Origin of the sequence: Enterobacter cloacae complex sp. P16RS2 (assembly GCF_014982155.1) — a bacterium.
In the GTDB taxonomy this organism is placed as follows: Bacteria; Pseudomonadota; Gammaproteobacteria; order Enterobacterales; family Enterobacteriaceae; genus Enterobacter; species Enterobacter cloacae_M.
Genome location: NZ_JADCKW010000001.1, coordinates 1 through 48,406, shown reverse-complemented (window position 1 = coordinate 48,406; position 48,406 = coordinate 1). Strand labels below are relative to the sequence as shown.

The following is a 48,406-nucleotide window of genomic DNA, read 5'->3' as shown; positions in this document are numbered from 1 at the left end:
CTTCAGGTGTTAGTGTCCTTTGGATGTGGGGGTTCGAGTCCCCCCCCTCGCACCACGACTTTTTAAATGAATTGAACTAAAAATTCAAAAAGCAGTACATCGGCGAGTAGCGCAGCTTGGTAGCGCAACTGGTTTGGGACCAGTGGGTCGGAGGTTCGAATCCTCTCTCGCCGACCAATTTTGAACCCCGCTTCGGCGGGGTTTTTTGTTTTCTGCGGCTTCTCATCCCTGTAGTCATTCTCCGACAGCGTCCTTTTTCTTTGTCGCAATACAGCGACATACAACTCATTGAAATTTAAATAAAAAAAAATTTATGGGTTTTACTGTCTTCTCCTGGCGACATATTCCTGCCTTTTCCCGATACGTTGTAGCGCTTAAGACGGCACTTAGCAGCATAATTTCCTTTTATCTTAAAATGTTGCGTCATGTAAAAGTTATGGGTGTTATGTTGGCACGTTACGTGCAATAATATGCGTGTAGATGCTCATTCCATCTCTTATGTTCGCCTCAGTGCCTCATAAACTCAGGAATGACGCAGAGCCATTTACGGTGCTTATCGTCCACTGACAGATGTCGCTTCGGCCTCATCAGACACCATGGACACAACGTTGAGTGAAGCACCAAATATGTTGTCTTACAGACCTGTTTTAACGCCTGCTTTTATAGCAGGCGTTTTTTTATGCCTTATTCCCGATACAAGCGCATGATCAGGGCAACCATCAGCAGGGCCGATGCAGAGACAGCATAGAGCGCCTGTACTGAGCCAAACCCTGAAGCCACCGCCGCTGCAATGCCGGTGAAAAGAGAGGCGCTGAGCGTTTGCCAGCGCCAGGCTTTACCGCTGGCCGAAGCGGTTTGCGTGAGAGGAAAACTACTGAGTACGCCAAACGTGCCCGCAGCGAAGAGAACATTCGAGGCCAGATGCGCGATAAAGATCATCCCCAGCGCACATACCGTCCACCCGGACAAAAGCGGCAGAATGCCGTAAGCGGTCAGAAAGATGCTCAGGCAAACGATTATTCGCGGCGTGTGGGCCGCAACGCGCGTCAGGCTCTCTTTTTTTAGCAGCAGGGGGCCACAAAGCTGCCCCAGACTCCTCGCGAAAAGCAAAGGCAAAGCAAGGCCCGCCGCATCCTGAGGACGGAGCTGCTGGGCCAGTGCCGGAAGAAGCGCCATCGCCGGTGAGCCGACGGCGGCCAGAGCCGGTAGGATGAGCAGGCTGCGTTTCTGCCGAACGGTCAACGCCTGCCAGCGTAATGTTGCAGAATCCCCCTTTTCCATAGCGGTGGGGCCTGGTATCGGAGAAAACCGGCGTCCAGCCAGCCATAGCAGTACTAATGAGCCCAGAAAGCTCGCGGCATCAATGGCCAGCAGGGTAAACACGGATGTCTTCTGAAACAGCACCACGCCGAGTCCGGTCCCTAACAACACCTGAGAAGCAAAAATCACATTTTCCAGACAGGTTGCAGCGGGCAGCTCTGCTTCGCTAAGTCCGCGCTTAAAGAGCAATGTCAACGCAGGCCAGCTCATCCCGCTGAGCAGGGCTTCGGTGGATTGCACGGCGAGCAATGCGGCAACGCTGTGGTAACCTACGCCAAGCAGGGGAAAGAGCAGGGCGAGCAGGCCCAGCACCTCGGTAAGTATCAGCAGGGATATCGGCGAAAAGCGTGAGCACAGCTTCTCACCGAAGATACTGCCGATGAAACCTGGTACCGTAGCGAAAAGAAAAGCGAGAGTGAGCAGAGCGGGCGGGGCTGACCACGCTAGCAGCAAACCGAATACCACAACCTGGGTTAGACCATTCCCCAGTGACGAAAAGATAAAAGCACAGGCAAGCAGGCGCAGCCAGCGGTGGCAGCGCAGCGCCTGGATAAGCGCATACAAAAGCGAGTTCATTGAGATTTCCTTTCAAAAACGATTTAGTCCACGCTGCAAAATGTGCGCGTGTGTGAAAAAAGGTTAATGAAAAGACATCGTTACATTGGCGGATTCGTTTGCGGATGTGGGTGCAAAGAATGTAGCAGGAGAAAGGCAATAAAAAAAGGAGGCCCTCTGGCCTCCTTTTTATTTACTGCTGCGTACCGTTATTTTGCAGCGTTAGCAGCAATCCGTCACGCCGCATGGCGGCTGCCTCTTCCGGCTTATGCTGCTTATCCAGCGTATCGGCAAGCCACGCGTAGTCAAACGCGTCCGGACGCTGTTTCAGCGCCGCACGGAAAGCGAGGCTCGCCTCCTGCCATTCGCCATGCTTCATTAACGACTGACCGAGGGTGCTCCACAGCAGCGGACGATCGCCGACGCTTTTAATCTGCTGACGCAGCACTTTTTCGATTTGCTCAGGATTATTGGTTTTCAGACGCGGGATCACCATCACCAGACGATCGTCATACTGGCGCTTCAGGCCGTCGAGGAGGATCTCCTGAGCCGTGTCATGATCGTCACATTCAATAAGATGTTCCGCCATGGCGACCTGCAGAGGAACCTGCTGGCGCGTCTTACGGCTCTGATTCTTCCACCACGTTTTCAGACCGTCGCTGCCCAGGTCGGCGCGCGCCTGATCCATCAGGCCAATCCATGCCAGACGCTGAAGCTCATCACGATGTTCATCGTCGCCCACCTCGGCTTTCGCCATCGACGGAGTGATGTCCAGCAGCGAACCCCAGGCGCCGGTACGAATATACGCCTGCTCGGCAAGACGCAGCACTTCCGGATGACGTGGCGCAACTTCCAGCAGGCGATCGATACCGTGACGCGCCGCGTGATTTTCATTGCGCGCCAGCTGCAGGCGAACGCGCGTGATTTCTACCGGAATCGGGTCGCCGTGAGCCAGCTCAGCCGCCCGCTCCAGATGCTGATTGGCGCGGGCTTCGTCACCGCGCTGCTGCGCCGCTTCGGCAGCGAGCAGATAATTCACCACCGGCTGTTCGGCATGGTCGGCGTTTTTCGACATCAGCTTTTCAACCTGCTGATAGTCACCCTCAGCAAGCTTAAGCAGCGCCTGCTCGGTTTGTTTACGGGCGCGGCGGCGCTTGCGGCCAACGAACCAGCCGCGCGTGTGGGCACCGGTGCGGAAAATACGGCGCAGGATCCACTCGATCGCAAACAGCACCACCACGCCGAGGATCAGAATGATCGTCAGGCCGGTTACGCTGGTTTCAATGTTGTAGTTATCCGTCTGGATAAGGACGTAACCCTGATGACCCGCAAGCATAGGTCCCAGCACGATCCCGGCGATCAGCAGGATGAAGAGTAAGAGGACTTTTAGCATCATTACTCTCCTTGCGGTGCGCTTTCAGGCGCCTGAACCGGAGCAGGTGCCGCTCCGCCCGACGGCTCTGCCGGCACGCCCGGCTGCGCCAGCAGGTTACGTACGCGCGTCTGCATCAGTTTTTCCAGAATCGGCTGGCTGGCCAGCTTATCCGGCACGTTCATGGTGATGTTCTGCTGGCTCAGCTTATCAATGTCTTCGAGGAAGGCGGTGGTCGTCGCATCATCAGTGTTGTAGTAGGCGCGTACCCACGTTGAGACGTTATCCAGCGCCTGTTTGTACGTCTCTTCCTGATGACGCGGCACGGCCTGAGCCGCCACCAGCAGGCGGGAACGAATGTTTTCGCGCAGATAGATATCCTGGTTCGGCGCCAGCAGCGGCACGGCGGTTTCGTCGCGACGGCGGATAGTGATGAAGCTGTCCATAAAGTTCTGCCAGCTTTTCTGCAGGTTGATGCGCCATTCGCTCAGAGAGCTGGAAAGCTCGGTACCGTCGGAATCCATCGGGGAGTCGTCGTCGTTATTATCCGCCAGCTGCAGGTTATCAATCTGATTCGACAGCTGGTTCACCTTGAGGATAATGCCGTCGTAATCCACCTGCGAGACGGCGGAGAGGCTGGCGATGTCCTCGGTGATCGCGCGACGCGCGGTGATAAGGCTCGGATCGTTCATGTCTGCCAGGCTCGCATCGGCGCTTTTCAGCAGCGCGGCGGCAGTGGTGACGTCCTGATCGCTCCAGAGCTTACGTCCGGCGAGCTTCACCAGGAAGTCAGCCTGCGAGAGCAGCCAGGTTTTGGCATCGGTACCGGAAATCGTGGCGACTTTCTGCTGCACGTCGCCCAGCTGTTTAGCCAGCTCTTCCTGTTTGCTGTTCGCCTCGGCAAGCGCGGCGGCCTGCTGCTTAATCACCGTTTCCAGCTCGGTTTTCTGCGTCTCCTGCGCTTTTTGCAGGGCGGTGAGCTGATTCACCAGCGCATCGCTGGTGGACGTCTGGTTAGCGCCCTGTTGCTTCACCAGACCGTACAGGCCAACCCCTGCTGCCAGCGCAATGGCGATGGCAATCGCACTCAGCGCGAGGCTCGTTTTGTTGCTGCCGTTTTTCTTCTCAGCGGTTTTCTCTGTCGTCTCTGGCTGTGGCGTCGTTTCCACAGTCTCCCTGGTCTCTTCAACCACGGCGGAGGATTTGTCGTGTTCCGTCATTATGGCTTCCCATTTGAGAGTTATTGTAATGCGCGCAGCAGCGCATCGTTGTCGGCGTTATCAGCGATCCGAATATCCTGCCAGCCCAGTTCCCGGGCCTGGTTCGCCAGACGCTCACTGACGACCAGAAGCCGACAGCGGAGTAACCAGTTTTCGCGATACCAGAGCGGTATCAGCGACCAAAGCTGTTGTAACATTTCACCGCTGGTGACCACCAGCGTATTAATGCCGCGCGCGTGCCAGCGCATCGCCTCTTCCGCGCCATCGTAGTGTTTTGCACAGCGCTGATAGCACTCAATGAACGTCACGTCTGCACCACGTTCACGCAGCGTTTCGCCCAGCAGCTCGCGGCCACCATTACCGCGCAAAATGAGCGCACGCTTTCCGGCAATGTTTTGTAATTCAGGTAATTGTAGCAAGACTTCACTGATTTCCCGATCTAACGGGTAACGAACGTCCGCGCTGCTTACGGTATGCAGCGCCAGTGCCGTTGTGCGGCCAATCGCGAAATAGCGGGGGGCGGCTGGCCAGGTCAAACCCTGCTGTTGCAGCTGCGCGTGGGCAAATTCCACGGCATGTTGCGACAGCGCAAACAGCAGGTCGCCCTCCTGAAGGATATTCATCTGGTCGGCGAGCGCGGAGAGCTCCCGACCGGGGGAGAATTCAATGAGCGGAAAACTCCAGGCCACCTGCCCCAGTGCGCGCAGACGGCTCACTAACTGCTCTCCTGCGGGAGAAGGGCGGGTGACGAGAATACTCATGCAGGGGGCTCTCCATTATAAACGTCAGCCAGAATCTCGCGGGCGCCGTTATCCAGCAGTTCTTCCGCCAGCGACACGCCAAGCTGCTCGGCATCTTGCGCTTTTCCGCGACGTTCGCCGCGCACCATCTGCGATCCGTCCGGGGCGCCTACCAGCGCGCGCAGCCACAGTTCGCCATTCGTCAATTCAGCATAGCTGCCAATCGGAACCTGGCACCCGCCTTCGAGGCGGGTATTCATCGCCCGCTCCGCTTTTACGCGGATAGCGGTTTCGTCATGATTCAGTGGAGCAAGCAGCGCGCGGGTACGTGCATCGTCCAGACGGCACTCGATGCCGACGGCGCCCTGACCAACAGCCGGCAGCGACAGCTCTGGCGGCAGCGCCACGCGAATACGTTCCTCCAGCCCCAGACGCTTCAGGCCGGCAACGGCGAGAATAATGGCATCGTAATCGCCGTTATCCAGCTTGCCCAGACGCGTGCCGACGTTACCGCGCAGCGAGCGAATGATCAGATCGGGACGACGCTCCGCCAGCTGACACTGACGACGTAAACTGGACGTGCCAACCACGCTACCCGCTGGCAGCGCGTCGAGCGAATCATAGTGGTTAGAGACAAACGCATCGCGCGGATCTTCGCGCTCGCAGATGGTCACCAGCCCCAGCCCCTCCGGGAACTCGACGGGCACGTCTTTCATCGAATGTACGGCGATATCGGCGCGGTTCTCAAGCAATGCCAGTTCCAGTTCTTTGACGAACAGGCCCTTGCCGCCCACTTTCGCCAGCGGCGTATCGAGGATCACGTCACCGCGCGTGACCATCGGCACCAGCTCGACGCGCAATCCGCTGTGGCAGGCTTCCAGGCGCTGCTTCACATAATGTGCCTGCCAGAGCGCGAGAGGGCTTTGGCGTGTGGCAATTCTCAAAACATTGTCTAACATGCTTGTTACCGTCATTATCAATCGCTAACCATCCTAACATTGTTGACTCTGGGATGGCAGTTTTACGGTTGATGAAGCGTGAGAGGGACAAGGCGGCGTATTCGTCAGCCATAGCCGTATTCAGGAATTTACACGTACAGAACGGTGCTACACTTGTATGTAGCGCATCTTTCTTTACGGTCAATCGGCAAGGTGTTAAATTGATCACGTTTTAGACCATTTTTTCGTCGGTACCACCAAAAATGATAAGGGCGAAAAAGGGTAACGGTTATCTTTTTGAAATACTGCGGGTCCGCTGTTACTCGTGTTTTGAATAGCTGCGACACCCGGAAACATCAGGCGATACGTCTTGTACCTCTATATTGAGACTCTGAAACAGAGACTGGATGCCATAAATCAACTGCGTGTGGATCGCGCGCTTGCTGCCATGGGCCCTGCTTTCCAGCAGGTATACAGTCTGCTGCCGACATTATTGCACTATCACCATCCGCTGATGCCTGGCTACCTTGACGGTAACGTTCCCCAGGGCATTTGCCTTTTCACGCCTGATGAAACCCAACAGCATTACCTCAACGAACTGGAACTCTACCGCGGCATGCCGCCACAGGAGTCTCCAAAGGGTGAACTGCCGATTACCGGCGTTTACTCGATGGGGAGCACCTCATCGGTAGGGCAAAGCTGTTCTTCGGACCTGGACATCTGGGTCTGCCATCAGTCCTGGCTCGATAATGACGAGCGTCAGCTGCTGCAACGCAAGTGCAGCCTGCTGGAGAGCTGGGCGGCCTCGCTCGGCGTGGAAGTAAGCTTCTTCCTGATTGATGAAAACCGTTTCCGCCATAACGAAAGCGGCAGTCTGGGTGGTGAGGACTGCGGCTCGACTCAGCACATCTTACTGCTGGATGAATTTTACCGTACTGCCGTGCGTCTGGCCGGGAAGCGTATTCTGTGGAATATGGTCCCGTGCGAAGAAGAAGAGCATTACGATGACTACGTCATGTCGCTTTACGCGCAGGGCGTACTGACGCCAAACGAATGGCTGGACCTCGGCGGTCTGAGCTCTCTGTCAGCCGAAGAGTATTTTGGCGCAAGCCTCTGGCAGCTCTATAAGAGTATCGACTCACCGTACAAAGCGGTGCTGAAAACGCTGCTGCTTGAAGCCTATTCCTGGGAATACCCCACGCCTCGCCTGCTGGCGAAAGATATCAAGCAACGTTTGCACGACGGGGAGATTGTCTCCTTCGGGCTGGACGCCTACTGCATGATGCTGGAGCGCGTGACCGAATACCTGAAAGCCATTGATGACACCACGCGTCTTGACCTGGTGCGTCGATGTTTCTATCTCAAAGTTTGTGAGAAATTGAGCCGCGATCGCGCCTGCGTGGGCTGGCGTCGTGAAGTGGTCAGTCAGTTAGTGAAAGAGTGGGGATGGGACGAAGCGCGTCTGTCCATGCTCGACAACCGGGCCAACTGGAAAATCGATCAGGTGCGTGAAGCGCACAACGAACTGCTCGATGCGATGATGCAAAGCTATCGTAACCTGATCCGCTTTGCGCGCCGTAACAACCTCAGCGTTTCCGCCAGCCCGCAGGACATCGGGGTATTAACCCGTAAGCTGTATGCCGCGTTTGAAGCGCTGCCGGGTAAAGTCACCCTGGTTAACCCGCAGATTTCGCCAGACCTGTCAGAACCGAATCTGACCTTTATCTATGTGCCGCCGGGCCGCGCAAACCGCACCGGGTGGTATCTGTATAACCGTGCGCCAAGCATGGACTCAATCATCAGCCATCAGCCGCTGGAGTATAACCGCTACCTGAACAAGCTGGTGGCCTGGGCCTGGTTTAACGGCCTGCTGACCTCGCGCACGCGCCTGTTTATCAAAGGTAACGAGGTGGTAGATCTCGCTAAGCTGCAGGAGATGGTCGCGGATGTGTCGCACCACTTCCCGCTGCGTCTGCCCGCCCCAACGCCGAAAGCGCTCTACAGCCCGTGCGAAATTCGCCATCTGGCGATTATCGTCAACCTGGAATACGACCCGACGGCGGCCTTCCGCAATCAGGTGGTTCACTTTGACTTCCGCAAGCTGGACGTTTTCAGCTTTGGCGAGCAGCAAAACTGCCTGGTGGGCAGCGTGGATCTGCTGTACCGCAACTCGTGGAACGAAGTGCGTACCCTGCATTTCAACGGCGAGCAGGCGATGATCGAAGCGCTGAAAACGATTCTCGGCAAGATGCACCAGGATGCCGCACCGCCGGACAGCGTTGAGGTGTTCTGCTACAGCCAGCACCTGCGCGGTTTAATTCGTACCCGCGTGCAGCAGCTGGTTTCTGAGTGTATCGAACTGCGTCTGTCCAGCACCCGTCAGGAAACCGGACGCTTTAAAGCGCTACGCGTTTCCGGTCAGACCTGGGGCCTGTTCTTCGAACGCCTGAACGTGTCGGTACAGAAGCTGGAAAACGCCATCGAGTTCTACGGCGCGATTTCACACAACAAGCTACATGGCCTGTCGGTGCAGGTGGAAACCAACCACGTTAAGCTCCCGCAGGTGGTGGACGGATTCGCCAGCGAAGGGATTATTCAGTTCTTCTTTGAAGAGTCGGGCGACGATGCCGGGTTCAACATCTACATTCTTGATGAGACCAACCGCGCCGAGGTGTATCACCACTGTGAAGGCAGTAAAGAGGAGCTGGTGCGCGACGTCAGCCGCTTCTACTCCTCTTCGCATGACCGTTTCACCTACGGCTCAAGCTTTATCAACTTTAACCTGCCGCAGTTCTACCAGATTGTGAACGTCGACGGTCGTACGCAGGTGATCCCGTTCCGCACCCAGGCCGTAACGCCTGCCGCGCCTGCCAATCAGGACACCGCGCCGCTGTTGCAGCAGTATTTCTCCTGAGCCTTTTCGCTCGCCCGGTGGCGGTTACGCCTTACCGGGCCTACAACAGCTCGAACCCGTAGGCCGGGTAAGCGCAGCGCCACCCGGCAACAAAACTACCTGAAACTCACAGCCTCACCCGCCTGCGCGGTTGCCGCCTGTTCCAGCAGATCCCAGAACGGTACGCCGCTGCGGTCGCAAACCCATTCCCCGTCCTTCAGATCGAAATGATAGCCGCCCTGTTTCGCGGCCAGCCAGACCTGGTGAAGCGGCTCCTGGCGGTTAATAATAATTTTGCTGCCATTTTCGAAGCTCAGGGTCAGAATGCCGCCGTTGATTTCACAATCGATATCGCTGTCGCCATCCCAGTCGTCAAGACGCTCTTCGATGGTCATCCACAGGTTGTCGGCAAGGCGATGGAATTCACTGTCGTTCATGGTTTTGTTCCTGTTTTTCGTGATGCCGGCAGTATAACCCTAAATAATTCCCGTTGCAGGAAAGCGGCAAACTCTTGCTTTTGTGTCTTCTCCTGCGATGATAGAAACAGATTTGAACTTACGGGCAACTTTATAATGAAAAACGCTTTCCGAACGCTTGCCGTTCTCATCACGCTGTTTAGCCTGACTGGCTGCGGACTGAAGGGACCACTGTACTTCCCACCTGCGGATAAAACCGCGCCGCCGCCGACGAAACCCGCGCAAAGCGGCATTGAGTCCACCACGCCAAATACTAACGATCGTGGCGATAACGGTGGCCCGACTCAGGTTAATCTCTGACGACAACGTTCTGTACCCGCGCAATGGAGCAAATGATGCAGTTCTCTAAAATGCATGGCCTTGGCAACGATTTTATGGTCGTCGACGCGGTAACGCAGAATGTGTTTTTCTCCCCGGAACTGATCCGTCGCCTGGCGGATCGGCATCTGGGCGTGGGGTTCGATCAGCTGCTGGTGGTCGAGCCACCGTACGATCCCGACCTCGATTTCCACTACCGTATTTTTAACGCGGACGGCAGCGAAGTTAACCAGTGCGGCAACGGCGCGCGCTGTTTTGCCCGCTTTGTCCGCCTGAAAGGGCTGACCAACAAGCGTGATATCCGCGTCAGCACGGCCAATGGCCGCATGGTGCTCAGCGTCACCGATGATGAGCTGGTGCGCGTGAACATGGGCGAGCCTAACTTCGAGCCCTCCGTCGTGCCGTTTCGCGCAAACAAAGCGGAAAAGACCTATATTATGCGTGCGGCCGAGCAGACAGTATTGTGCGGCGTCGTCTCAATGGGTAACCCACACTGCGTGATTCAGGTTGATGATGTGGAAACCGCCGCGGTCGAAACGCTCGGCCCGGCGCTGGAAAGCCACGAACGTTTCCCGGAGCGCGCGAACATCGGCTTTATGCAGGTGGTGAAGCGCGAGCACATTCGCCTGCGGGTTTACGAGCGCGGCGCGGGCGAGACTCAGGCCTGCGGAAGCGGCGCCTGTGCAGCGGTGGCCGTGGGCATCTCCCAGGGGTTACTGGCTGAAGAGGTTCGCGTGGAGTTACCGGGCGGTCGCCTTGATATCGCCTGGAAAGGACCGGGTCATCCACTGTATATGACGGGCCCGGCGGCACATGTCTATGACGGGTTTATCCATCTATGAAACAACCAGGGGAAGAACTGCAGGAAACAGTGACGGAACTGGACGACAGAGCTGTTGTTGATTATCTGCTGCGCAATCCTGAGTTCTTTATTCGCAATGCACGCGTCGTCGAAGAGATGCGCGTGCCGCATCCGGTTCGCGGGACCGTGTCGCTGGTCGAATGGCACATGGCGCGCTCGCGCAACCACATCAATCAGCTTGAAGAGAATATGACGCTGCTGATGGAGCAGGCCAGCAACAACGAAAGCCTGTTCTATCGTCTGCTGCATCTGCAGGCGCGTCTGGCGTCGGCGCACAGTCTTGACGAGTTCCTCAGCCGCTTCCACCGCTGGGCTCGCGAGCTGGGGCTGGCGGGCGCGACGATTCGGCTTTTCCCTGACCGCTGGCGCATTGGCGCACCGTCGGGGTTCACCCATCTGGCTCTTAGCCGTCAGGCGTTTGAACCGCTGCGCATTCAGCGTCTGGGCCATGAGCACCACTATCTGGGGCCGCTGAACGGGCCTGAGCTGCTGGTGGTGTTACCGGAAGCCAAAGCGATTGGCTCGGTGGCGATGTCGCTGATGGGGCGCGATGGCGATCTGGGTGTCATGTTATTTACCAGCCGCGATGCGCATCACTATGAGCAGGGGCAAGCCACGCACCTGCTGCAGGAGATCGCCCTGATGCTGCCCGAGCTGCTGGAGCGCTGGATTGAGCGCGTATGACGAACGGACTGCTCGCCACTGACGTCTCGCGCTTTCTGCGCTATCTGGGCGTGGAGCGTCAGCTTAGCCCCATTACCCTGCTCAACTACCAGCGTCAGCTTGATGCCATCATGCAGATCGCCGCCGAAATCGGCCTGAAAAGCTGGCAACAATGTGACGCTGCGACGGTACGCGGGTTCGTCGTGCGTAGCCGTAAAAAAAATCTCAGCCCGGCAAGCCTGGCGCTCAGGCTCTCGGCGCTGCGCAGTTTCTTCGACTGGCTGGTCAGCCAGGGGGGCTTAAAAGCCAACCCGGCAAAGGGGATCGCCACGCCGAAAGCGCCGCGCCATCTGCCTAAAAATATCGACGTTGACGACGTAAACCGCCTGCTGGATATCGACCTTAACGATCCGCTCGCCGTGCGCGACCGCGCGATGCTGGAGGTGATGTACGGTGCCGGGCTGCGTCTGTCAGAGCTGGTTAATCTTGATATCAAACACCTCGATCTGGAGTCCGGTGAAGTGTGGGTAATGGGCAAGGGCAGCAAAGAGCGCCGCCTGCCGATTGGCCGCAATGCGGTTTCGTGGATTGAGCACTGGCTTGACCTGCGCGGGCTGTTTGGCAGCGAAGAGGATGCGCTGTTCCTGTCGAAGCTTGGCAAACGGATCTCGGCGCGTAACGTCCAGAAGCGCTTTGCGGAGTGGGGCATTAAGCAGGGGCTGAACAGCCACGTTCATCCGCACAAGCTGCGCCACTCCTTTGCGACACACATGCTTGAGTCGAGCGGCGATCTGCGCGGCGTGCAGGAACTGCTTGGCCACGCGAATCTTTCGACCACTCAAATCTATACCCACTTAGACTTCCAACACCTTGCCTCGGTGTATGACGCGGCGCATCCACGCGCCAAACGGGGGAAATAATGCGTTTTTACCGCCCACTTGGTCAGATCTCAGCCCTGACGTTTGACCTTGATGACACCCTTTACGACAACAGCGAGGTGATCCTGCGTACCGAGCAGGAGTCGCTGGCGTTTGTGCAGAACTACCATCCCGCGCTGAAAGCGATGCAGAACAAGGACTTTCAGAAGCTCCGTCAGTCCCTGAGGGAAACCGAGCCGGACATTTACCACGACGTGACCGAATGGCGTCGTCGTGCGGTCGAGCAGGCGATGCTTAATGCCGGCCTGAGCGCGCAGGACGCGGCCATCGGGGCTGAAGCGGCCATGGAAAACTTTGCCAAATGGCGTAGCCGTATCGACGTGCCGCAGGAGACCCACGACACGCTGGCGAAGCTTGCCGAGAAGTGGCCGCTGGTGGCCATCACCAACGGCAATGCCCAGCCCGAGCTGTTTGGCCTCAGCGATTATTTTGAGTTCGTGCTGCGTGCGGGTCCTCACGGGCGCGCGAAGCCATTTAATGATATGTACCATCTGGCGGCAGATAAGCTTAACCTGCCGCTGGGTAACATTCTGCACGTGGGGGATGACCTGACCACGGACGTGGCCGGTGCTATCCGCTGCGGGATGCAGGCCTGCTGGATCAAGCCGGAAAATGCGGAGCTGATGACCGCAACCGACAGCCGTCTTCTGCCGCACGTGGAAATTTCACGGTTGGCATCCCTCACGACGCTGATATAATCATCAATTGTTCTGTATAAATTAACAGGGTTTTGGCGAATGGAAACATTTGCCCGCCCGACATGACGTGACGGTGCCAATGGACGTTTCTTACCTGCTCGACAGCCTTAATGACAAACAGCGTGACGCGGTTGCCGCCTCGCGTACCAACCTGCTGGTGCTGGCTGGGGCGGGCAGTGGTAAGACGCGCGTGCTGGTTCACCGTATCGCCTGGCTGCAGAGCGTGGAAAACTGCTCCCCGTACTCCATCATGGCGGTCACGTTCACCAACAAGGCGGCGGCGGAGATGCGCCACCGCATCGCCCAATTGATGGGCACCAGCCAGGGCGGCATGTGGGTCGGCACCTTCCACGGCCTGGCGCACCGCCTGCTGCGCGCGCACCACATGGACGCCAACCTGCCGCAGGATTTCCAGATCCTCGACAGCGAAGACCAGCTCCGCTTGCTGAAGCGCCTGATCAAGGCGATGAACCTCGACGAGAAGCAGTGGCCGCCGCGTCAGGCGATGTGGTACATCAACGGCCAGAAGGACGAGGGGCTGCGCCCGCACCACATTCAGAGCTTCGGCAACCCGGTCGAGCAGACCTGGCAGAACGTCTACAAGGCCTATCAGGAAGCGTGCGATCGCGCCGGTCTGGTGGATTTTGCCGAGCTGCTGCTGCGCGCCCACGAGCTGTGGCTCAACAAGCCGCACATCCTGCAGCACTACCGTGAACGCTTCACCAATATCCTGGTGGACGAATTCCAGGATACCAACAACATTCAGTACGCGTGGATCCGCCTGCTGGCCGGTGATACCGGCAAGGTCATGATCGTGGGCGACGATGATCAGTCGATTTACGGCTGGCGCGGGGCGCAGGTGGAGAATATCCAGCGCTTCCTCAACGATTTCCCAGGTGCACAGACCATCCGTCTGGAGCAGAACTACCGCTCAACCAGCAACATCCTGAGCGCGGCCAACGCCCTGATTGAAAACAACAACGGGCGTCTGGGTAAAAAGCTGTGGACCGACGGCGTCGACGGCGAACCGATTTCGATTTACTGCGCCTTCAACGAGCTCGACGAAGCCCGCTTCGTGGTGAACCGCATCAAAACCTGGCAAGACAACGGCGGCGCGCTGGAGCAGTGCGCCATTCTCTACCGCAGCAACGCCCAGTCGCGCGTGCTGGAAGAGGCGCTGCTGCAGGTGAGCATGCCGTACCGCATTTATGGCGGCATGCGATTCTTCGAACGTCAGGAAATCAAAGATGCGCTGTCGTATCTGCGCCTCATTGCGAACCGTAACGACGACGCGGCGTTTGAACGCGTGGTCAATACGCCGACCCGCGGGATTGGCGACCGCACGCTGGACGTGGTGCGTCAGGCCTCGCGCGATCGCCAGCTGACGCTGTGGCAGGCGTGCCGCGAGCTGCTGCAGGAAAAAGCCCTCGCTGGACGCGCCGCCAGCGCATTACAGCGCTTCCTTGAGCTGATTGACGCTCTGGCGCAGGAAACGGCCGACATGCCGCTGCACGTGCAGACCGACCGGGTGATTAAAGATTCCGGCCTGCGCACCATGTACGAGCAGGAGAAAGGCGAGAAGGGCCAGACCCGTATTGAGAACTTAGAGGAGCTGGTGACGGCAACGCGCCAGTTCAGCTACAACGAAGAAGACGAAGACCTGATGCCGCTGCAGGCGTTCCTCTCCCACGCCGCGCTGGAAGCGGGTGAAGGGCAGGCGGACACCTGGCAGGATGCGGTTCAGCTGATGACCCTGCACTCCGCCAAAGGTCTGGAGTTCCCGCAGGTGTTTATCGTCGGGATGGAAGAGGGGATGTTCCCGAGCCAGATGTCGCTGGATGAGGGCGGACGTCTGGAAGAGGAACGTCGTCTGGCCTACGTGGGCGTGACGCGTGCGATGCAAAAGCTGACGCTAACCTACGCCGAAACCCGCCGTCTGTACGGTAAAGAGGTTTATCACCGTCCGTCGCGCTTTATCGGCGAACTGCCGGAGGAGTGCGTGGAAGAGGTGCGTCTGCGGGCGAGCATCAGCCGTCCGGTCAGCCATCAGCGCATGGGATCGCCGATTGCGGAAACCGACACCGGCTACAAGCTGGGCCAGCGCGTGCGCCATTCGAAGTTTGGCGAAGGTACCATTGTGAATCTGGAAGGCAGCGGCGAGCACAGCCGCCTGCAGGTAGCGTTCCAGGGGCAGGGGATCAAATGGCTGGTGGCGGCCTATGCGAAGCTGGAAACAGTCTAACATTCAGAAAAATATCATTATTTTGTAATAATCTGCTAGCCTTATACAGTGAAGGTCAATTAATGCCCTTCAGCGTTCCGTTGCGTGTTGACGCCACAGTTATAGCTGGCGTAACATGCGCGCACGATTACGCTAAGAGGACATTCGCCTTGGACACACCCAGTAGATACTGGCTCAATTCCCTGTCATCCAGGAACAACTCCTAAGGCTATCTCCTCTTGCTGATGGCCTTAGTGGTTGTCAGCGACCTGCATTATTCCCGTCGCGCTGAGTCAGGCTGTTTAATGGTCTGAAACCCAATTTGTTTCTGTGTGCCCACCGAACTGTCCGATATTTTTTGCATTGGGAGTCCCGGTCATGTTGAGCGCATTTCAACTCGAAAATAACCGACTGACTCGGCTTGAAGCCGAAGAGTCACAGCCCCTCATTGATGCCGTATGGGTGGATCTGGTCGAGCCGGACGATGATGAACGCCTTCGCGTACAATCTGAACTGGGGCAAAGCCTGGCAACCCGCCCGGAACTGGAAGACATCGAAGCATCCGCGCGTTTTTTTGAAGACGAAGACGGTCTGCATATTCACTCCTTCTTCTTCTTTGAAGATGCGGAAGACCACGCGGGTAACTCCACCGTGGCGTTTACCATTCGCGACGGCCGTCTGTTTACCCTGCGCGAGCGCGAGCTGCCGGCATTTCGCCTCTACCGTATGCGCGCCCGCAGCCAGGCAATGGTGGACGGTAACGCTTACGAGCTGCTGCTCGATCTGTTCGAGACCAAAATTGAACAGCTGGCGGACGAAATTGAAAACATCTACAGCGATCTGGAAAAGCTTAGCCGCGTGATCATGGAAGGCCATCAGGGCGATGAATACGACGAAGCGCTCTCCACGCTGGCAGAGCTGGAAGATATCGGCTGGAAGGTGCGCTTGTGTCTGATGGATACCCAGCGCGCGCTGAACTTCCTGGTGCGCAAGGCGCGTCTGCCGGGCGGTCAGCTGGAGCAGGCGCGTGAGATCTTACGAGATATCGAATCCCTGCTGCCGCACAACGAATCTCTGTTCCAGAAGGTGAACTTCCTGATGCAGGCGGCGATGGGCTTTATCAACATCGAGCAGAACCGTATCATCAAGATCTTCTCGGTAGTGTCCGTGGTGTTCCTGCCGCCGACGCTGGTGGCGTCCAGCTACGGGATGAACTTTGAGTTTATGCCGGAGCTGAAATGGAGCTTTGGCTACCCGGGGGCGATTATCTTTATGATCCTCGCGGGGCTGGCGCCGTATCTGTACTTTAAGCGCCGGAACTGGCTGTAAAAATCTGGCGGGTGGCGCTGCGCTTACCCGCCTTACGATCGAATTCCCTCTCCCTGTGGGAGAGGGTTAGGGTGAGGGCAACATCACAGCCCTTTGCGCACCCTGCGCTGGGTATAAATCGCATCGGCAACGAAAATCGCCAGCGCCACCCAGATAAAGGCGAACGTTACCATCTTATCCGCCCCCGGCACCTCGCCGTAAAACACCACCGCCAGCAGGAACATCAGCGTCGGGCCAATGTACTGGAAGAAGCCCAGCGTGGAGAGACGCAGACGCGTCGCGGCACCGGTGAAGCACAGCAGTGGAATGGTGGTCACCACGCCCGCTGCCATCAGCATCAGGTTCAGCGACCACGGGTTGCTGCCCATATGGCTGGTGGCGCTGTCGGCGATGCCGAAGAGATAAATCGCCGCCACGGGCAGCAGCCACAGGGTTTCAAACAGCATTCCCGTCTGCGCTTCCACCGCAATCTTCTTACGCACCAGGCCGTAGAACGCAAAGCTGAACGCCAGGCCGAGGGCAATAATCGGCAGCGAGCCGAAGGTCCAGAGCTGCACCAGTACGCCGCAGAAGGCCAGAATCACCGCCACCCACTGCATCCGGCGGAAGCGCTCACCGAGGAAAATCATCCCCAGCACGATATTCACCAGCGGGTTAATGAAGTACCCCAGGCTCGCTTCGAGCATGTGATGATTATTCACCGCCCAGATAAACAGCAGCCAGTTGCCGCCAATCAGCACCGCTGAGAGCGCCAGCAGGAAAATCTTTTTCGGGGTTTGCAGCAGCGTTTTGACGCCCGACCACTGACGGCTGAGGCTCATCAGCGCAATCATAAAGAAGAATGACCAGATAACGCGGTGAGTCAGGATCTCATCGGCCGGAACGTAGGCGATAAGCTTGAAATACGCCGGGGCGATACCCCAAATAAAATAAGCGGCAAGGGCGAGTAAAACGCCCTGCCGCGTCTGTTTAGCATCCATCGGGAAAATCCGTTACAAAAAAGTGAATTAATTTTACCCGATTTTGCCGCCTCAACCCACCATATAAGTGGCGGTTGCGCTGGCGATATACACCTGTTCTTCGTTGTGTAATTCAACGCGCGCCACGGCAACTTTATTTCCCGCGCGCAGCAGGCTGCTGGTACAGGTAAAGCGATTTCCGCGCCCCGGGCGAAGATAGTCGACGCGCAAATCAATGGTGCCCATGCGCGCCAGACGCTGGCGGAGTTCGTCTTCGTTGATGGTGTCATGGCGGGTCAGCGTGCTGCCCACGCAGACCAGACCTGCCGCCACGTCCAGCGCGGAGGCAATCACGCCGCCGTGCAAAATGCTTTGCGCCCAGTTACCTACCATCATCGGCTGGTTGTTGAAGCTCAGCTGGGCAAAGTCTTTCTCGTAACGTTCCAGCTCCAGTCCCAGCGCGCGGTTAAACGGCATATGGTAAACAAAAATCTCGCCCACGAGTTTTAACACTTCTTCGGCGGTAAGCATGGCTGACATGAGGCATCACATCCTTATTGTTAACGAAATGTTGATTTTATGCCTCGGCAACAAGGAATTCCACTTTCAGAAACGAGGATGCAGCAGTTGTCGCAGAAGTCTGTAGAATGTTCGCCACATAACTATTCAGCTAATTTTACTCTTTTGCAGGAGAACACCACCGATGCGGACGTATCTGGCCTGGTTACTGGCGGCGGTTGCGCTGCCCCTCACAGCATATGCGCAGGAAGCGACGATTAAAGAGGTGCATGATAAACCTGCCGTTCACGGTAGCATTATCGCGAACCTTCTTCAGGAGCATGACAATCCGTTCACGCTCTATCCGTATGACACCAACTATGTGATTTATACCCAGACCAGCGATCTCAACAAAGAGGCGATAAGCTCCTATAACTGGTCTGATAATGCGCGTAAAGATGAGGTGAAGTTCCAGCTCAGCCTCGCGTTCCCGTTCTGGCGCGGTATTCTGGGGCCAAACTCGGTGCTCGGGGCGTCTTACACTCAGAAATCCTGGTGGCAGCTCTCTAACAGCGGAGAGTCCTCACCGTTCCGTGAAACCAACTATGAGCCGCAGCTGTTCCTCGGTTTTGCAACGGATTATGAGTTTGCGGGCTGGACGCTGCGTGACGTCGAAGTGGGCTTTAACCATGATTCCAACGGTCGCTCTGACCCGACATCCCGCAGCTGGAACCGTGCCTATACGCGCCTGATGGCGCAGAACGGTAACTGGATGGTGGAAGTGAAGCCGTGGTATGTGGTCGGCAGCACGGATGACAACCCGGACATCACCAAATATATGGGCTACTACCAGCTTAAAGTCGGCTATCAGTTAGGTGATGCCGTGCTCAGCGCCAAAGGCCAGTACAACTGGAACACCGGCTACGGCGGTGCGGAAGTGGGCTTAAGCTATCCAATGACGAAGCATGTCCGCATCTATACTCAGGTGTACAGCGGTTACGGCGAGTCGCTTATCGATTACAACTTCAACCAGACCCGCGTCGGCGTGGGCGTGATGCTGAACGATATTCTCTAGGCTGTTCGAATGTTTTTGCGTTAAACGTTGAAGTTTCTCTCTCAGGCGCTGAAAATAGCGCCTGTTTCATTTCTGGCATATGGGGTTAACGTGGCGCAGGCGGAAGTATTGAATCAGGAGTCGCTGGCTAAACAGGTTTTGCATGAAACCTTTGGCTACCAGCAGTTCCGCCCTGGCCAGGAAACCATCATTGAAACGGTGCTGGAAGGTCGTGATTGCCTGGTGGTAATGCCGACCGGCGGCGGTAAGTCCCTCTGTTATCAGGTGCCCGCGCTGGTGCTTAACGGCCTGACGGTCGTGGTATCCCCCCTTATTTCTCTGATGAAAGACCAGGTTGACCAGCTGCTCGCCAACGGCGTGGCGGCAGCCTGTCTTAACTCGACCCAAACCCGGGAGCAGCAGCAAGAGGTGATGGCCGGGTGCCGCACCGGGCAGATCCGCCTGCTGTATATCGCCCCGGAACGCCTGATGCTGGATAACTTCCTCGATCATCTCGCGCACTGGAATCCGGTCCTGCTGGCGGTAGATGAAGCGCACTGTATTTCCCAGTGGGGACACGATTTCCGCCCGGAATACGCCGCCCTCGGCCAGCTGCGTCAGCGCTTCCCCGAGCTGCCGTTTATGGCGCTTACCGCCACGGCGGATGACACCACGAGGCTGGATATCGTTCGCCTGCTCGGGCTGAACGACCCCTATATTCAGGTCAGCAGCTTCGACCGCCCAAACATCCGCTATATGCTGATGGAAAAGTTCAAGCCGCTGGATCAGCTCCTGCGCTACGTCCAGGAGCAGCGCGGCAAGTCCGGCATCATCTACTGCAACAGCCGTGCGAAGGTGGAAGACACCGCCGCGCGTCTGCAAAACCGCGGCTTTAGCGCCGCCGCCTATCACGCCGGGTTAGAGAACCACATCCGCGCCGACGTGCAGGAGAAATTCCAGCGTGACGACCTGCAGATCGTCGTCGCGACCGTGGCGTTCGGGATGGGCATCAACAAGCCGAACGTGCGCTTTGTGGTGCATTTCGACATCCCGCGCAATATCGAATCCTACTATCAGGAAACCGGCCGCGCCGGGCGTGACGGTCTGCCTGCGGAAGCGATGCTGTTTTACGATCCGGCCGATATGGCGTGGCTGCGCCGCTGTCTGGAAGAGAAGCCGCAGGGACAGCTGCAGGATATCGAGCGCCACAAGCTCAACGCGATGGGCGCGTTTGCCGAAGCGCAAACCTGCCGTCGTCTGGTGCTGCTCAACTACTTTGGTGAAGGGCGCCAGGAGCCGTGCGGCAACTGCGATATCTGCCTCGATCCGCCAAAGCAGTACGATGGCCTGATGGACGCGCGTAAGGCGCTCTCGACCATTTACCGTGTGAATCAACGCTTCGGGATGGGCTACGTGGTGGAGGTGCTGCGCGGCGCCAATAACCAGCGTATCCGCGATATGGGCCACGACAAGCTGCCGGTCTACGGCATTGGCAAGGAGCAGAGCCACGAACACTGGGTGAGTATTATTCGCCAGCTGATCCACCTTGGCTTCGCCACGCAGAACATTGCCCAGCACTCCGCCCTGCAGCTGACCGAGGCGGCGCGTCCGGTCCTGCGCGGTGACGTTGAGCTCAAGCTCGCCGTGCCGCGCGTCATCGCCCTGAAGCCACGCGTGATGCAGAAATCCTACGGCGGCAACTACGACCGCAAGCTGTTCGCCAAACTGCGCAAGCTGCGTAAAGCCATCGCCGACGAAGAAAATATCCCACCTTACGTGGTGTTCAACGACGCGACGCTGATCGAGATGGCCGAGCAGATGCCGCTCAGCGCCAGCGAGATGCTGAGCGTCAACGGCGTGGGAACACGCAAGCTGGAGCGCTTCGGTAAAGAGTTTATGGCACTCATCCGCTCTCACGCCGATGGTGATGATGAGGAGTAGTCAGCCGGGCGAAAAAGTGCCAGGATGATGACTCACTAAATTATTTCCCCGCGAGCTAATTATGTTAATGCTATTTCTCACCGTGGCGTTAGTGCACATCGTTGCGCTGATGAGCCCCGGCCCGGACTTTTTCTTCGTATCACAAACGGCCGTCAGCCGCTCTCGCAAAGAGGCGATGATGGGCGTGCTCGGTATCACCATGGGCGTTATGGTCTGGGCGGCCGTTGCGCTGCTCGGTCTGAACCTTATCCTGGCGAAGATGGCCTGGCTGCATAACATCATCATGGTCGGCGGCGGGCTGTACCTGTGCTGGATGGGCTACCAGATGCTGCGCGGGGCGCTGAAGAAAGAAGAGAAAAAACCGGAAGAACCAAAGGTGGAGCTGGCTACGGGCGGCCGCAGCTTTGTAAAAGGGCTGCTGACCAATCTGGCGAACCCGAAAGCCATTATCTATTTCGGCTCGGTGTTCTCGCTGTTTGTCGGCGATAGCGTCGGCGCGGGCGCACGCTGGGGAATCTTCCTGCTGATCGTCGTTGAAACCTTTGCCTGGTTTACCATCGTGGCCAGCCTGTTTGCCTTACCGGCGATGCGCCGCGGCTATCAGCGTATCGCGAAGTGGATTGACGGCTTCGCCGGCGCGCTGTTCGCCGGCTTCGGCATTCATCTCATCATTTCTCGCTAAGCGTGACGCGCTGACGCAAGCAGCGCGCCAACCAGCATAAACAGCGAGCCAAAGACTTTATTCAGGGCCTTCATCTGCTTAGGCCCTTTAATCCACGCCGCAATTCGCTGCGCCAGCGTTGCGTAACCAATCATCACGATGATATCGACGATAATGGTGGTCGCGCCCAGCACCACGTACTGCATCACCTGCGGCTGATGCGGAACGATAAACTGCGGGAACAGCGCGGCGAGGAAAACGATGCTCTTCGGGTTGGTCAGGTTGACGAATACCGCACGCTTAAACAGATGGCCGCGGTTTTGCGTCAGAGCCAGCGTATTCAGGTTAATGGAGCCTGCCGCGCGCCACTGCTGGATGCCGAGCCAAATCAGATACGCTGCCCCGGCCCATTTCAGCACCTCAAAGGCCAGCACGGAGCGGGAGAACAGGGTCCCCAGACCGATCCCGACCAGCACAATATGAATGCCCAGCCCGGTCTGCAAACCGGCAATCGACGCCGCCGCACCGCGATAGCCGTGATTGATGGAGGTGGTCATGGTGTTAATAGCCCCCGAGCCCGGAGAAAGGCTGAGGATAATGGATGTCAGCAGGTAGGCGAACCACCATTCGAAGGTCATTTGAAACTCCCGAACCGTCTATTTTTATGCCACAATACGCTATTATTGAGTCATTTTGTGACCGGTGACGAAAAAAACGATATTCCCTGGATTACGTGAGTGGAAACCCAATGTTTCAGCAGAAAAAGGACTGGGAAACACGAGAAAACGCTTTTGCTGCTTTCTCTATGGGGCCGCTGACCGATTTCTGGCGGCAGCGTGAGGAAGATGAGTTCACGGGCGTCGGGGGCGTCCCGGTGCGTTTCGTTCGTTTCCGAAATGAAAAAAATGACCGGGTGATTGTGGTCTGCCCCGGGCGTATTGAAAGCTACGTTAAATACGCCGAGCTGACCTATGACCTGGTCCATATGGGGTTCGATGTGCTGATCATCGACCACCGTGGACAGGGGCTGTCCGGACGTATGCTGCCGGACACGCATCGTGGGCACGTCGATCGCTTCAGCGATTACGTCGACGATTTTGCCGCGTTCTGGCAGCAGGAAGTGCAGCCCGGCCCCTGGCGCAAGCGGTATATTCTTGCGCACTCCATGGGCGGCGCCATTTCGACGCTGTTTTTGCAGCGTTACGCGCACGAGTGCGACGCCATTGCGCTCACCGCGCCGATGTACGGTATCGTCATCCGTTTTCCTGACTGGATGGTGCGCCATCTTCTTGACTGGGCTGAGGGCCATCAGCGCATTCGTGAAGGTTACGCCATTGGCACAGGACGCTGGCGCGCGCTGCCGTTCGCCATCAACGTCTTAACCCACAGCCGGCAGCGTTATCGCCGCAACCTGCGCTTTTATGCTGATGAACCACGCTTGCGCGTCGGCGGCCCGACCTGGCACTGGGTGCGGGAGGGGATTTTGGCCGGTGAGCAGGTGCTGGCGGGCGTAGGCGATGATGACACACCGACGCTTCTGATCCAGGCGGAAGAAGAGCGTGTGGTGGATAACCGCATGCATGACCGCTATTGTGAACTGCGCGCTGCAGCTGGTCACCCTTGTGAAGGGGGTAAACCGCTGGTCATTAGCGGCGCGTTCCATGAGATCCTTTTTGAAAAGGACGCTATGCGCTCAGTCGCGCTTAACGCCATTGTTGAATTTTTCAACAGGCATAATTGATTCTTGTTTTCCACCAGAGGTTGAAATCCCTATGTACCAGGTTGTTGCATCTGATTTAGATGGCACGCTGCTTTCCCCCGACCACACCCTGTCGCCTTACGCGAAAGAGACCTTAAAACTCCTGACTGCCCGTGGCGTGAACTTTGTGTTCGCCACCGGCCGCCACCACGTGGACGTGGGGCAGATCCGCGATAATCTTGAGATCAAATCGTACATGATCACCTCTAACGGTGCGCGCGTGCATGATACCGACGGCAATCTGATCTTTACCCACAATCTGGATCGCGATATTGCCGCCGATCTGTTCGGCGTGGTGCATAACAACCCGGCTATCGTCACAAACGTTTACCGCGACGACGACTGGTTTATGAACCGCCACCGTCCGGATGAAATGCGTTTCTTCAAGGAAGCGGTATTCAATTACTCCCTTTACGAACCAGGCCTGCTGGAGCCGGAAGGGATCAGCAAGGTGTTCTTCACCTGTGATAGCCACGAAGAGCTGCTCCCGCTGGAACAGGCGATCAACGCCCGCTGGGGCGATCGCGTCAACGTGAGCTTCTCAACCCTGACCTGTCTGGAAGTAATGGCGGGTGGTGTCTCCAAAGGTCACGCGCTGGAAGCGGTTGCGAAACGTCTGGGCTTCGGGCTGAAAGACTGTATCGCCTTCGGTGACGGCATGAACGACGCCGAGATGCTTTCGATGGCGGGCAAGGGCTGCATCATGCAGAACGCGCACCAGCGTCTGAAGGATCTGCACCCTGAGCTGGAAGTGATTGGTTCTAACGCTGACAACGCGGTACCGAAGTATCTGCGTAAACTGTTCCTTGAATAATCTTCATTAGGTTGTTTATTGCTCAGTTGTCAACTAAAGAGTTCGCTACAATGCCTCTCCTTCTTTCTGAGAGACAAGCATTGTGGCGCTACTCATTATCACCACTATCCTGTGGGCCTTCTCCTTTAGCCTGATTGGCGAATACCTTGCCGGTTCGGTCGACAGCTACTTCTCGGTGCTGATGCGCGTGGGGCTGGCGGCGCTGGTGTTCCTGCCGTTTCTGCGCACGCGCGGGCAATCGCTGAAAACGATTGTGCTGTATATGCTGGTGGGGGCGATGCAGCTCGGCATCATGTATCTGTTCAGCTTCCGGGCCTACGTCTACCTGTCCGTCTCCGAATTCCTGCTCTTTACCGTGTTGACGCCGCTCTATATCACGCTGATTTACGACCTGCTCAGCAGACGTCGTCTGCGCTGGGGATATCTGCTGAGCGCCGCGCTGGCGGTGATCGGCGCGGCGATTATTCGCTATGACAAAGTCAGCGATCACTTCTGGACCGGGCTGATGTTCGTCCAGCTCGCCAACATCAGTTTTGCTATCGGCATGGTGGGCTACAAACGCCTGATGGAAACCCGTCCGATGCCGCAGCATAACGCGTTCGCCTGGTTTTATATGGGCGCCGCGATTGTCGCGGTGGCGGCGTGGTTTATGCTCGGTAATCCGCAAAAGCTGCCGACCACCGCCGTGCAGTGGGGCGTTCTGGTCTGGCTGGGCGTAGTGGCGTCAGGGCTGGGGTACTTCATGTGGAACTACGGAGCTACGCAGGTAGACGCCGGTACGCTGGGGATCATGAACAACGTGCATGTCCCGGCAGGGCTGCTGGTCAATCTCGCCATCTGGCAGCAACAGCCGCACTGGCCGAGCTTTATTATTGGGGGAGCGGTGATCCTGGCTTCGCTGTGGGTCCATCGCCAATGGGTCGCTCCGCGCTCCGCACAAACGGAAGATGGTCGCACGCGTGGTTCCGCGCTGAGCGAATAAACGCCTCCGTAATCGGCTGACGCTGCTCGCCATCGCGCACGGCGGCGTACAGTCGACTCCACAGTCCTTCACCCAGGGTTTTGGTCTGCACCAGACCCTGGCGTTCAAAACTCTCCACCACCCAGTGCGGCAGCGCCGCGATACCCATTCTCGCCGCCACCATCTGAATCAGCAGCAGGGTGTTATCCACGCTTTTCAGCTGCGGGCTAATGCCTGCCGGCTGCAGGAAGTGGCGCCAGATATCCAGACGACTACGCTGGACCGGGTAAATCAGCAGCGTTTCTGTCGCCAGGTCTTCCGGCGTGATGCGCGTTTTGGCGGCCAGCGGGTGGTCCGGCGCCAGCACCAGGCGCACTTCATAATCAAACATCGGCGAATAGTGCAGGCCGCTGCGCGGCAGGATGTCAGAGGTCATGACCAGATCCAGCTCGCCCTGCTGCAGCGACGGCTGCGGGTCAAAGGTCACGCCGGATTTGAAGTCCATCTCCACCTGCGGCCACTTCTGGCGGAAGTTCTCAAGCGCGGGGGTCAGCCACTGAATACAGCTGTGGCACTCAATGGCGATGCGCAGTTTGGTCTGCTGCGGTTCGTTACACGCCTGCAGCGCGCTCGCGATTTGCGGCAGGACCTGATTCGCCAGCTGAAGGAGAATTTCACCCTGCGGCGTAAAGCGTAGCGGCTGGCTCTTACGCACAAAAAGACGGAAGCCGAGGCGTTGTTCCAGATCGCTGAACTGGTGAGAAAGGGCGGACTGGGTCTGGTGCAGCGTGGCCGCAGCCGCCGCGAGCGAACCGCAGTTCCGCAACGCTTGTAGCGTTTTCAGGTGTTTAATCTCGATCATGAAAGTCCTTCACTTCGCCATGAACATTTTGCGCTTGAGGAATATACAGTAACTGCCAATTATGGATGTGTAAACATCTGGATGGCTAAAATCCTTCGTCTTTTGAATTTATGGTGCGTTGGCTGCGTTTACTCACCCCGGTCACTTACTCATGTAAGCTTCCGGGGATGAGCAAACTTGCCGCCTTCCCTAAATTCAAAATCCAAAGGATTTACAATTAATTAGAGGAAGAAAACATGACAATCCGCAATCACACTCTCGGTTTCCCTCGCGTCGGCCTGCGTCGCGAGCTGAAAAAAGCGCAAGAAAGCTACTGGGCGGGTAATGCCACCCGTGAAGAGCTGCTGACGGTAGGACGCGAGCTGCGCGCCCGCCACTGGGATCAGCAAAAACAGGCGGGCATTGACCTGCTGCCGGTGGGCGATTTCGCCTGGTACGACCATGTTCTGACGACCAGCCTGCTGCTTGGCAACGTGCCGGCTCGTCATCAGAACAAAGATGGATCGGTAGATATCGATACCCTGTTCCGCATCGGCCGTGGCCGCGCGCCAACGGGGGAGCCAGCGGCAGCGGCGGAAATGACCAAGTGGTTTAACACCAACTATCACTATATGGTGCCGGAGTTTGTCAAAGGCCAGCAGTTCAGGCTGACCTGGACGCAGCTTCTGGACGAAGTGGATGAAGCGCTGGCGCTGGGCCACCAGGTGAAGCCGGTGCTGCTCGGGCCGGTAACGTACCTGTGGCTGGGCAAAGTAAAGGGCGAGCCGTTTGACCGACTCAGCCTGCTGAAGGATATTCTGCCGGTCTACAGACAGGTGCTGAGTGAGCTGGGCAAACGCGGCATTCAGTGGGTGCAAATCGACGAACCGGCGCTGGTGCTTGAGCTGCCGCAGGATTGGCTCGATGCCTTCAAACCGGCGTATGACGCGCTCACCGGTCAGGTAAAACTCCTGCTGACGACCTATTTTGAAGGCGTGACGCCGAACCTGAAGACCATTACCGCGCTGCCGGTTCAAGGCCTGCACGTTGATCTCGTACACGGTAAAGACGATGTCGCGGAACTGCACAAGCGCCTGCCAGCGGACTGGCTGCTCTCTGCCGGGCTGATCAACGGCCGTAACGTCTGGCGCGCCGATCTCACCGAGAAATACTCACAAATCAAAGACATCGTCGACAAACGTGAGCTGTGGGTGGCCTCATCTTGTTCCCTGCTGCACAGCCCGATCGATCTGAGCGTGGAAACGCGTCTGGATGCCGAGGTGAAAAGCTGGTTTGCCTTCGCCCTGCAAAAATGTGAAGAGCTAACGCTGCTGCGCGACGCGCTGAACAGCGGCGAAACGGCGGCGATTACCGAATGGAGCGCACCGATCCAGGCGCGCCGTCACTCGGCGCGCGTGCACAACCCGGCGGTGGAAAAACGCCTGGCGGCCATCACCGCCCGGGACAGCCAGCGTCAGAGTCCGTATGAGGTGCGCGCCGCAGCCCAGCGCGCCCGCTTCAATCTGCCCGCGTGGCCAACAACGACGATCGGTTCTTTCCCGCAAACAACGGAGATCCGCGGCCTGCGCCTGGACTTTAAAAAGGGCAATCTGGATGCGAATCACTACCGCACCGGTATCGCGGAACACATCAAGCAGGCGATTATCGAGCAGGAGCGCCTGGGGCTGGACGTGCTGGTGCACGGCGAGGCCGAACGTAACGACATGGTGGAATACTTCGGCGAGCACCTGGACGGCTTCGTCTTTACACAGAACGGCTGGGTGCAGAGCTACGGTTCCCGCTGCGTGAAGCCACCAGTCGTGATCGGTGACGTCAGTCGCCCGGAAGCGATCACCGTGGAGTGGGCGAAGTATGCCCAGTCCCTGACCGACAAGCCGGTAAAAGGGATGCTGACCGGTCCGGTGACCATTCTCTGCTGGTCGTTCCCGCGTGAAGACGTGACCCGTGAAACCATCGCCAAACAGATTGCCCTGGCGCTGCGTGATGAGGTGGCGGATCTGGAAGCGGCAGGCATTGGCATTATCCAGATTGACGAGCCGGCGCTGCGTGAAGGCCTGCCGCTGCGCCGCAGCGACTGGGATGCCTACCTGCAGTGGGGCGTGGAGGCGTTCCGCATCAACGCCGCGGTGGCGAAGGATGACACCCAGATCCACACCCACATGTGTTACTGCGAATTTAACGACATCATGGATTCGATTGCCGCGCTGGACGCCGACGTGATCACCATCGAGACCTCGCGTTCAGACATGGAGCTGCTGGAGTCGTTTGAAGAGTTCGACTACCCGAATGAAATCGGGCCGGGCGTGTACGACATTCACTCCCCGAACGTGCCGAGCGTGGAGTGGATTGAAGCCCTGCTGAAAAAAGCGGCCCAGCGCATTCCGTCAGAACGCCTGTGGGTGAACCCGGACTGCGGACTGAAAACCCGCGGCTGGCCGGAAACGCGCGCGGCGCTGGCGAACATGGTGAAGGCGGCGCAGAACCTGCGTCAGGCTTGATGATGCGTAGGCCCGGTAAGGCATAGCCGCCACCGGGCTTTTTTATTACGCTTTCTTACCGCCGTACTGGCTAAACCACGCCAGCATTCTCTGCCAGCCATCTTTGGCTGATTCTGCGTGATAGCTCGGACGATAATCGGCGTTAAACGCGTGCCCGGCATCCGGGTACACCACAATCTCCGCCTTCGCATTTGCCGCGCGGAGCGCATGGCGCATGATCTCTACCGAATCCAGCGAAATACCGGTGTCCTGACCGCCGTAAAGCCCTAGCACGGGGGCGTTTAACTCGGTGGCGATATCGACGGGATGTTTCGGTGAGTTCAGCGTTTTTTCACCCACCAGTTTGCCGTACCAGGCGACAGCGGCTTTGAGCTGCGGGTTATGCGCGGCGTACAGCCAGCTAATGCGTCCACCCCAGCAGAAACCGGTGACCAGCAGACGATGCGGATCCCCGCCGTTGCGCGCCGCCCAGCTGGCGACGTGGTCGAGATCGGCCAGCACCTGCGCGTCCGGGACTTTGCTGACCAGGTTGCTGAGCAGTGTTGGAATATCGCTGTAGTCGTTCGGATCGCCCTGACGGAAGTAGAGCTCTGGCGCAACGGCCAGATACCCTTCCAGCGCCAGCCGGCGGCAGAGGTCGCGAATGTGTTCGTGAACACCAAATATCTCCTGAATCACAATCACGATGGGCAGCGGGCCCTCTGCCGATTTTGGCCGTGCGTGCCAGGCAGGCATATTCTCCCCCTGCGAGGGAATGGAGGTCTCGCCCGCGGTAATTGCCGCTTCTGGCGTCGACACGATGGTTGAAGCATGTGGGGCCGCAGCAGGTGCAAAACCGGTTTTTTCAGTCATGGCATTCTCCGTACCAATGAGTTAGCGCAAAGGTAAATATAGACACCAGGTTAACAACTCACAGTGCCTTAAACGGTCTATCTTTTGTGCAGCACCTGGCGATATAACTTGTTAATGTGATGTAAATCACTTTTTTATGGAAAATCAATGTAATCATTTTCATTCATGGTGAGGTGCGTCACGAAAATATGCTTACTGCTTCTGTAAAGTACCGTTTTACTTCTTCTGACTAACCGACCCACAGAGGAGTCACCTATGTCTAAGTCTGATGTTTTTCATCTCGGCCTCACCAAAAACGATTTACAAGGGGCTACGCTCGCTATCGTCCCTGGCGATCCTGAGCGTGTGGAAAAGATCGCCGCGCTGATGGATAAGCCGGTCAAGCTGGCTGCCCATCGTGAGTTCACCACCTGGCGCGCAGAGCTGGATGGCAAAGCGGTGATCGTGTGCTCTACCGGTATCGGTGGTCCGTCTACGTCTATTGCTGTTGAAGAGCTTGCACAGCTGGGCATTCGTACTTTCCTGCGTATCGGCACCACCGGCGCTATCCAGCCGCACATCAACGTCGGCGACGTGCTGGTCACGACCGCGTCCGTTCGTCTGGACGGCGCAAGCCTGCACTTTGCACCGATGGAATTCCCGGCAGTGGCTGATTTCGAATGCACCACCGCGCTGGTTGAAGCCGCGAAATCCGTGGGCGCAACTACCCACGTGGGCGTCACCGCCTCTTCCGACACCTTCTACCCGGGCCAGGAGCGTTACGACACCTTCTCAGGCCGCGTGGTTAGCCGTTTCAAAGGCTCAATGGAAGAGTGGCAGTCCATGGGCGTAATGAACTACGAAATGGAATCCGCAACGCTGCTGACCATGTGCGCAAGCCAGGGTCTGCGTGCCGGTATGGTGGCGGGCGTTATCGTCAACCGTACCCAGCAGGAGATCCCGAACGCCGAAACCATGAAGCAGACCGAAAGTCATGCGGTGAAAATCGTGGTGGAAGCCGCGCGTCGCCTGATCTAATCCTCTCTTCTGAAATCAAAGGCCGACGCGTTCGGCCTTTATTTTTTGCGTAGCGCCTCGCAGGAAAACCCTTTCAAACTGGACGTTTATACAGCACAATTCTATTTTGTGCGGGTAATACGTTGATGCAGGGGGCATTGTGGATATCTCAGTCCTGATTTATGCGGTGATTGCGGTGGCGGGCGTGGCGATAGGCTGGCTCATTTCCAGCTATCAGCATGCACAGCAGAAGGCCGACCAGCTGGCAGAGCGCGAAGAGATAGTCGCTGAATTAAGTGCGGCAAAGCAGCAGCTTGCGCTGAGTGACCACTGGCGAGAGGAGTGCGAGCTGCTTAACAACGAGCTGCGCAACCTGCGAGATATCAACACCTCGCTGGAGGCCGATCTCCGCGAAGTCACTACCCGCCTTGAATCCACCCAACTGCATGCGGAGGACAAAATCCGGCAGATGATCAACAGCGAGCAGCGCCTCAGCGAACAGTTTGAGAATCTCGCCAACCGAATTTTTGAGCACAGCAACCGCCGCGTTGACGAACAGAACCGCCAGAGCCTCAACAGCCTGCTGACGCCGCTGCGCGAACAGCTGGACGGTTTTCGCCGTCAGGTGCAGGACAGCTTTGGCCAGGAGGCCCGCGAGCGGCACACGCTGGCGCATGAGATTCGCAATCTCCAGCAGCTGAATGCGCAAATGGCGCAGGAAGCGGTCAACCTGACCCGCGCGCTGAAAGGGGATAACAAAACCCAGGGCAACTGGGGAGAAGTGGTGCTGACCCGCGTGCTGGAGGCCTCTGGACTGCGGGAAGGATATGAATACGAAACGCAGGTGAGTATCGAAAACGACGCCCGCTCGCGAATGCAGCCGGATGTGATCGTGCGGCTGCCGCAGGGTAAAGATGTGGTGATTGACGCCAAAATGACGCTGGTGGCGTATGAACGCTACTTTAATGCGGACGATGATTACACGCGCGAGTCTGCGCTGCAGGAGCACATTGCCTCCGTGCGTAATCATATTCGCCTGCTTGGCAGAAAAGACTACCAGCAGCTGCCGGGTCTGCGCTCGCTAGACTATGTCCTGATGTTCATCCCGGTAGAACCCGCGTTCCTGCTGGCACTCGACAGACAGCCCGAGCTTATCACCGAAGCGCTCAAAAATAATATTATGCTGGTCAGCCCCACCACGCTGCTGGTGGCGTTACGCACCATTGCGAACCTGTGGCGCTATGAGCACCAGAGCCGCAACGCTCAGCAGATTGCCGATCGTGCCAGCAAGCTTTACGACAAAATGCGCCTCTTCGTGGACGACATGTCTTCAGTCGGGCAGAGCCTGGATCGTGCGCAGGATAACTACCGCCAGGCGATGAAAAAACTCGCCTCCGGACGTGGCAATCTGCTGGCACAGGCCGAATCATTCCGTAGCCTGGGGGTTGAGGTTAAACGCGAGATTAATCCGGAATTGGTCGAACAGGCCACCGCCCAGGACGACGAGTTTCGCCTGCGAGAAGGTGCGGACGAACAAAATACAAACAGTGAAGACAATACGTTAGCGGCGGATTTATCACCAGACGAGACTCCAGCGCGTTTCTTTCGCGGTGGTTGAAACGTAGGGCAAACGCGCCCAATCTGTTACACTTCACGAACATTTTACTGATAAGCAGGCTCTGAGATGGCTGACGATTCACAAGACACAACGCACTTTGGCTTTCAGACTGTCGCCAAAGCGCAGAAAGCTGACATGGTGGCCCACGTATTTCATTCCGTGGCGGCGAAGTACGATGTGATGAATGACCTGATGTCGTTCGGCATTCATCGCTTGTGGAAGCGCTTCACCATTGACTGTAGTGGCGTACGTCGCGGACAAACGGTGCTGGATTTAGCCGGCGGTACGGGCGATTTAACCGCGAAATTCTCCCGCCTGGTGGGCGAAACCGGTCGCGTTGTTCTCGCCGATATTAATGACTCCATGCTGAAAATGGGACGCGAAAAGCTGCGTAACATCGGCGTGGTGGGGAATGTGGAGTATGTGCAGGCAAACGCCGAAGCGCTGCCATTCCCGGACAATACCTTTGATTGCATCACGATCTCTTTCGGTCTGCGTAACGTGACTGATAAAGAAAAAGCGCTGCGCTCTATGTACCGCGTGCTGAAGCCGGGTGGACGTCTGCTGGTGCTCGAGTTCTCTAAACCGATCATTGAGCCGCTGAGCAAAGCCTACGACGCCTATTCCTTCCACGTGCTGCCGCGTATTGGTGAGCTGGTGGCTAACGACGCTGAAAGCTACCGCTATCTGGCGGAGTCTATCCGTATGCACCCGGATCAGGACACATTAAAAGCCATGATGCAGGACGCGGAATTTGAGAACGTTGAATATTTCAACCTGACGGCGGGTGTCGTCGCGCTGCATCGCGGTTACAAATTCTGAGTGGAGGTGTCCCGTGCCCTTTAAACCCTTAGTCTCCGCAGGCGTCGAGAATGTACTGAACGCTTTTCTGTATCGCGCTCCTGCGCTGAAATCTGCACGTCAGCGGCTTAACGGGAAGGTATTACGCATTGTTTTAAAAGAGTTCTCGACGCCGCTTGTGCTGGTATTCAGCGAACGCCAGCTTGACGTACTGGGGGAGTGGGAAGGTGAAGCTGACTGCTCGGTCATCACGCACATGAGCGTGCTGCCAAAACTGCGCGATCGCCAGCAATTAACGGCGCTTATCCGCAGCGGTGAGCTGGAAGTGGAGGGCGACATTCAGGTCGTGCAGAACTTCGTTGCGCTCACCGATCTGGCGGAGTTCGATCCGGCGGAGCTGCTCGCGCCTTTTATCGGCGACATTGCCGCCGAAGGCATCGGGAAAGTTCTTCATGGCGGCGCCTCCTTTGCGCGTAAAAGCCTCCAGCGCCAGCAACGCTATGCGGCGGAAGTGCTGACTGAGGAGTGGCGAATGGCGCCCGGGCCACTGGAAGTTGCATGGTTTGCGGAAGAGACCGCTGCTGTTGAACGTGCGGTTGATGCGTTAACCAAACGGCTGGAAAAACTGGAGGGCAAATGACGCCTGGTGAAGTTCGGCGCCTCTATTTTATTATTCGCACCTTTTTGAGCTACGGGCTCGACGAGCTTATCCCCAAAATGCGTATCACGCTGCCGCTTCGTATCTGGCGGCGGATGCTCTTCTGGATGCCCAATCGCCATAAAGGTCAACCGCTGGGTGAGCGTCTGCGCCTGGCGCTGCAGGAGCTCGGTCCGGTTTGGATTAAATTCGGGCAGATGCTGTCGACCCGCCGCGATCTCTTCCCGCCTCTCATTGCCGATGAGCTTGCTATGCTGCAGGATCGCGTCGCACCGTTTGACGGCGCGCGCGCGAAAAAGCAAATTGAAGAGGCGATGGGAAATGTACCCGTCGAGACCTGGTTTGACGATTTCGACATTAACCCACTGGCATCGGCTTCTATTGCGCAGGTGCATACCGCGCGTCTGAAAGAAAACGGCAAAGAAGTCGTTATTAAGGTCATTCGTCCGGACATCCTGCCAGTCATCAAAGCGGACATGAAGCTGATTTATCGTCTGGCGCGCTGGGTGCCACGCCTGCTGCCGGACGGGCGTCGCCTTCGTCCACTGGAAGTGGTGCGGGAATATGAAAAAACGCTTATTGATGAGCTTAACCTGCTGCGCGAATCGGCAAACGCCATTCAGCTGCGTCGCAACTTTGAAAACAGCCCGATGCTCTATGTACCTGAAGTCTATTCTGACTACTGCAGCCAGAATATGATGGTGATGGAGCGTATCTACGGTATTCCGGTTTCGGATGTGGTGGCCCTGGAGAAACAGGGAACAAACATGAAGCTCCTGGCCGAACGTGGCGTACAGGTCTTCTTTACCCAGGTGTTCCGCGACAGCTTTTTCCATGCGGACATGCACCCGGGCAATATCTTCGTGAGCTACGAACACCCTGAGGATCCGAAGTATATCGGTATCGACTGCGGGATTGTGGGGTCGCTGAACAAAGAAGATAAACGGTATCTGGCCGAGAACTTCATCGCGTTTTTCAACCGCGACTACCGTAAGGTGGCCGAGCTGCACGTCGATTCCGGCTGGGTACCGCCGGATACCAACGTTGAAGAGTTCGAGTTTGCGATCCGGACCGTTTGCGAACCGATTTTTGAAAAACCGCTGGCGGAAATCTCCTTCGGACATGTGCTGTTGAACCTGTTCAACACGGCTCGCCGCTTTAATATGGAAGTTCAGCCACAGCTAGTTTTACTTCAGAAAACATTACTTTACGTTGAGGGTGTAGGCCGACAGCTCTATCCTCAGTTAGACTTGTGGAAGACCGCGAAACCTTTCCTTGAATCCTGGATTAAGGATCAGGTTGGTATTCCGGCGCTGGTGCGCTCGCTGAAAGAGAAAGGCCCGTTCTGGATAGAAAAAATGCCTGAAATTCCTGAACTGGTTTATGACAGTTTGCGTCAGAGCAAGAACCTTCAGCACAGCATGGATAAAATCGCTCGCGAACTTCAGTCCAGCCGTGTTCGTCAGGGGCAGTCACGCTATCTCTTTGGGATTGGCGCAACGCTGCTACTGAGCGGTACGCTGCTGCTAATCAACCGCCCGGAGTGGCAGATGATGCCCGCCTGGCTGATGGCCGCCGGGGTGGTTGTCTGGCTTGCCGGATGGCGAAAAACGCGCTGAGTTTGCGTCGCTATCGACGGGTCGCATACGTATAATGCGACCTGACTCATTAATCATCTATCCCTGAGGAACGTGTATGGGTGGTATCAGTATCTGGCAATTGTTGATCATTGCCGTCATCGTCGTGCTGTTGTTTGGCACCAAAAAGCTCGGTTCTATTGGTTCCGATCTGGGCGCGTCTATCAAAGGCTTCAAGAAAGCGATGAGCGATGATGAGAGCAAGCAGGATAAAACCAGCCAGGACGCTGACTTTACTGCTAAATCCATCGCCGACAAGCAAGAAGAAGCCAAAAAGGAAGACGCTAAACGCCACGATAAAGAGCAGGTGTAAGTCGTGTTCGACATTGGTTTTAGTGAGCTCCTGCTGGTCTTTGTGATTGGCCTGATTGTGCTGGGGCCGCAGCGTCTGCCGGTGGCAGTGAAAACCGTTGCGGGCTGGGTTCGTGCGCTGAGATCGCTGGCATCGACCGTTCAGAATGAACTGGCGCAGGAGCTTAAGCTGCAGGAATTTCAGGAAAGCCTGAAAAAGGTCGAGAAGGCGAGCATGGATAACCTGACGCCGGAACTGAAAGCGTCAATGGATGAGCTGCGCGAGGCGGCGGAATCCATGAAGCGCTCCTACAGCGTTAACGATCCTGAAAAAGCGAGCGATGAAGCGAATACCATCCATAACCCGGTGGTGAAGGGCAGCGAGGAGCAGCGCGATGGCGTAACGCCTGCCAGCGCAGAACATCAGGCTGCCGCACCAGAACAGACGCCGCAGGAAACCGAATTGAAAAAACAGGCGCAGCCAGAAGAGCCAGTGGCAAAAGCGGCGGAAGTGAAGCCCGCTGCGTCTGTTTCCGAATCATCCCCCTCGTCGAGTGATAAAGCGTAAACATGGCAGTAGATGATACTCAACCGCTGATTGCGCACCTCATTGAGCTGCGTAAGCGCCTGTTAAACTGCATTATTGCGGTTTTGCTCATATTCCTGTGTCTGGTCTATTTTGCCAACGATATCTATCAGGTGGTCTCTGCGCCGCTGATCAAGCAGATGCCGCTGGGCGCAACGATGATTGCAACAGACGTTGCTTCTCCATTCTTTACCCCCATCAAGCTGACCTTCTGGGTGTCGTTGATTGCCTCTGCACCGGTCATTCTTTACCAGGTGTGGGCGTTTGTGGCGCCCGCGCTGTATAAGCATGAACGCAAGCTGGTGATCCCGCTGCTGGTGTCCAGCTCGCTGCTGTTCTATATCGGCATGGCGTTTGCCTATTTCGTTGTCTTCCCACTGGCCTTCGGCTTCCTGACGCATACCGCGCCGGAAGGGGTCCAGGTATCGACGGATATCGCCAGCTACCTCAGCTTTGTGATGGCGCTGTTTATGGCGTTTGGCGTGGCATTCGAAGTGCCGGTGGCCATTGTGCTGCTTTGCTGGGTAGGAGTAACGACCCCGGATGACCTGCGTAAGAAGCGTCCATATATTCTGGTGGGCGCCTTCGTCGTCGGCATGCTGCTGACACCGCCTGACGTGTTCTCGCAGACGCTGCTGGCCATACCGATGTACTGTCTGTTTGAGGTCGGCGTTTTCTTCTCGCGTTTCTACGTGGGTAAAGGACGTCGAGCGGATGACGAAGACGATACGTCCGACAAGACCACTGAAGAGTAAAACCAGCCGCCCGTCAGGGCGGTTGTTATATGGGGATTTGCATGTTTGATATCGGACTCAACCTGACCAGCTCGCAGTTTGCGAAAGATCGTGATGAGGTGGTTGCGCGTGCGTTTGCCGCCGGGGTGAAAGGACTGCTGCTGACGGGCACCAACCTGCATGAGAGCGAGCAGGCGCAGCAGCTGGCGCAACGATACGATCGCTGTTGGTCTACTGCTGGCGTGCATCCTCACGACAGCAGCCAGTGGACCGCGGAAAGCGGTGAAACCCTGCGCAGGCTGGCGAAGACACCGGAAGTGGTGGCGATCGGCGAATGCGGCCTCGATTTCAACCGTAACTTTTCCACGCCTGAAGAGCAGGAAAAGGCGTTCACTGCCCAGCTTGCGCTGGCGGCAGAGCTTGAAATGCCCGTATTTATGCACTGCCGCGACGCGCATGAGCGTTTCCTGACTCTGCTGGATCCGTGGCTTGAGAAACTGCCGGGCGCAGTGCTGCACTGTTTTACCGGCTCACGGCAGGAGGCGCTTGAGTGCCTGGAGCGCGGGCTTTATCTGGGGATTACCGGCTGGGTTTGCGATGAGCGCCGCGGGCTTGAGCTTCGGGAGCTGTTGCCAGCGATCCCGGCTGACCGGTTGCTCCTTGAAACGGATGCGCCTTATCTGCTGCCGCGCGATTTGAAACCCAAACCAGCATCGCGACGCAATGAGCCCGCTTATCTGGGGCACATTGTTGAGCGCGTCGCGACGTGGCGCGGAGAGGATCCGCACTGGCTTTCCGTACAGACGGATGACAACGTGCGTAAGCTGTTCGGGATAAATGTTTAAAGTTTACGGAAGTCGGTGTTTTTAACGCTCTGCAGCACCTGCTTGTTAAGCAGATTAAGCAATAGCATGGAGCGCGCTTCCCCGTCCGGCTCGGCAAAAATCGCCTGCAGGCCTTCGAAAGCCCCTTCGGTAATCACGACGCTATCGCCCGTGTAGGGCGTTTCCGGGTCGGTAAGGCCTTCGGGCTGCTGATAAATCGACAGCTGGTGGATCACCGATGAGGGAACCGTCGCGGGATGAGCGCCAAAGCGAACAAAATGGCTGACGCCGCGCGTGGCGCTGATGGTGGTGGTGTGGATCACCTCAGGGTCGAACTCCACGAACAGGTAGTTCGGGAACAACGGCTCGCTCACGGTTGTGCGCTTCCCGCGCTGCATTTTTTCAAGCGTGATCACGGGCGTCAGGCAATTGACAGACTGACGTTCAAGATGTTCCTGCGCGCGCTGAAGTTGCCCGCGTTTGCAATACAGTAAATACCAGGCCTGCATAATCACTCTTTCCCTTAGTTCGGGGCGCAAGCATATCAAAACCCTGGCGGGATCGCTAAGTTGATTATAATGGGCGAAAATGGGACAGAACGCATAACTTCACGCTAATTTAACAAAATTACAGCATCAAGCAGGCTTACGCCGTATAATGAAGCGCTTACAGAGAGGCCATGATTAACTGCATGAAATACCACGATCTCCGCGACTTCCTGACGCTGCTGGAAAAGCAGGGTGAACTCAAACGTATTACACTTCCTGTTGATCCTTATCTGGAGATGACAGAAATTGCTGACCGCACCCTGCGTGCCGGTGGCCCCGCGTTACTGTTTGAAAATCCGAAAGGGTACTCAATGCCGGTGCTGTGCAACCTGTTTGGTACACCGCGTCGTGTTGCACTGGGAATGGGGCAGGAAGACGTCTCTGCGCTGCGTGAAGTCGGTAAACTGCTGGCGTTTCTGAAAGAGCCTGAGCCACCGAAGGGCTTCCGCGATCTGTTCGACAAGCTGCCGCAGTTTAAGCAGGTGCTGAACATGCCTACCAAACGCCTGCGCGGCGCGCCGTGCCAGCAGAAAGTGCTGGAAGGCGATGCGGTTGATCTGACCAAAATCCCTATCATGCAGTGCTGGCCTGAAGATGCCGCTCCGCTGATCACCTGGGGGCTCACCGTCACGCGCGGCCCGCACAAAGAGCGGCAAAACCTCGGTATTTACCGCCAGCAGTTGATTGGCAAGAATAAACTCATCATGCGCTGGCTGTCGCATCGCGGCGGCGCGCTGGATTTCCAGGAGTGGTGCGCTGCGCATCCGGGGGAGCGTTTCCCGGTGTCTGTCGCCTTAGGCGCCGATCCGGCCACCATTCTGGGAGCCGTCACGCCCGTGCCGGATACGCTCTCTGAATATGCGTTTGCAGGCCTGCTGCGCGGAACGAAAACCGAAGTCGTGAAGTGTATCTCTAACGATCTCGAAGTTCCGGCCAGTGCGGAAATTGTGCTGGAGGGTTACCTCGAGCAGGGTGAAATGGCGCCAGAAGGCCCCTACGGCGACCACACCGGCTATTACAACGAAGTGGATAACTTCCCGGTGTTTACCGTGACGCACATTACCCAGCGTGAAGATGCCATTTACCACTCCACATATACCGGACGTCCACCGGATGAACCGGCGGTGCTGGGCGTGGCATTGAATGAAGTGTTTGTGCCGATCCTGCAAAAACAGTTCCCGGAAATTGTTGATTTTTATCTGCCGCCTGAAGGATGCTCGTATCGCATGGCGGTGGTCACGATGAAGAAGCAGTATCCTGGTCACGCTAAACGCGTGATGATGGGCGTATGGTCTTTCCTGCGCCAGTTTATGTATACCAAATTTGTTATTGTCTGCGATGATGACGTTAACGCCCGCGACTGGAATGACGTAATCTGGGCCATTACCACGCGAATGGACCCGGCGCGCGATACGGTGTTAGTCGAAAACACGCCGATAGATTACCTGGATTTTGCCTCGCCGGTTTCCGGTCTTGGCTCAAAGATGGGACTGGATGCCACAAATAAATGGCCTGGCGAAACCGACCGTGAATGGGGTCGCCCGATCAAAAAAGATCCTGCAGTGACCGCGCGAATTGACGCGATCTGGGACGAGCTGGCCATAATGAATAACGGTAAACCCTGAGCTAACCGTTAAGCCCTATAGACTTCCCGACAGAGAGAGCGAATGACAACCTTAAGCTGTAAAGTGACCTCGGTAGATGCCATCACCGACACCGTATATCGCGTCCGTTTAGTGCCTGAAGCGCCATTCTCTTTCCGCGCGGGTCAGTACCTGATGGTCGTGATGGATGAGCGTGATAAGCGTCCTTTCTCTATGGCCTCAACGCCAGCGGAGCAGGAATTTATTGAGCTTCATATTGGTGCGTCAGAGCTTAACCTGTATGCGATGGCGGTGATGGATCGGATCCTGAAGGAACGTGAAATCGTGGTGGATATTCCGCACGGCGATGCGTGGCTGCGCGATGACGAAGACCGTCCGCTGATCCTGATCGCTGGCGGTACGGGCTTCTCTTATGTGCGCTCTATTCTGTTGACCGCACTGGCGCGTAACCCGGACCGTGACATCACCATTTACTGGGGTGGCCGCGAAGAGAAACATCTGTACGACCTGTCTGAGCTGGAAGCGCTGAGCGTAACCCATCCTAACCTGCGCATTGAGCCGGTGGTTGAGCAGCCGGAAGAGGGCTGGCGTGGTCGTAGCGGGACGGTGCTGACGGCGGTGCTGCAGGATCACGGCACGCTGGCAGGGCACGATATCTACATTGCTGGCCGTTTTGAGATGGCGAAAATTGCCCGCGACCTGTTCTGTAACGAACGTGACGCGCGTGAAGACCGCCTGTTTGGCGATGCGTTTGCCTTCATTTAAATAAAAAACCCGCCCCTGACAGGCGGGAAGAACGGCAACTAAACTCTTTCTCTTCGCCAATGACGCCATAACTGCGTTGGCTGCGTTCGTTCTGACGTCATTGGCTTTGAGATACTTTTCCTGATTTACACTCTCTCAAACACCGTCGCGATACCCTGACCCAGCCCGATACACATCGTTGCCAGACCAAACTGGGCATCTTTGCGTTCCATCAGGTTGATAAGCGTCGTACTGATACGCGCTCCGGAGCAGCCCAGAGGGTGACCGAGGGCGATCGCGCCGCCGTTGAGGTTAATCTTCTCGTCGATCTGCTCCATCAGCCCCAGATCTTTAATGCACGGCAGGATCTGCGCGGCGAACGCTTCGTTCATTTCAAACAGGTCTATGTCGCTGGCGGTTAATCCCGCTTTTTTCAGCGCCAGCTTCGAGGCCGGAACCGGGCCGTAACCCATGATTGAAGGATCGCAGCCCACGACCGCCATCGAACGTACCCGAGCGCGAGGCGTTAAGCCCAGCTCGCGGGCGCGACTTTCGCTCATCACCAGCATCGCGGCGGCACCGTCGGACAGTGCCGACGAAGTACCTGCCGTTACCGTACCGGTGACCGGATCAAACGCAGGGCGCAGGGTAGAAAGCGCTTCTACGGTGGTTTCCGGGCGGATGACTTCGTCGTAGCTGAACTGCTTCAGTACGCCGTCTGCGTCGTGGCCGCCGGTCGGGATGATCTCATTCTTAAAGGCGCCAGACTGCGTGGCGGCCCATGCGCGAGCGTGAGAGCGCGCGGCAAAGGCATCCTGCATTTCACGGCTAATGCCGTGCAGACGAGAGAGCATCTCGGCGGTCAGGCCCATCATCCCCGCGGCTTTCGCCACGTTACGGCTCATGCCAGGATGAAAATCGACCCCGTGGCTCATCGGCACGTGACCCATGTGCTCGACCCCGCCCACCAGGCAGGCCTGCGCATCGCCGGTCATGATCATGCGCGCCGCGTCGTGCAGCGCCTGCATTGACGAACCGCACAGGCGGTTCACGGTGACGGCCGGAACCGAATGCGGGATCTCCGCCAGCAGCGACGCGTTGCGGGCGATGTTGAAGCCCTGCTCCAGGGTCTGCTGCACGCAGCCCCAGTAGATATCGTCGAGCGCAGCCGGATCCAGCGCCGGGTTACGCGCCAGCAGGCTACGCATCAGGTGCGCGGAGAGGTCTTCCGCACGCACGTTACGGAACGCGCCGCCTTTTGAACGGCCCATCGGGGTGCGAATCGCATCAACAATGACAACCTTTTCCATTGTGACTCCTTAAGCCGTTTTCAGCTCGCCAACCGGACGGGCTGGCTCAACTGCTGGATAGTAGGGTTCGTTATGGCGCGCTTTGTTACGCAGCCCTTCCGGCACCTCATAAAGCGGGCCGAGGTGCTGATACTGCTGAGCCATATCGAGATAGCGGGCGCTGCCGAGCGTGTCCAGCCAGCGGAACGCGCCGCCGTGGAACGGAGGGAAGCCCAGGCCGTATACCAGCGCCATGTCGGCTTCTGCCGGGCTGGCGATGATACCTTCTTCGAGGCAACGCACCACTTCGTTGATCATCGGAATCATCATGCGGGCGATGATCTCATCGTCGGTGAAGTCGCGTTTTGGCTGGCTAACGTCGGCCAGCAGACCATCTACCACGGCATCTTCTTCTTTCTTCGGTTTGCCTTTGCTGTCTTCTTTATAGCGCCAGAAGCCGAGGCCGTTTTTCTGTCCGAAGCGGTTGGCGTCGAACAGAGCGTCAATGGCGTCGCGATAATCTTTCTGCATGCGCTGCGGGAAGCCTGCCGCCATCACCGCCTGAGCGTGGTGAGCGGTATCAATGCCGACCACGTCCAGCAGATACGCCGGGCCCATCGGCCAGCCGAACTGTTTCTCCATCACTTTGTCGATTTTGCGGAAGTCCGCACCATCGCGCAGCAGCTGGCTGAAGCCGGCGAAGTAAGGGAACAGCACGCGGTTGACGAAGAAGCCCGGGCAGTCGTTAACAACGATCGGCGTTTTGCCCATCTTGCTGGCCCATGCCACCACTTTAGCGATGGTTTCGTCAGAGGTTTTTTCCCCGCGGATCACTTCGACCAGCGGCATTCGGTGTACCGGATTGAAGAAGTGCATCCCGCAGAAGTTTTCCGGACGCTTTAGCACGCTCGCCAGTTCGCTGATTGGAATGGTGGAGGTGTTTGAAGCCAGCACGGTCTCAGGACGAACTTTGTCTTCCGTTTCTGCCAGCACCGCTTTTTTGACTTTCGGGTTCTCAACAACCGCTTCAACGACGACGTCCACGCGGTCGAAACCGCTGTATTCCAGCACGGGCTGAATGGTGGAGATCACACCTGCAAGCTTCAGCCCGTCAATTTTTCCGCGCTCCAGCTGTTTATTCAGGAGCTTGGCCGCTTCGGTCATGCCCAGCGTCAGGGATTTCTCGCTGATGTCTTTCATCACTACCGGCACGCCTTTCCAGGCCGACTGGTAAGCGATGCCGCCACCCATAATGCCCGCGCCGAGTACCGCCGCATGTTTTGGCGTCTCAACGTTTTTGGTCAGCTGCCTGGCTTTACCCTTCACAAACTGATCGTTGAGGAAGATACCGACCAGCGCGCGAGCTTCATTGGTGTGCGCCAGCGGGACGAAGCTCTGATTTTCGAGCTTCAGCGCTTCATCGCGTCCGAGACGAGCAGCTGCTTCAATGGTTTTCACCGCCGTGATCGGTGCCGGGTAGTGTTTACCCGCCGTCTGCATCACCATGCCTTTGGCGATGGTGAAGCTCATGGTGGCTTCAATCTTGCTGAGTTTTAACGGCTCCAGTTTCGGCTGGCGTTTGGCTTTCCAGTCGAGATCGCCGTTAATGGCCTGACGCAGAATGGCGAGTGCGCCTTCAACCAGTTTCTCTGGCTTCACGACGCCGTCGACCAGGCCGATTTTCTGCGCCTGTTCTGCGCCGACATCTTTACCTGCGGCAATGATCTCCAGCGCGCTGTCGGCACCTAGCATGCGCGGCATACGCACGGAGCCGCCAAAGCCCGGCATGATGCCCAGCTTGGTTTCCGGCAGGCCGATGCGCAGGTCCGGCGTCGCCAGACGGTAGTCGGTCGCGAGTACGCATTCGCAGCCGCCGCCCAGCGCGTAGCCGTTAACGGCGGAAATGGTCGGGACAGGCAGATCTTCCAGACGATTAAAGACGCTGTTGGCAAAGTGCAGCCACTGGCTCAGCTGTTCTTCCGGGACCATGAACAGCGAAAGAAATTCGGTGATATCGGCACCGACGATAAAGGCCGCTTTGTTCGAACGCAGCAGCAGCCCTTTAAATTCAGGTTGTTTTTCAAGAACATCCAGCGCCTGGCCAAGACTGGCCACCGTCGCGGTATCAAGTTTGTTCACTGAGCCGGGGGCATCGAACACCAGTTCGGCAATGCCATCTTCCAGCCAGTTGAGGTACAGGGTGTCGCCTTTGTAGAGCATGTCAGTCTCCTGAATCCAGCAATTGGATCTGGTCATACCAGATGAATCGGAGTGTGGGATTTATGTTAATAAAATGCAAATTACTCATTAAGAAAATGCTGCATTGATCACGGTCGGTGGAAATCACGCAGCCGGAGTGAGGTGTGCTAAGATGCGATGACTTGAGGTCAAAAAAACGAAAGGAAGAATGATGGACTCACTGGCTTCGCTTTATAAAAATCATATCGTTACCCTACAGGAACGTACCCGCGATGTACTGGCCCGCTTTAAGCTGGATGCGCTGCTGATCCACTCCGGCGAGCTGATGAATACCTTTCTGGATGACCACGCTTACCCGTTTAAGGTGAACCCGCAGTTCAAAGCCTGGGTGCCGGTGACTCAGGTTCCAAATTGCTGGCTGCTGGTTGATGGCGTGAACAAGCCGAAACTGTGGTTCTACCTGCCGGTCGATTACTGGCACAACGTAGAACCGCTGCCGACCTCTTTCTGGACGGAAGAGATTGATGTGATTGCACTGCCGAAAGCGGACGGCATTGGCAGCCAGCTGCCTGCCGCGCGAGGCAACATCGGCTACATTGGCCCTGTTCCGGAGCGCGCGCTGGGTCTGGATATTCCGGCAGACAAACTCAATCCGAAAGGCGTGCTGGATTACCTGCACTATTACCGCGCGTATAAAACCGACTACGAACTTTACTGCATGCGTGAAGCGCAAAAAACGGCGGTGAATGGCCACCGTGCCGCGCACGAAGCGTTCCAGTCTGGGATGAGCGAGTTCGACATCAATCAGGCCTATCTGACCGCGACGGGCCACCGTGATACCGACGTGCCGTACAGCAATATCGTCGCGCTGAACGAGCACGCGTCTGTGCTTCACTACACCAAACTGGATCACCACGTTCCGTCGGAGATGCGCAGCTTCCTGCTTGACGCAGGCGCCGAGTACAACGGTTACGCGGCCGACCTGACCCGTACCTGGGCGGCGAATGCGGATACCGATTTCGCGCAGCTGATTAAAGACGTGAACGATGAACAGCTGGCGCTGATTGGCACCATGAAGGCGGGCACCAGCTATGTGGATTACCACATCCAGTTCCATCAGCGCATCGCCAAACTGCTGCGTAAGCACCAGATTGTGAAAGACATGAGCGAAGAGGCGATGGTCGAGAACGATCTGACCGGGCCATTCATGCCGCACGGTATCGGCCATCCGCTGGGCCTGCAGGTTCACGACGTTGCGGGCTTTATGCAGGATGACACCGGCACGCACCTGGCGGCACCGTCTAAATATCCTTACCTGCGCTGCACCCGTATTCTGGAGCCGCGTATGGTGCTGACGATTGAACCGGGGCTCTACTTTATCGAATCCCTGCTGGCGCCGTGGCGTGAAGGCCAGTTTAGCAAGCACTTCAACTGGGAAAAAATTGAGGCGCTGAAGCCGTTTGGCGGTATTCGCATCGAAGATAACGTGGTGGTTCACGAAAACGGTATTGAGAATATGACGCGAGACCTGAAGCTGGCCTAATGGAAAGCTGGCTGATACCGGCTGAACCGGTCACCTTTGTTGAGGAAATCAAGAAAAGCCGCTTTATTACGCTGCTGGCGCATACCGACGGCGTAGAGGCGGCAAAGGCGTTTGTCGAATCCGTTCGGGCTGAACATCCTGACGCGCGTCACCACTGTGTGGCGTGGGTGGCAGGGCCGCCGGACGATTCACAACAGCTGGGGTTTTCCGACGACGGTGAACCGGCGGGCACGGCCGGTAAACCTATGCTTTCGCAGCTGATGGGCAGCGGCGTGGGTGAAATTACCGCCGTGGTGGTGCGCTACTACGGCGGCATCCTGTTAGGCACGGGTGGACTGGTAAAAGCCTATGGCGGCGGAGTTCAGCAGGCACTGAATATGCTCACAACTATCCGCAAAACTCCGCTCACCGAATATACTTTGTTGTGCGATTACGCTCAGCTATCGGGCATCGAAACGCTGCTCAAACAGTTTAACGGCGTCATCGCGCACAGTGAATATCAGGCAATGGTGCAATTACGCGTGGCGCTTCCTCAGGGGGAGCTGGCTGCTTTTTCAGCAAAACTGGCTGATTTTAGTCGTGGTTCGTTGCAATTGCTGCCGATTGAAGAATAATCCCCACCTCACTTTTTGAATACCAAAGGAAGCGGCAGAGATGCATTTTCGTGCCATAACCCGAATCGTTGGACTGCTGGTCATACTCTTTTCCGGGACGATGATTCTCCCGGGACTGGTGGCGCTTATCTACCGGGACGGCGCGGGGCGGGCATTTACCCAGACCTTCTTTGTCGCGCTGGCGATCGGCTCGCTGCTGTGGTGGCCAAACCGTCGTCAGAAAGGTGAGCTGAAATCTCGCGAAGGATTTCTGATTGTGGTCCTGTTCTGGACGGTGCTGGGGAGCGTCGGTTCGCTGCCCTTCATCTTCTCTGAACAGCCTAACCTGAGCATCACGGATGCCTTTTTTGAATCGTTCTCCGGTTTAACAACCACCGGGGCGACGACGCTGGTGGGGCTGGATTCACTCCCGCACGCCATTCTCTTTTATCGCCAGATGCTGCAGTGGTTCGGGGGGATGGGGATCATCGTCCTGGCGGTGGCCATTCTGCCGATTCTGGGCGTTGGCGGCATGCAGCTTTATCGCGCCGAAATGCCCGGGCCGCTGAAAGATAACAAAATGCGCCCGCGTATTGCCGAGACGGCGAAAACCCTCTGGCTTATCTATGTATTACTGACGGTGGCCTGTGCGCTGGCGCTATGGTTTGCCGGGATGCCGGCTTTCGACGCCATCGGACACAGCTTTGCGACGATCGCTATCGGCGGGTTCTCCACCCACGATGCCAGCGTCGGCTACTTCGACAGCCCAACGATTAACACGATTATTGCCATTTTCCTGCTGATTTCAGGCTGTAACTACGGTCTGCACTTCTCTTTACTGAGCGGGCGCAGCCTGAAGGTGTACTGGCGTGACCCGGAGTTCCGCATGTTTATTGGCGTCCAGCTTACGCTGGTGATCATCTGTACCCTGGTGCTGTGGTTCCATGATGTCTACAACTCCGCGCTGACCACGCTAAATCAGGCGTTCTTCCAGGTGGTATCGATGGCGACGACCGCTGGGTTTACCACCGACAGCATCGCGCGCTGGCCGCTGTTCCTGCCGGTGCTGCTGTTATGCTCGGCATTTATCGGGGGCTGTGCGGGTTCTACGGGCGGTGGCCTGAAGGTAATTCGTATTCTGCTGCTGTTTAAGCAGGGCAACCGTGAGCTGAAGCGCCTGGTCCACCCGAACGCGGTTTACAGCATTAAGCTGGGGAACCGCGCGCTGCCGGAACGTATCCTCGAAGCGGTGTGGGGATTCTTCTCGGCGTATGCGCTGGTCTTTATCGTCAGTATGCTGGCGATTATCGCGACGGGGGTGGATGATTTCTCCGCCTTTGCGTCCGTCGTAGCAACATTGAATAACCTCGGGCCCGGTCTGGGCGTTGTGGCGGATAACTTTGCCAGCATGAACCCGGTCGCGAAATGGATCCTCATCGCCAATATGCTGTTTGGTCGTCTTGAGGTCTTTACGCTGCTGGTGCTGTTCACCCCTACATTCTGGCGCGAGTAAGGAGCCGTTGATGAAAACATTGATTCTTTTCTCTACGCGAGACGGACAAACGCGTGAGATTGCCGCTTATCTGGCGTCGGAATTAAAAGAGCTGGGTATTTACTCTGATGTGGTGAACCTGAACCGTGCGGAGCAGATAGCCTGGCAGGAGTACGATCGCGTGGTAATTGGCGCGTCAATTCGTTACGGGCATTTCCATCCGGCGCTGGATCGCTTTGTGAAAAAGCACACGGCGGTGCTCAACAAATTGCCCGGTGCCTTTTACTCGGTCAATCTTGTCGCACGTAAAGCCGAGAAGCGTACGCCGCAGACCAACAGCTACACGCGCAAGTTTTTACTCAGCTCGCCGTGGCAGCCTGACCTGTGCGCCGTCTTTGCCGGCGCTCTGCGCTACCCTCGCTACCGCTGGTATGACCGCTTTATGATCCGCCTGATTATGAAGATGACCGGGGGTGAAACCGATACGCGTAAAGAAGTGGTTTATACCGACTGGTCGCAGGTGGCCAGTTTTGCCCGGGAAATCGCACATTTAACGGGCGATTCGCGACATAAATAAGCGTTAAGTTTGAAAAGTGAGCTAACGAAAAGTTTTTTGTATTTTATGCTTGTCACGTCGGAATAACTCCCTATAATGCGCCTCCACTGACACGGAACAACGGCACACACGCCGCCGGGTCAGCAGAGAAAAGCAAAAATAAATGCTTGACTCTGAAGCGGGAAAGCGTAATATGCACACCCCGCGCCGCAGCGAAAAGCGAAGCGGCACTGCTCTTTAACAATTTATCAGACAATCTGTGTGGGCACTCAAAGTGACATGGATTCTTAA

46 protein-coding genes and 1 tRNA gene are annotated in these 48,406 nt (G+C 56.9%); 32 read left to right on the top strand and 15 right to left on the bottom strand.

The window, feature by feature from the left end; translation table 11 throughout:
- The first annotated feature begins 100 nt into the window (after nucleotides 1–100).
- Nucleotides 101–177: transfer RNA gene (locus tag INF68_RS00225), tRNA-Pro, on the top strand.
- A gap of 507 nt (nucleotides 178–684) precedes the next feature.
- Here the strand turns inward: INF68_RS00225 and INF68_RS00220 are convergent.
- The 5 genes from INF68_RS00220 to hemC form a co-directional block, all read right to left on the bottom strand.
- Entirely contained in the window at nucleotides 685–1,896 is a 1,212-nt protein-coding gene (locus INF68_RS00220; protein ID WP_126787368.1) for an MFS transporter, read from the bottom strand.
- Between the two features lie 172 nt (nucleotides 1,897–2,068).
- Nucleotides 2,069–3,268, bottom strand: coding sequence for a protoheme IX biogenesis protein HemY (gene hemY / locus INF68_RS00215; RefSeq protein WP_126787385.1), 1,200 nt, complete (start codon nucleotides 3,266–3,268; stop codon nucleotides 2,069–2,071).
- A 2-nt stretch (nucleotides 3,269–3,270) separates the two neighbouring features.
- The gene (hemX, locus tag INF68_RS00210; RefSeq protein ID WP_126787369.1) at nucleotides 3,271–4,467 is read right to left on the bottom strand and encodes a uroporphyrinogen-III C-methyltransferase; all 1,197 of its coding nucleotides are present in this window, start codon (nucleotides 4,465–4,467) and stop codon (nucleotides 3,271–3,273) included.
- 20 nt (nucleotides 4,468–4,487) lie between these two features.
- Nucleotides 4,488–5,228, bottom strand: a complete 741-nt coding sequence (hemD, locus tag INF68_RS00205; protein WP_126787370.1) for a uroporphyrinogen-III synthase — start codon at nucleotides 5,226–5,228, stop codon at nucleotides 4,488–4,490.
- Nucleotides 5,225–6,166: a hydroxymethylbilane synthase gene (gene hemC, locus INF68_RS00200; RefSeq protein WP_148110275.1), complete on the bottom strand. Its 942-nt coding sequence runs from the start codon at nucleotides 6,164–6,166 to the stop codon at nucleotides 5,225–5,227. Before hemC ends, hemD begins: the two co-directional genes overlap by 4 nt.
- A gap of 349 nt (nucleotides 6,167–6,515) precedes the next feature.
- On the opposite strand from hemC, the gene cyaA reads away from it, so the two are divergent.
- The gene (gene cyaA / locus INF68_RS00195; protein ID WP_126787372.1) at nucleotides 6,516–9,059 is read left to right on the top strand and encodes a class I adenylate cyclase; all 2,544 of its coding nucleotides are present in this window, start codon (nucleotides 6,516–6,518) and stop codon (nucleotides 9,057–9,059) included.
- A 95-nt stretch (nucleotides 9,060–9,154) separates the two neighbouring features.
- Here cyaA and cyaY read toward each other — a convergent pair whose 3' ends face one another.
- Entirely contained in the window at nucleotides 9,155–9,475 is a 321-nt protein-coding gene (cyaY, locus tag INF68_RS00190; RefSeq protein ID WP_023333807.1) for an iron donor protein CyaY, read from the bottom strand.
- A 135-nt stretch (nucleotides 9,476–9,610) separates the two neighbouring features.
- On the opposite strand from cyaY, the gene INF68_RS00185 reads away from it, so the two are divergent.
- The 8 genes from INF68_RS00185 (at nucleotide 9,611) to corA (ending at nucleotide 16,543) form a co-directional block, all read left to right on the top strand.
- Entirely contained in the window at nucleotides 9,611–9,814 is a 204-nt protein-coding gene (locus INF68_RS00185; RefSeq protein ID WP_045403858.1) for a lipoprotein, read from the top strand.
- A 35-nt stretch (nucleotides 9,815–9,849) separates the two neighbouring features.
- Entirely contained in the window at nucleotides 9,850–10,674 is an 825-nt protein-coding gene (dapF, locus tag INF68_RS00180; protein WP_126787386.1) for a diaminopimelate epimerase, read from the top strand.
- Entirely contained in the window at nucleotides 10,671–11,378 is a 708-nt protein-coding gene (locus INF68_RS00175) for a DUF484 domain-containing protein (protein WP_109846483.1), read from the top strand. The genes dapF and INF68_RS00175 overlap by 4 nt, the downstream gene beginning before the upstream one ends.
- Nucleotides 11,375–12,277: a tyrosine recombinase XerC gene (gene xerC, locus INF68_RS00170; protein ID WP_109846482.1), complete on the top strand. Its 903-nt coding sequence runs from the start codon at nucleotides 11,375–11,377 to the stop codon at nucleotides 12,275–12,277. Before INF68_RS00175 ends, xerC begins: the two co-directional genes overlap by 4 nt.
- Nucleotides 12,277–12,993, top strand: a complete 717-nt coding sequence (yigB, locus tag INF68_RS00165) for a 5-amino-6-(5-phospho-D-ribitylamino)uracil phosphatase YigB (RefSeq protein ID WP_126787373.1) — start codon at nucleotides 12,277–12,279, stop codon at nucleotides 12,991–12,993. Before xerC ends, yigB begins: the two co-directional genes overlap by 1 nt.
- A 79-nt stretch (nucleotides 12,994–13,072) precedes the next feature.
- Complete coding sequence (gene uvrD, locus INF68_RS00160; RefSeq protein WP_023333805.1) at nucleotides 13,073–15,235, top strand: DNA helicase II; 2,163 nt, start codon at nucleotides 13,073–13,075, stop codon at nucleotides 15,233–15,235.
- A gap of 149 nt (nucleotides 15,236–15,384) precedes the next feature.
- Complete coding sequence (gene ysgD, locus INF68_RS23125) at nucleotides 15,385–15,441, top strand: YsgD/CorL family protein (RefSeq protein ID WP_212743980.1); 57 nt, start codon at nucleotides 15,385–15,387, stop codon at nucleotides 15,439–15,441.
- 151 nt (nucleotides 15,442–15,592) lie between these two features.
- Nucleotides 15,593–16,543 (top strand): magnesium/cobalt transporter CorA, encoded by a 951-nt coding sequence (gene corA / locus INF68_RS00155; protein WP_008501540.1) that lies wholly within the window; start codon nucleotides 15,593–15,595, stop codon nucleotides 16,541–16,543.
- An 83-nt stretch (nucleotides 16,544–16,626) separates the two neighbouring features.
- On the opposite strand, the gene rarD is transcribed toward corA, so the two are convergent.
- Both rarD and yigI read right to left on the bottom strand, forming a co-directional pair.
- Entirely contained in the window at nucleotides 16,627–17,523 is an 897-nt protein-coding gene (gene rarD, locus INF68_RS00150) for an EamA family transporter RarD (RefSeq protein WP_023309622.1), read from the bottom strand.
- Nucleotides 17,524–17,574: 51 nt separating this feature from the next.
- Complete coding sequence (gene yigI / locus INF68_RS00145) at nucleotides 17,575–18,042, bottom strand: acyl-CoA thioesterase YigI (protein WP_008501538.1); 468 nt, start codon at nucleotides 18,040–18,042, stop codon at nucleotides 17,575–17,577.
- A gap of 163 nt (nucleotides 18,043–18,205) precedes the next feature.
- On the opposite strand from yigI, the gene pldA reads away from it, so the two are divergent.
- From pldA to rhtC, 3 genes are all read left to right on the top strand, one after another.
- A complete protein-coding gene (gene pldA, locus INF68_RS00140; protein WP_045357184.1) occupies nucleotides 18,206–19,075 on the top strand; it encodes a phospholipase A in 870 nt (289 codons plus the stop codon).
- A gap of 90 nt (nucleotides 19,076–19,165) precedes the next feature.
- Nucleotides 19,166–20,995, top strand: coding sequence for an ATP-dependent DNA helicase RecQ (recQ, locus tag INF68_RS00135; protein ID WP_029741834.1), 1,830 nt, complete (start codon nucleotides 19,166–19,168; stop codon nucleotides 20,993–20,995).
- Nucleotides 20,996–21,056: 61 nt separating this feature from the next.
- On the top strand, nucleotides 21,057–21,677 hold the full coding sequence (rhtC, locus tag INF68_RS00130; RefSeq protein ID WP_010426287.1) for a threonine export protein RhtC: 621 nt from the start codon (nucleotides 21,057–21,059) through the stop codon (nucleotides 21,675–21,677).
- On the opposite strand, the gene rhtB is transcribed toward rhtC, so the two are convergent.
- A complete protein-coding gene (gene rhtB / locus INF68_RS00125) occupies nucleotides 21,674–22,294 on the bottom strand; it encodes a homoserine/homoserine lactone efflux protein (RefSeq protein ID WP_045357175.1) in 621 nt (206 codons plus the stop codon). The two genes, rhtC and rhtB, sit on opposite strands and share 4 nt — an antisense overlap.
- Nucleotides 22,295–22,404: 110 nt before the next feature.
- Here rhtB and pldB point away from each other — a divergent pair, with 110 nt between their 5' ends.
- The 3 genes from pldB (at nucleotide 22,405) to INF68_RS00110 (ending at nucleotide 25,211) form a co-directional block, all read left to right on the top strand.
- On the top strand, nucleotides 22,405–23,397 hold the full coding sequence (gene pldB, locus INF68_RS00120) for a lysophospholipase L2 (protein ID WP_126787374.1): 993 nt from the start codon (nucleotides 22,405–22,407) through the stop codon (nucleotides 23,395–23,397).
- 31 nt (nucleotides 23,398–23,428) lie between these two features.
- The gene (gene yigL / locus INF68_RS00115; protein WP_029741831.1) at nucleotides 23,429–24,229 is read left to right on the top strand and encodes a sugar/pyridoxal phosphate phosphatase YigL; all 801 of its coding nucleotides are present in this window, start codon (nucleotides 23,429–23,431) and stop codon (nucleotides 24,227–24,229) included.
- Nucleotides 24,230–24,311: 82 nt separating this feature from the next.
- Nucleotides 24,312–25,211 carry a carboxylate/amino acid/amine transporter gene (locus INF68_RS00110; protein WP_126787375.1) on the top strand — a complete coding sequence of 300 codons (900 nt, stop codon included), beginning with the start codon at nucleotides 24,312–24,314 and terminating at the stop codon, nucleotides 25,209–25,211.
- On the opposite strand, the gene metR is transcribed toward INF68_RS00110, so the two are convergent.
- Nucleotides 25,099–26,052, bottom strand: coding sequence for an HTH-type transcriptional regulator MetR (gene metR, locus INF68_RS00105; RefSeq protein ID WP_023309616.1), 954 nt, complete (start codon nucleotides 26,050–26,052; stop codon nucleotides 25,099–25,101). The two genes, INF68_RS00110 and metR, sit on opposite strands and share 113 nt — an antisense overlap.
- Nucleotides 26,053–26,288: 236 nt before the next feature.
- Between metR and metE the strand changes: the two genes are divergently transcribed.
- Nucleotides 26,289–28,550, top strand: a complete 2,262-nt coding sequence (metE, locus tag INF68_RS00100) for a 5-methyltetrahydropteroyltriglutamate--homocysteine S-methyltransferase (RefSeq protein ID WP_126787377.1) — start codon at nucleotides 26,289–26,291, stop codon at nucleotides 28,548–28,550.
- A 45-nt stretch (nucleotides 28,551–28,595) separates the two neighbouring features.
- On the opposite strand, the gene INF68_RS00095 is transcribed toward metE, so the two are convergent.
- Nucleotides 28,596–29,402 carry a dienelactone hydrolase family protein gene (locus INF68_RS00095; protein WP_109846476.1) on the bottom strand — a complete coding sequence of 269 codons (807 nt, stop codon included), beginning with the start codon at nucleotides 29,400–29,402 and terminating at the stop codon, nucleotides 28,596–28,598.
- A 255-nt stretch (nucleotides 29,403–29,657) separates the two neighbouring features.
- On the opposite strand from INF68_RS00095, the gene udp reads away from it, so the two are divergent.
- The 9 genes from udp to tatD all read left to right on the top strand — a co-directional run bounded on the left by udp (nucleotide 29,658) and on the right by tatD (nucleotide 37,568).
- Nucleotides 29,658–30,419, top strand: coding sequence for a uridine phosphorylase (udp, locus tag INF68_RS00090; RefSeq protein ID WP_003860792.1), 762 nt, complete (start codon nucleotides 29,658–29,660; stop codon nucleotides 30,417–30,419).
- Nucleotides 30,420–30,558: 139 nt separating this feature from the next.
- A complete protein-coding gene (gene rmuC / locus INF68_RS00085; RefSeq protein WP_126787379.1) occupies nucleotides 30,559–32,016 on the top strand; it encodes a DNA recombination protein RmuC in 1,458 nt (485 codons plus the stop codon).
- Between the two features lie 66 nt (nucleotides 32,017–32,082).
- Nucleotides 32,083–32,838: a bifunctional demethylmenaquinone methyltransferase/2-methoxy-6-polyprenyl-1,4-benzoquinol methylase UbiE gene (gene ubiE, locus INF68_RS00080; protein WP_023309612.1), complete on the top strand. Its 756-nt coding sequence runs from the start codon at nucleotides 32,083–32,085 to the stop codon at nucleotides 32,836–32,838.
- Nucleotides 32,839–32,851: 13 nt separating this feature from the next.
- Nucleotides 32,852–33,457, top strand: coding sequence for a ubiquinone biosynthesis protein UbiJ (gene ubiJ, locus INF68_RS00075; protein WP_109846475.1), 606 nt, complete (start codon nucleotides 32,852–32,854; stop codon nucleotides 33,455–33,457).
- The gene (gene ubiB / locus INF68_RS00070; RefSeq protein WP_109846474.1) at nucleotides 33,454–35,094 is read left to right on the top strand and encodes a ubiquinone biosynthesis regulatory protein kinase UbiB; all 1,641 of its coding nucleotides are present in this window, start codon (nucleotides 33,454–33,456) and stop codon (nucleotides 35,092–35,094) included. Before ubiJ ends, ubiB begins: the two co-directional genes overlap by 4 nt.
- Before the next feature lie 76 nt (nucleotides 35,095–35,170).
- Complete coding sequence (gene tatA, locus INF68_RS00065; RefSeq protein WP_024908000.1) at nucleotides 35,171–35,425, top strand: Sec-independent protein translocase subunit TatA; 255 nt, start codon at nucleotides 35,171–35,173, stop codon at nucleotides 35,423–35,425.
- 3 nt (nucleotides 35,426–35,428) lie between these two features.
- Complete coding sequence (gene tatB / locus INF68_RS00060) at nucleotides 35,429–35,971, top strand: Sec-independent protein translocase protein TatB (RefSeq protein WP_126787380.1); 543 nt, start codon at nucleotides 35,429–35,431, stop codon at nucleotides 35,969–35,971.
- 2 nt (nucleotides 35,972–35,973) lie between these two features.
- Complete coding sequence (gene tatC / locus INF68_RS00055; protein ID WP_032646063.1) at nucleotides 35,974–36,744, top strand: Sec-independent protein translocase subunit TatC; 771 nt, start codon at nucleotides 35,974–35,976, stop codon at nucleotides 36,742–36,744.
- Nucleotides 36,745–36,785: 41 nt separating this feature from the next.
- Nucleotides 36,786–37,568, top strand: coding sequence for a 3'-5' ssDNA/RNA exonuclease TatD (tatD, locus tag INF68_RS00050; protein ID WP_126787381.1), 783 nt, complete (start codon nucleotides 36,786–36,788; stop codon nucleotides 37,566–37,568).
- Here the strand turns inward: tatD and rfaH are convergent.
- Complete coding sequence (gene rfaH, locus INF68_RS00045) at nucleotides 37,565–38,056, bottom strand: transcription/translation regulatory transformer protein RfaH (RefSeq protein ID WP_028015881.1); 492 nt, start codon at nucleotides 38,054–38,056, stop codon at nucleotides 37,565–37,567. The genes tatD and rfaH overlap by 4 nt on opposite strands.
- Nucleotides 38,057–38,229: 173 nt before the next feature.
- Here rfaH and ubiD point away from each other — a divergent pair, with 173 nt between their 5' ends.
- Nucleotides 38,230–39,720 carry a 4-hydroxy-3-polyprenylbenzoate decarboxylase gene (gene ubiD, locus INF68_RS00040; RefSeq protein WP_161496003.1) on the top strand — a complete coding sequence of 497 codons (1,491 nt, stop codon included), beginning with the start codon at nucleotides 38,230–38,232 and terminating at the stop codon, nucleotides 39,718–39,720.
- A gap of 42 nt (nucleotides 39,721–39,762) precedes the next feature.
- On the top strand, nucleotides 39,763–40,464 hold the full coding sequence (gene fre, locus INF68_RS00035) for an NAD(P)H-flavin reductase (RefSeq protein ID WP_008501516.1): 702 nt from the start codon (nucleotides 39,763–39,765) through the stop codon (nucleotides 40,462–40,464).
- Between the two features lie 125 nt (nucleotides 40,465–40,589).
- Here the strand turns inward: fre and fadA are convergent, their stop codons facing one another.
- Both fadA and fadB read right to left on the bottom strand, forming a co-directional pair.
- The gene (fadA, locus tag INF68_RS00030) at nucleotides 40,590–41,753 is read right to left on the bottom strand and encodes an acetyl-CoA C-acyltransferase FadA (protein ID WP_008501515.1); all 1,164 of its coding nucleotides are present in this window, start codon (nucleotides 41,751–41,753) and stop codon (nucleotides 40,590–40,592) included.
- 9 nt (nucleotides 41,754–41,762) lie between these two features.
- Complete coding sequence (gene fadB, locus INF68_RS00025) at nucleotides 41,763–43,952, bottom strand: fatty acid oxidation complex subunit alpha FadB (protein WP_126787382.1); 2,190 nt, start codon at nucleotides 43,950–43,952, stop codon at nucleotides 41,763–41,765.
- 190 nt (nucleotides 43,953–44,142) lie between these two features.
- On the opposite strand from fadB, the gene pepQ reads away from it, so the two are divergent.
- Genes pepQ through hemG form a run of 4 tightly spaced genes read left to right on the top strand, consistent with a single transcriptional unit; the run spans nucleotide 44,143 to nucleotide 48,136 of the window.
- The gene (pepQ, locus tag INF68_RS00020; RefSeq protein ID WP_126787387.1) at nucleotides 44,143–45,474 is read left to right on the top strand and encodes a Xaa-Pro dipeptidase; all 1,332 of its coding nucleotides are present in this window, start codon (nucleotides 44,143–44,145) and stop codon (nucleotides 45,472–45,474) included.
- Nucleotides 45,474–46,088, top strand: coding sequence for an IMPACT family protein (locus tag INF68_RS00015; RefSeq protein ID WP_126787383.1), 615 nt, complete (start codon nucleotides 45,474–45,476; stop codon nucleotides 46,086–46,088). Before pepQ ends, INF68_RS00015 begins: the two co-directional genes overlap by 1 nt.
- A 40-nt stretch (nucleotides 46,089–46,128) precedes the next feature.
- Nucleotides 46,129–47,580, top strand: a complete 1,452-nt coding sequence (gene trkH / locus INF68_RS00010; RefSeq protein WP_023309600.1) for a Trk system potassium transporter TrkH — start codon at nucleotides 46,129–46,131, stop codon at nucleotides 47,578–47,580.
- A 10-nt stretch (nucleotides 47,581–47,590) separates the two neighbouring features.
- Nucleotides 47,591–48,136 carry a menaquinone-dependent protoporphyrinogen IX dehydrogenase gene (gene hemG, locus INF68_RS00005; RefSeq protein WP_029739672.1) on the top strand — a complete coding sequence of 182 codons (546 nt, stop codon included), beginning with the start codon at nucleotides 47,591–47,593 and terminating at the stop codon, nucleotides 48,134–48,136.
- A gap of 70 nt (nucleotides 48,137–48,206) precedes the next feature.
- On the opposite strand, the gene INF68_RS23120 is transcribed toward hemG, so the two are convergent.
- On the bottom strand, nucleotides 48,207–48,406 hold a 200-nt coding region (locus tag INF68_RS23120), incomplete at its 5' end, for a hypothetical protein (RefSeq protein ID WP_227412745.1).

Excerpts from the sequence above, each read along its gene's own strand:
- INF68_RS00220 (WP_126787368.1), bottom strand. The coding sequence starts at position 1,896 with ATGAACTCGCTTTTGTATGCGCTTATCCAGGCGCTGCGCTGCCACCGC.
- hemY (WP_126787385.1), bottom strand. The coding sequence starts at position 3,268 with ATGCTAAAAGTCCTCTTACTCTTCATCCTGCTGATCGCCGGGATCGTG.
- hemX (WP_126787369.1), bottom strand. The coding sequence starts at position 4,467 with ATGACGGAACACGACAAATCCTCCGCCGTGGTTGAAGAGACCAGGGAG.
- hemD (WP_126787370.1), bottom strand. The coding sequence starts at position 5,228 with ATGAGTATTCTCGTCACCCGCCCTTCTCCCGCAGGAGAGCAGTTAGTG.
- hemC (WP_148110275.1), bottom strand. The coding sequence starts at position 6,166 with ATGTTAGACAATGTTTTGAGAATTGCCACACGCCAAAGCCCTCTCGCG.
- cyaY (WP_023333807.1), bottom strand. The coding sequence starts at position 9,475 with ATGAACGACAGTGAATTCCATCGCCTTGCCGACAACCTGTGGATGACC.
- INF68_RS00185 (WP_045403858.1), top strand. The coding sequence starts at position 9,611 with ATGAAAAACGCTTTCCGAACGCTTGCCGTTCTCATCACGCTGTTTAGC.
- dapF (WP_126787386.1), top strand. The coding sequence starts at position 9,850 with ATGCAGTTCTCTAAAATGCATGGCCTTGGCAACGATTTTATGGTCGTC.
- INF68_RS00175 (WP_109846483.1), top strand. The coding sequence starts at position 10,671 with ATGAAACAACCAGGGGAAGAACTGCAGGAAACAGTGACGGAACTGGAC.
- xerC (WP_109846482.1), top strand. The coding sequence starts at position 11,375 with ATGACGAACGGACTGCTCGCCACTGACGTCTCGCGCTTTCTGCGCTAT.
- yigB (WP_126787373.1), top strand. The coding sequence starts at position 12,277 with ATGCGTTTTTACCGCCCACTTGGTCAGATCTCAGCCCTGACGTTTGAC.
- uvrD (WP_023333805.1), top strand. The coding sequence starts at position 13,073 with ATGGACGTTTCTTACCTGCTCGACAGCCTTAATGACAAACAGCGTGAC.
- corA (WP_008501540.1), top strand. The coding sequence starts at position 15,593 with ATGTTGAGCGCATTTCAACTCGAAAATAACCGACTGACTCGGCTTGAA.
- rarD (WP_023309622.1), bottom strand. The coding sequence starts at position 17,523 with ATGGATGCTAAACAGACGCGGCAGGGCGTTTTACTCGCCCTTGCCGCT.
- yigI (WP_008501538.1), bottom strand. The coding sequence starts at position 18,042 with ATGTCAGCCATGCTTACCGCCGAAGAAGTGTTAAAACTCGTGGGCGAG.
- pldA (WP_045357184.1), top strand. The coding sequence starts at position 18,206 with ATGCGGACGTATCTGGCCTGGTTACTGGCGGCGGTTGCGCTGCCCCTC.
- rhtC (WP_010426287.1), top strand. The coding sequence starts at position 21,057 with ATGTTAATGCTATTTCTCACCGTGGCGTTAGTGCACATCGTTGCGCTG.
- rhtB (WP_045357175.1), bottom strand. The coding sequence starts at position 22,294 with ATGACCTTCGAATGGTGGTTCGCCTACCTGCTGACATCCATTATCCTC.
- pldB (WP_126787374.1), top strand. The coding sequence starts at position 22,405 with ATGTTTCAGCAGAAAAAGGACTGGGAAACACGAGAAAACGCTTTTGCT.
- yigL (WP_029741831.1), top strand. The coding sequence starts at position 23,429 with ATGTACCAGGTTGTTGCATCTGATTTAGATGGCACGCTGCTTTCCCCC.
- metR (WP_023309616.1), bottom strand. The coding sequence starts at position 26,052 with ATGATCGAGATTAAACACCTGAAAACGCTACAAGCGTTGCGGAACTGC.
- metE (WP_126787377.1), top strand. The coding sequence starts at position 26,289 with ATGACAATCCGCAATCACACTCTCGGTTTCCCTCGCGTCGGCCTGCGT.
- INF68_RS00095 (WP_109846476.1), bottom strand. The coding sequence starts at position 29,402 with ATGACTGAAAAAACCGGTTTTGCACCTGCTGCGGCCCCACATGCTTCA.
- udp (WP_003860792.1), top strand. The coding sequence starts at position 29,658 with ATGTCTAAGTCTGATGTTTTTCATCTCGGCCTCACCAAAAACGATTTA.
- ubiE (WP_023309612.1), top strand. The coding sequence starts at position 32,083 with ATGGCTGACGATTCACAAGACACAACGCACTTTGGCTTTCAGACTGTC.
- ubiB (WP_109846474.1), top strand. The coding sequence starts at position 33,454 with ATGACGCCTGGTGAAGTTCGGCGCCTCTATTTTATTATTCGCACCTTT.
- tatA (WP_024908000.1), top strand. The coding sequence starts at position 35,171 with ATGGGTGGTATCAGTATCTGGCAATTGTTGATCATTGCCGTCATCGTC.
- tatC (WP_032646063.1), top strand. The coding sequence starts at position 35,974 with ATGGCAGTAGATGATACTCAACCGCTGATTGCGCACCTCATTGAGCTG.
- tatD (WP_126787381.1), top strand. The coding sequence starts at position 36,786 with ATGTTTGATATCGGACTCAACCTGACCAGCTCGCAGTTTGCGAAAGAT.
- rfaH (WP_028015881.1), bottom strand. The coding sequence starts at position 38,056 with ATGCAGGCCTGGTATTTACTGTATTGCAAACGCGGGCAACTTCAGCGC.
- fre (WP_008501516.1), top strand. The coding sequence starts at position 39,763 with ATGACAACCTTAAGCTGTAAAGTGACCTCGGTAGATGCCATCACCGAC.
- fadA (WP_008501515.1), bottom strand. The coding sequence starts at position 41,753 with ATGGAAAAGGTTGTCATTGTTGATGCGATTCGCACCCCGATGGGCCGT.
- fadB (WP_126787382.1), bottom strand. The coding sequence starts at position 43,952 with ATGCTCTACAAAGGCGACACCCTGTACCTCAACTGGCTGGAAGATGGC.
- pepQ (WP_126787387.1), top strand. The coding sequence starts at position 44,143 with ATGGACTCACTGGCTTCGCTTTATAAAAATCATATCGTTACCCTACAG.
- INF68_RS00015 (WP_126787383.1), top strand. The coding sequence starts at position 45,474 with ATGGAAAGCTGGCTGATACCGGCTGAACCGGTCACCTTTGTTGAGGAA.
- trkH (WP_023309600.1), top strand. The coding sequence starts at position 46,129 with ATGCATTTTCGTGCCATAACCCGAATCGTTGGACTGCTGGTCATACTC.
- hemG (WP_029739672.1), top strand. The coding sequence starts at position 47,591 with ATGAAAACATTGATTCTTTTCTCTACGCGAGACGGACAAACGCGTGAG.